At 72.6% G+C, this 55,606-nt stretch carries 48 protein-coding genes (2 of these 48 running past the window's edge); 24 read left to right on the top strand and 24 right to left on the bottom strand.

The features are described 5' to 3' along the window. A protein-coding gene (locus tag ACSP97_RS35090) for a TetR/AcrR family transcriptional regulator (RefSeq protein WP_355150951.1) crosses the window boundary here: on the top strand, positions 1-455 show its 3' portion. The gene continues 118 nt to the left of window position 1, outside the view; the window shows 455 of its 573 coding nt (coding positions 119-573); its start codon lies off the left edge, out of view; it ends in the stop codon at positions 453-455. Between the two features lie 65 nt (positions 456-520). Here the strand turns inward: ACSP97_RS35090 and ACSP97_RS35085 are convergent, their stop codons facing one another. From ACSP97_RS35085 to ACSP97_RS35075, 3 genes are all read right to left on the bottom strand, one after another. Further along, positions 521-1,471 carry an SDR family NAD(P)-dependent oxidoreductase gene (locus ACSP97_RS35085; RefSeq protein WP_358676271.1) on the bottom strand — a complete coding sequence of 317 codons (951 nt, stop codon included), beginning with the start codon at positions 1,469-1,471 and terminating at the stop codon, positions 521-523. A gap of 204 nt (positions 1,472-1,675) precedes the next feature. Beyond that, positions 1,676-4,993, bottom strand: coding sequence for a tetratricopeptide repeat protein (locus ACSP97_RS35080; protein ID WP_440555884.1), 3,318 nt, complete (start codon positions 4,991-4,993; stop codon positions 1,676-1,678). Beyond that, positions 4,990-5,451, bottom strand: coding sequence for a hypothetical protein (locus ACSP97_RS35075; RefSeq protein ID WP_440555883.1), 462 nt, complete (start codon positions 5,449-5,451; stop codon positions 4,990-4,992). Before ACSP97_RS35075 ends, ACSP97_RS35080 begins: the two co-directional genes overlap by 4 nt. A gap of 383 nt (positions 5,452-5,834) precedes the next feature. Here ACSP97_RS35075 and ACSP97_RS35070 point away from each other — a divergent pair, with 383 nt between their 5' ends. The 4 genes from ACSP97_RS35070 (at position 5,835) to ACSP97_RS35055 (ending at position 11,701) form a co-directional block, all read left to right on the top strand. Continuing rightward, the gene (locus tag ACSP97_RS35070) at positions 5,835-6,125 is read left to right on the top strand and encodes a hypothetical protein (RefSeq protein WP_391869179.1); all 291 of its coding nucleotides are present in this window, start codon (positions 5,835-5,837) and stop codon (positions 6,123-6,125) included. A gap of 885 nt (positions 6,126-7,010) precedes the next feature. Further along, positions 7,011-8,873 (top strand): ABC transporter ATP-binding protein, encoded by a 1,863-nt coding sequence (locus ACSP97_RS35065; protein ID WP_355325956.1) that lies wholly within the window; start codon positions 7,011-7,013, stop codon positions 8,871-8,873. 115 nt (positions 8,874-8,988) lie between these two features. Further along, positions 8,989-10,482, top strand: a complete 1,494-nt coding sequence (locus ACSP97_RS35060; protein WP_440555882.1) for an NUDIX domain-containing protein — start codon at positions 8,989-8,991, stop codon at positions 10,480-10,482. Positions 10,483-10,636: 154 nt separating this feature from the next. Then, entirely contained in the window at positions 10,637-11,701 is a 1,065-nt protein-coding gene (locus ACSP97_RS35055) for a bifunctional GNAT family N-acetyltransferase/NUDIX hydrolase (protein ID WP_355150963.1), read from the top strand. A gap of 108 nt (positions 11,702-11,809) precedes the next feature. On the opposite strand, the gene ACSP97_RS35050 is transcribed toward ACSP97_RS35055, so the two are convergent. Continuing rightward, the gene (locus ACSP97_RS35050; protein WP_440555881.1) at positions 11,810-13,153 is read right to left on the bottom strand and encodes a hypothetical protein; all 1,344 of its coding nucleotides are present in this window, start codon (positions 13,151-13,153) and stop codon (positions 11,810-11,812) included. A 440-nt stretch (positions 13,154-13,593) separates the two neighbouring features. Between ACSP97_RS35050 and ACSP97_RS35045 the strand changes: the two genes are divergently transcribed. After that, on the top strand, positions 13,594-14,931 hold the full coding sequence (locus ACSP97_RS35045) for a dicarboxylate/amino acid:cation symporter (protein ID WP_364724964.1): 1,338 nt from the start codon (positions 13,594-13,596) through the stop codon (positions 14,929-14,931). Positions 14,932-15,020: 89 nt separating this feature from the next. Here ACSP97_RS35045 and ACSP97_RS35040 read toward each other — a convergent pair whose 3' ends face one another. Then, on the bottom strand, positions 15,021-15,935 hold the full coding sequence (locus ACSP97_RS35040; protein WP_364724967.1) for an alpha/beta fold hydrolase: 915 nt from the start codon (positions 15,933-15,935) through the stop codon (positions 15,021-15,023). A 125-nt stretch (positions 15,936-16,060) separates the two neighbouring features. Here ACSP97_RS35040 and ACSP97_RS35035 point away from each other — a divergent pair, with 125 nt between their 5' ends. Together ACSP97_RS35035 and ACSP97_RS35030 are read left to right on the top strand one after the other, a co-directional pair. Continuing rightward, positions 16,061-18,118: a BTAD domain-containing putative transcriptional regulator gene (locus ACSP97_RS35035; RefSeq protein ID WP_440555880.1), complete on the top strand. Its 2,058-nt coding sequence runs from the start codon at positions 16,061-16,063 to the stop codon at positions 18,116-18,118. A gap of 102 nt (positions 18,119-18,220) precedes the next feature. Continuing rightward, positions 18,221-19,006, top strand: coding sequence for a DUF1963 domain-containing protein (locus tag ACSP97_RS35030; RefSeq protein ID WP_358271795.1), 786 nt, complete (start codon positions 18,221-18,223; stop codon positions 19,004-19,006). Positions 19,007-19,346: 340 nt separating this feature from the next. On the opposite strand, the gene ACSP97_RS35025 is transcribed toward ACSP97_RS35030, so the two are convergent. From ACSP97_RS35025 to ACSP97_RS35015, 3 genes are all read right to left on the bottom strand, one after another. Further along, positions 19,347-19,775 (bottom strand): VOC family protein, encoded by a 429-nt coding sequence (locus ACSP97_RS35025; protein WP_355150975.1) that lies wholly within the window; start codon positions 19,773-19,775, stop codon positions 19,347-19,349. Between the two features lie 89 nt (positions 19,776-19,864). Further along, positions 19,865-21,031, bottom strand: coding sequence for an epoxide hydrolase family protein (locus ACSP97_RS35020; protein ID WP_440555879.1), 1,167 nt, complete (start codon positions 21,029-21,031; stop codon positions 19,865-19,867). A 178-nt stretch (positions 21,032-21,209) separates the two neighbouring features. Next, positions 21,210-21,818: a TetR/AcrR family transcriptional regulator gene (locus ACSP97_RS35015; protein WP_440555878.1), complete on the bottom strand. Its 609-nt coding sequence runs from the start codon at positions 21,816-21,818 to the stop codon at positions 21,210-21,212. A 242-nt stretch (positions 21,819-22,060) separates the two neighbouring features. Between ACSP97_RS35015 and ACSP97_RS35010 the strand changes: the two genes are divergently transcribed. Further along, positions 22,061-22,525 (top strand): universal stress protein, encoded by a 465-nt coding sequence (locus ACSP97_RS35010; protein ID WP_355151169.1) that lies wholly within the window; start codon positions 22,061-22,063, stop codon positions 22,523-22,525. A gap of 232 nt (positions 22,526-22,757) precedes the next feature. Then, a complete protein-coding gene (locus ACSP97_RS35005; RefSeq protein ID WP_440555877.1) occupies positions 22,758-24,635 on the top strand; it encodes an AMP-dependent synthetase/ligase in 1,878 nt (625 codons plus the stop codon). Between the two features lie 10 nt (positions 24,636-24,645). Here the strand turns inward: ACSP97_RS35005 and ku are convergent, their stop codons facing one another. Continuing rightward, positions 24,646-25,569 carry a non-homologous end joining protein Ku gene (gene ku, locus ACSP97_RS35000; RefSeq protein WP_355150983.1) on the bottom strand — a complete coding sequence of 308 codons (924 nt, stop codon included), beginning with the start codon at positions 25,567-25,569 and terminating at the stop codon, positions 24,646-24,648. A 267-nt stretch (positions 25,570-25,836) separates the two neighbouring features. Between ku and ACSP97_RS34995 the strand changes: the two genes are divergently transcribed. Both ACSP97_RS34995 and ACSP97_RS34990 read left to right on the top strand, forming a co-directional pair. Beyond that, positions 25,837-26,064, top strand: a complete 228-nt coding sequence (locus ACSP97_RS34995) for a hypothetical protein (protein WP_440555876.1) — start codon at positions 25,837-25,839, stop codon at positions 26,062-26,064. Positions 26,065-26,079: 15 nt separating this feature from the next. Next, a complete protein-coding gene (locus ACSP97_RS34990; protein WP_440555875.1) occupies positions 26,080-26,721 on the top strand; it encodes a hypothetical protein in 642 nt (213 codons plus the stop codon). Here the strand turns inward: ACSP97_RS34990 and ACSP97_RS34985 are convergent. Further along, entirely contained in the window at positions 26,700-27,227 is a 528-nt protein-coding gene (locus ACSP97_RS34985; protein ID WP_358676233.1) for a hypothetical protein, read from the bottom strand. The two genes, ACSP97_RS34990 and ACSP97_RS34985, sit on opposite strands and share 22 nt — an antisense overlap. 115 nt (positions 27,228-27,342) lie before the next feature. Further along, entirely contained in the window at positions 27,343-28,440 is a 1,098-nt protein-coding gene (locus ACSP97_RS34980) for a serine/threonine-protein kinase (RefSeq protein WP_440555874.1), read from the bottom strand. A gap of 154 nt (positions 28,441-28,594) precedes the next feature. Between ACSP97_RS34980 and ACSP97_RS34975 the strand changes: the two genes are divergently transcribed. Then, a complete protein-coding gene (locus tag ACSP97_RS34975) occupies positions 28,595-28,777 on the top strand; it encodes a hypothetical protein (RefSeq protein ID WP_440555873.1) in 183 nt (60 codons plus the stop codon). Positions 28,778-28,834: 57 nt separating this feature from the next. On the opposite strand, the gene ACSP97_RS34970 is transcribed toward ACSP97_RS34975, so the two are convergent. The 3 genes from ACSP97_RS34970 to abc-f all read right to left on the bottom strand — a co-directional run bounded on the left by ACSP97_RS34970 (position 28,835) and on the right by abc-f (position 35,670). Further along, positions 28,835-31,480 (bottom strand): SpoIIE family protein phosphatase, encoded by a 2,646-nt coding sequence (locus tag ACSP97_RS34970; RefSeq protein ID WP_440555872.1) that lies wholly within the window; start codon positions 31,478-31,480, stop codon positions 28,835-28,837. An 820-nt stretch (positions 31,481-32,300) separates the two neighbouring features. After that, positions 32,301-33,956, bottom strand: a complete 1,656-nt coding sequence (locus ACSP97_RS34965) for an ABC-F family ATP-binding cassette domain-containing protein (RefSeq protein ID WP_440555871.1) — start codon at positions 33,954-33,956, stop codon at positions 32,301-32,303. Positions 33,957-34,035: 79 nt separating this feature from the next. After that, complete coding sequence (gene abc-f / locus ACSP97_RS34960) at positions 34,036-35,670, bottom strand: ribosomal protection-like ABC-F family protein (RefSeq protein WP_440555870.1); 1,635 nt, start codon at positions 35,668-35,670, stop codon at positions 34,036-34,038. A gap of 316 nt (positions 35,671-35,986) precedes the next feature. Between abc-f and ACSP97_RS34955 the strand changes: the two genes are divergently transcribed. Next, positions 35,987-37,099: a DUF6183 family protein gene (locus ACSP97_RS34955; RefSeq protein ID WP_440555869.1), complete on the top strand. Its 1,113-nt coding sequence runs from the start codon at positions 35,987-35,989 to the stop codon at positions 37,097-37,099. Between the two features lie 76 nt (positions 37,100-37,175). After that, a complete protein-coding gene (locus ACSP97_RS34950) occupies positions 37,176-37,724 on the top strand; it encodes a GNAT family N-acetyltransferase (RefSeq protein WP_358676215.1) in 549 nt (182 codons plus the stop codon). Between the two features lie 68 nt (positions 37,725-37,792). Here ACSP97_RS34950 and ACSP97_RS34945 read toward each other — a convergent pair whose 3' ends face one another. Continuing rightward, the gene (locus tag ACSP97_RS34945) at positions 37,793-39,901 is read right to left on the bottom strand and encodes a HelD family protein (protein WP_440555868.1); all 2,109 of its coding nucleotides are present in this window, start codon (positions 39,899-39,901) and stop codon (positions 37,793-37,795) included. Positions 39,902-40,299: 398 nt separating this feature from the next. Between ACSP97_RS34945 and ACSP97_RS34940 the strand changes: the two genes are divergently transcribed. After that, positions 40,300-41,280, top strand: a complete 981-nt coding sequence (locus ACSP97_RS34940) for an alpha/beta fold hydrolase (protein ID WP_440555867.1) — start codon at positions 40,300-40,302, stop codon at positions 41,278-41,280. A gap of 301 nt (positions 41,281-41,581) precedes the next feature. Beyond that, a complete protein-coding gene (locus ACSP97_RS34935; RefSeq protein ID WP_440555866.1) occupies positions 41,582-43,081 on the top strand; it encodes a metallophosphoesterase family protein in 1,500 nt (499 codons plus the stop codon). Between the two features lie 55 nt (positions 43,082-43,136). On the opposite strand, the gene ACSP97_RS34930 is transcribed toward ACSP97_RS34935, so the two are convergent. Further along, positions 43,137-44,042: an MBL fold metallo-hydrolase gene (locus ACSP97_RS34930; protein WP_440555865.1), complete on the bottom strand. Its 906-nt coding sequence runs from the start codon at positions 44,040-44,042 to the stop codon at positions 43,137-43,139. 146 nt (positions 44,043-44,188) lie between these two features. Between ACSP97_RS34930 and ACSP97_RS34925 the strand changes: the two genes are divergently transcribed. From ACSP97_RS34925 to ACSP97_RS34915, 3 genes are read left to right on the top strand one after another with little or no spacing between them, the layout of a single operon-like run. Further along, positions 44,189-44,398 carry a hypothetical protein gene (locus ACSP97_RS34925; protein WP_355151011.1) on the top strand — a complete coding sequence of 70 codons (210 nt, stop codon included), beginning with the start codon at positions 44,189-44,191 and terminating at the stop codon, positions 44,396-44,398. Further along, positions 44,385-45,776, top strand: a complete 1,392-nt coding sequence (locus tag ACSP97_RS34920; protein ID WP_355151013.1) for an amidase — start codon at positions 44,385-44,387, stop codon at positions 45,774-45,776. Before ACSP97_RS34925 ends, ACSP97_RS34920 begins: the two co-directional genes overlap by 14 nt. A gap of 57 nt (positions 45,777-45,833) precedes the next feature. After that, positions 45,834-46,397 (top strand): TetR/AcrR family transcriptional regulator, encoded by a 564-nt coding sequence (locus ACSP97_RS34915; protein ID WP_355151015.1) that lies wholly within the window; start codon positions 45,834-45,836, stop codon positions 46,395-46,397. Between the two features lie 51 nt (positions 46,398-46,448). On the opposite strand, the gene ACSP97_RS34910 is transcribed toward ACSP97_RS34915, so the two are convergent. Beyond that, a complete protein-coding gene (locus tag ACSP97_RS34910; protein ID WP_355524389.1) occupies positions 46,449-47,417 on the bottom strand; it encodes a LysR family transcriptional regulator in 969 nt (322 codons plus the stop codon). A gap of 92 nt (positions 47,418-47,509) precedes the next feature. On the opposite strand from ACSP97_RS34910, the gene ACSP97_RS34905 reads away from it, so the two are divergent. Then, entirely contained in the window at positions 47,510-48,598 is a 1,089-nt protein-coding gene (locus ACSP97_RS34905) for an alcohol dehydrogenase catalytic domain-containing protein (protein ID WP_440555864.1), read from the top strand. Positions 48,599-48,763: 165 nt separating this feature from the next. Here the strand turns inward: ACSP97_RS34905 and ACSP97_RS34900 are convergent, their stop codons facing one another. Together ACSP97_RS34900 and ACSP97_RS34895 are read right to left on the bottom strand one after the other, a co-directional pair. Beyond that, positions 48,764-49,516, bottom strand: coding sequence for an SDR family NAD(P)-dependent oxidoreductase (locus tag ACSP97_RS34900; RefSeq protein WP_440555863.1), 753 nt, complete (start codon positions 49,514-49,516; stop codon positions 48,764-48,766). Then, positions 49,513-49,830, bottom strand: coding sequence for a hypothetical protein (locus ACSP97_RS34895; protein WP_358271756.1), 318 nt, complete (start codon positions 49,828-49,830; stop codon positions 49,513-49,515). The genes ACSP97_RS34900 and ACSP97_RS34895 overlap by 4 nt, the downstream gene beginning before the upstream one ends. 70 nt (positions 49,831-49,900) lie before the next feature. Between ACSP97_RS34895 and ACSP97_RS34890 the strand changes: the two genes are divergently transcribed. Together ACSP97_RS34890 and ACSP97_RS34885 are read left to right on the top strand one after the other, a co-directional pair. Next, positions 49,901-50,791, top strand: a complete 891-nt coding sequence (locus tag ACSP97_RS34890; RefSeq protein ID WP_440555862.1) for a LysR family transcriptional regulator — start codon at positions 49,901-49,903, stop codon at positions 50,789-50,791. Between the two features lie 112 nt (positions 50,792-50,903). After that, a complete protein-coding gene (locus tag ACSP97_RS34885; RefSeq protein WP_355151027.1) occupies positions 50,904-51,338 on the top strand; it encodes a VOC family protein in 435 nt (144 codons plus the stop codon). A gap of 200 nt (positions 51,339-51,538) precedes the next feature. Here the strand turns inward: ACSP97_RS34885 and ACSP97_RS34880 are convergent, their stop codons facing one another. The 5 genes from ACSP97_RS34880 to ACSP97_RS34860 all read right to left on the bottom strand — a co-directional run bounded on the left by ACSP97_RS34880 (position 51,539) and on the right by ACSP97_RS34860 (position 55,345). Beyond that, complete coding sequence (locus ACSP97_RS34880) at positions 51,539-51,958, bottom strand: SRPBCC family protein (protein ID WP_355151029.1); 420 nt, start codon at positions 51,956-51,958, stop codon at positions 51,539-51,541. 63 nt (positions 51,959-52,021) lie between these two features. Continuing rightward, a complete protein-coding gene (locus ACSP97_RS34875) occupies positions 52,022-53,032 on the bottom strand; it encodes an aldo/keto reductase (protein ID WP_355151031.1) in 1,011 nt (336 codons plus the stop codon). A gap of 348 nt (positions 53,033-53,380) precedes the next feature. Continuing rightward, positions 53,381-54,223: an MBL fold metallo-hydrolase gene (locus ACSP97_RS34870; RefSeq protein WP_355151033.1), complete on the bottom strand. Its 843-nt coding sequence runs from the start codon at positions 54,221-54,223 to the stop codon at positions 53,381-53,383. 180 nt (positions 54,224-54,403) lie between these two features. Next, positions 54,404-55,126, bottom strand: a complete 723-nt coding sequence (locus ACSP97_RS34865; RefSeq protein ID WP_440555861.1) for a DUF1990 family protein — start codon at positions 55,124-55,126, stop codon at positions 54,404-54,406. 6 nt (positions 55,127-55,132) lie between these two features. Further along, on the bottom strand, positions 55,133-55,345 hold the full coding sequence (locus ACSP97_RS34860) for a hypothetical protein (protein ID WP_355151037.1): 213 nt from the start codon (positions 55,343-55,345) through the stop codon (positions 55,133-55,135). Positions 55,346-55,471: 126 nt separating this feature from the next. Here ACSP97_RS34860 and ACSP97_RS34855 point away from each other — a divergent pair, with 126 nt between their 5' ends. Next, positions 55,472-55,606, top strand: the 5' portion of a protein-coding gene (locus tag ACSP97_RS34855) for a DUF1990 domain-containing protein (RefSeq protein ID WP_355151039.1). 588 nt of this gene lie beyond the right edge of the window; 135 of the gene's 723 nt are visible here — the first part of the coding sequence; the start codon lies at positions 55,472-55,474; its stop codon lies beyond the right edge, outside the window.

Below are 55,606 nucleotides of genomic sequence, written 5' to 3'. Positions count from 1 at the left end.
TGGAGGCGGTGGCGCAGGCGGCACGGATCTCCCGGCCGGGGCTCTACTTCCTGTTCTCCTCGAAGGAGGCGCTGTTCCGTGCCGCCGTCACCCAGGCCCTGGAACGCGACATCGCAGCGGTCGAACAGGTCCTGGCCGACACCGGACGTCCCCTGCCGGAGCGTCTCCTCGAAGCGTTCGACCAGTGGGCGGGCCGCTACATCGGCCCGTTGGCCCGCGATGTCGCGGAGGTCATCGAGGCCAACCCCGATCTGCTCGGCGAGACGGCCGAGACTGCGCCGCGGCGTTTCGAGGAGCTGATCACCGATGCGATCGCCGCGCAGACCGGACGAGCGGGGGCGCTCGCCGTCGCGCAGACGATGATCAGCGCGTCGATCGGCCTCAAACACCAGGCGCCGTCAAGGGAGTTCTACCTCGAACGGCTGAAGGTCGCGATCGATCTCCTGACGCGCTGAGCGGGCCCGGCCGCGCCTCGCCCCGGCCGCCGACCCGTTGTCGTCAGCCAGGGCGCACTTCCGCGCTATCCGGGTATCGAGCCGGGGTCGACGCCGGTCAGGTCGCAGCTCGCGTCCCACAACCGCGTCGCCACCAGGGTGTCGGTGAGGTGGTGCCACACCGGTTCGCATCGGGGTTCGCCGCGCAGGCCGAAGACGCGGGGTTCCCACATCCGGCCCTCGGGCACGGCCGGGTCGAGCACCGCCCGGACCGCGGGCCACGCGCCGGCGTCCTTGCCCTGGACGAGGAGGGCCGCAGGTGCCGCGCCCAGCCGTGCGCCGGCGGTCCGTACATGGACGGGCGGCCGGGACGGGGTGAGGGAGTCCAGCGCGCCACCGGGATGGGCCAGCACGCCGGCCACCGTACTGCCGGCGGCGCGCAGGCGGCGGTCGAGTTCGAGGCTGAAGTACATCTGCGCCAGCTTGGACCGCGCGTAGGCGCGTTTGGGCCGGTAGTCCTTCCGGGACTGGAGATCGTCCAGGTCGAGCCGTTCCGACTTCGCCGCGAAGCTGCCGATGGTCACGACGCGGGCCGCCGGGGCGGCCGACAGCAGCGGCATCAGCCACCGGGTCAACGCGAAGTGCCCGAGGTGGTTCGTGCCGAACATCAGCTCGTGGCCCTCGCCCGTCTCCCTGCGTGGCGGGTCGTCGAGGGCGACGCCGGCATTGAGGACCACCGCGTCGAGGCGGTCGACCGCCAGTGATTCCGCCGCTGTGCGCAGCGTGGAGAGGTCGGCGAGGTCCATCCGTACGGCACGCACCCGCGCGCCGGGGACCCGCGCGCGGATCGAGGCCATCGCGTTCTCGGCCTTCGCAGGGTTCCGGCTGCCGAGCACGACGGTCGCCCCGGTCGCCGACAGCTGCTCCGCGACGAAGTACCCGATGCCGGCGTTGCCGCCGGTGACCAGGAAGGTGCTGCCGTCGGCACGCGGCAGCCGTGCGACGTTCCAGGGCGGATCTTTGGGTGCGAACGACATGCGGCGGGGCTCCCTTGCTGATGGGGACGGTCGCGGCTGCGTGCCGGGCGACTCGTCACCACCGTTCCAGCGGTCACCGACACATCGCCTGCGCGGCACCGACAGCCCCGCCCGGCCACCGACATCCCGCCGACAGCACACCGACCCGTGCCGGCCCGCCGGTCTTCCGGCGTGTCCGCTGCCGGCCGCCGGGGACGGCCCGGCTCAGGCATCCTCCGTTTCCGAGGTCTCCGAGGTCTCCGAGGTCTCCGAGGTCTCCGACGGGGCGTCGTCGCCGAGTGCCTGGAGCACCAGGGAGTGGGCGGTCAGGGCATCGCTGAGCAGGGGGGATTCCGGGGGGAGGTGCTCCGAGATCCCGCGGGCGATACGAACGGCCTCGGTACTCGCCTGGAGAGCCTGCTTCAGCTCGATGCCGGCGCCGACCCGGACCAGGGCGAGGAGGCGCAGCACGTTGACGAACTGCGGGAGGTACGCCGTGTCCGCCGCGGCCAGTTCCCGGAGCATCGACAACCCGAAGTTCAGGGACTGCACGGCGTGCTCCGGCCGACCGGCCTCCGACAGCCTGATGCCGACGAGGGTCGCCGCGGTCGCCAGGTGCGGGCGGTAGGAATCCGGATCGGCCCTCGCGGGCTCCTCGAGGGCGAGCATGGCACCGGCGGACAGACGTACGGCCTCCCCTGCCCGGCCCGTCTCGACCAGCAGGGTGCCCAGCAGGTTCACGGAGTCCAGCAGCGGTGACGCGTCGGCGGCCGTCCCGGTCCGCGCGAGCCCGCGGCGCAGGTCGACCGCCTCGGTGAGGTGCGCCAGGGCCTGCTCCCGGCGGCCCGCACCGGCGAGACGTGCGCCCACGGAGTGCAGCGCGGTGGCGAGCACGGGTGCCCGGGAGGGGTCGGCTTCGGCCGAGCGGCGCCGCACGGCGAGCAGTTCCTCGGCGGCGTCCAGGGCCTCGTCGTGGCGTCCCTCCCGGGTGAGCCAGTGGTCCAGGGCGTGGAGGGCGGTCGCGTGGTCGGGCAGATGTACCGGATCGGTGGCGGCTATCCGGCGCCAGAGGCCGACCGCCTGCTCCGCGGGGGCGAGGCCGTCGTGCGGGTCCGCGAGCTGGGAGAGGCGGATGCTGAGGTTGGTCAGCGACCGTGCCAGGTCGGGCCGGTGGCGCTCCGGGTCGGCGGCCATGAGCCGTTCGCGTATCTCCAGGCCCTTGCGTGTGGCCTCCAGGGCGTCCTCGGGCCGCCCGAGGCGGGCGAGGGCGTTGCCGAGGTTGTCCCAGGCCATGGCCAGGTGCGGGAGGTGGGCCGCCGGGTTGGCCTCGGCGAGTTCGCGGTACAGGCGCACGGCCTCCTCGGTGAGCTGGTGGGCCCGCTCCGGCCTGTCGGCAACCATCAGCCACTGGCCGCAGTCGAGCAGTGTCATCGCGAGGTCGGGCAGGTACCGCATCCGGTCGGCGCCGGCCAGCCGTCGGTGGAGCTCCAGCGCGTCCTGCGCGGCGCGTACGCCCTCGTCCAGGCGCCCGCACTGGGACAGCGCGTTGCTCAGGTTGGTCAACGCGGTCGCCCTCGTGGGCAGATGTGTCTCGGGGTCGTCGTCCGCCGGTGGCCCGAGCAGTTCGACGGCCTCGGCGGCGTGCCCGGCCGCTTCCGCCGCCCGGCCGGTGCGCAGCAGGTGGACACCGAGGTTGTTCAGCGCCATGGCCAGTCCCACGGAGTGCTCGGCGCGGTCCGCGGCGGCCAGCGCCCGGTACGCGTCGACGGCTTCCCGAAGGGGCTCGGACGCCTCGTCGAACCGGCCGGCGGTGGTGAGGTGCGCGGCGAGGCCGTTGAGGGCGTCCGCCAGCGCGGGCAGCGCGGCGGGGTCGTCGGCGGCGGCCCGGCGGCCGAGCTCCACCGCTTCCCGCGCCGCGTCGGCGGCCTCGCGCAGCAGCCCCGCGTTGCCGTGGCGCCAGGCGAGGTGGGAGAGGAGTCCGGCCTGTTCGGCCGGGCCGAGGTCGCCGGTGCGGAGCCGGTGCCGGACGATGCGCCGGGTCACGGCCGCCACGCCGAGGTCGAGGTCGACGTGGCGTTCTTCCGGCAGGTGCGGTGCGACGAACTCCAGCACGGCGTCCGGCAGGCCGTCCAGGTCGCACAAACGGCTGAGGGTGGTGCCGCCGGCGGCCCGGGCGAGGGCGGGCCGGTGCAGCAGCATCGGGATCAGATGGCGGTCGACGATGTGCGGCCAGCGGCGGGCGGTTTCGACGAGCACCGTGAGCACCTGACGGGCGTACGGCGGCGGCCGGCCGTCGTCCGGGTGCTCCAGCAGCATCGCCGGGGCGGCCCCGGCCCAGGGGTCCGTGGCGTGGTAGCCGTACCGGTCCTCCCGGCCGGGGAGGGTGAGGGCGAGGAAGTCCTCGGCGAGCCGGTCGGGTGAGAGGCTTTCGAAGAGCAGTCGGGCCGTTTGCGGCGGGTAGCACCGCGCGTGGTCCCGCAGGACCTGCTCGGCGTCGGCCGCCTCGGTGGCGGCGGTGCGGGTCAGGGCCGCGGCGGCGGCATCGGCCGTCAGCGGCGGGGTGAGCGTGGCGACGTACACCGCGCGGCGCATCTCGCGCGGGCCGGTGCGTACCGGCCCGCGGCCGCCGTCGTGGCCGGACCGCCAGTGGTCGTGCTCGCGGTCCAGCAGGTACGTGGACAGGGCGGCCAGGTCGCGGCCGGACGGCGGGGTGACGCCGCGCACCGCCGCGTCCACGTCCACCAGTGCCTTCATGTGGACTGCGAGCATCAGGTCGAACGCGGGGTCGGCCAGCTCGGCGGGAACCCGGACGGCGGTGGGGTCGGCGAGGCCGAGGGCGCCGGCGAACGCGTCCCGTGCCGAGGCGTAGACGGTGCCGCGCGCCTCGGGGTGCTCCGGCAGGCCGGGCAGGTGGACGGTGTCGGTGTCGAGGATGTCGAGCTTGGACAGCTGGTGGGCCAGGTCCTGCCACCAGTCCCCGGCGGGCCGGGACAGCAGCAGGATGCGCAGGCGGTCGCGTGCGGCGGCGCTGTGCTGCCGGATCAGGGTGATGAGGTCGGGCAGCGGCCAGCGCTCCGCGTAGTCGACGACGATGACCAGGCCGGGCGAGCGGACCGCCAGTGTCTCGTCGCTTCCGCCGGCGGAGGCGACCTCGCTCCGGTGCCGGGCCTGGGCCACCGTCCAGCCCGCTTCGGCCGACCGCGCGGCGAACTCGGCTGCGAGCCGGGTCTTGCCCTGGCCGCCCTCACCGTGCAGCAGCCGTACCGTGAGCCCCGGTGCGATGTCGTCCCGCCATGCCTCCAGCAGCTCCAGTTCCGGGCGCGGAGCGAAGGGGACCAGCCGGTGCCGGGCCGTCAGCAGGCGGCTGGGCACGCGCCGCAGGCCCGGCGGGATGGGCCCGGCGTCCAGTGGATACGGCTCGACCCGGTAGGGCGGGGTGCTGCGGTAGATGTAGTTGTACTGGTCCGCGCCCTGGACGGCGTTGATCCGGCCGCCGTGCGCGGTGAGGTTCTGGATGAAGACCGTGCCGTCCGACTCGCTCATGCCTCGTCGTCCGCGTCACCGTCCGTGCGGGGTCTGTCCATGTACTGGTTGTACTGGTTGCCGCCCTGCACGACGTTGGCGACGGAATGGTCGTGCGTGTGGACGTTCTGCGTCCAGCGGCGGCCGTCCTCCGGGAGCCGCTCTCGGATCCGGTCGATGAGTTCGGTCAGTTCCGGTGCCGCGCCCGGGTGCTCGCGCAGCAGGCGGAGCAGCCGCAGCCGCCAGGGGCCGATCAGTGCCTCCCGGGCCGCGGCGGCGTCCTCCCCGGTCACCAGGGCCGCATCGTTGTCCAGTTGGGTCTCGATCTCGCGCAGGCCGTTCCCACGGCGGTGGAACAGCCGCGCGAAGCCCCCGCGGCCCGCCTGCCACGCGTCCGTGGCCATGGCCGCGACCAGCGTCGAGGCACCCGTCATCGCCAGCGTCTCCGCCATCTGCTGCATGTTCTGGGAATCTGGCACGGTCTCCCCCCTCCGGCCGCCGTGCGAACGGGACGGCGGCGCCGTTCGGGGAGAACGTACACCTCTCAATGACCGTACGCGCTACGGTATTTGACGATCGGTGTGCCGGATCGGCGGGGCCGCCCCTCCCCCGTCCGGCGTCCCGCCTGCCCGGCCGTTCACCGCACGTCCATGGTGGCGGTCAGCACTCCTCAGCATCCGCATCCGGTGCGGACAACCGGAACGGGGCCGGGAGGGGCGGAAACGGCCACTGCCGGGAGCGACCTCACCGGTTCGGGCCATCGGCCGGCCCGCGCCGTGGACGACGCCCTTCGGCGGGTATCCGCGTCCTCATCGGGACGCGGCGCTGCCGGCGCCCCCCTGCGGCGAGAGGAGAACGGCACATGGCCACCGACGCGAACTCCGCGAGGATCACCGGGAGGGTCCACGGCCGGGACATCACCCTGGAAGGCGGCTTGTCGAGGGACGAGATCCGGAGCCGGTTGTGGTGGTGGCGGCCCGAGGATCCCAAGGGCTCCGGGGAGCGGGAAGACCGTGCCCACGAGTCCGAGGACTCCGGGACGGACGTGATCGCCACCTTGGGCGGGTATTACGAGATCTCCGAGGATCCCGGCAGCCAAGGGGCGGAAGAGCTGGTGGAGTTGGTGTACGCGGAGCTCAACCCGGCCGACTGACGCGCCCCGTCGGTGGCGAACGCGGGCGTACGGCAGCGGCAACCGGGGGCCCGGGAGTCACGCCGGCGCTACGTCCATGAATCGGCACGTCGCCGTGGGAACGACTCGTCAGCGCTCCCGTCGCCGCTCCTGCGATGCCGCCGCCGACTGGGCGGCGGCCGCGGAGTCGCAGGCGGCTCGGGCGTCGGCGATGGCGGTGTGGTGCCGCTGCGCCCAGTCGAGCAGCCGGGTGAGACGGATGTGCAGCTCCTGATGCTGCGGCCCACGCCACCCACGCCCGGAGGGCGGTTCAGCACCTCTCCCGAGCACGAAACCGCGGCCTCCTGACCCGCTCCGCCCGAAGCCCGGTGACCGGAGGGGCGCGGTTTGGCGGGGCAGACCTCCCCACGGCCGAGTTCATCCTGCAGGCCTCCCTGCGACCCGACCGGCGAGCATCGGCGTTTCGGCCACGGCCACGATCGGCGGCCGGGCCGCTTGGGCAAGGGTCGATGTATCCGGCACGAACGCGCATTCGCGTGCCACCGGGATTTCCAGCACGTCCGAAAGACGTGTGTTCGAGACGCGGCCCCTCGTCGTTGATCCCGGTGACCTGCTCCTCTTCCCGGAGGCCGCCATGTACCGCCTGCCCAATCCCCACACCACCCTTCCGCCCGCTCCTGCCGCACCCACCCCGCCCGCGAGCACGCCCGCACCGGCACGGCACACCACGGACTCCGTCCGTGCGGCATGTCCGGATACGAGGTGGGCGGCATGAGCAGCGCCACCGGTGAATCAGCCGACAGCGTCCCCGAGCCGCGCACCACCGCGCCGACCGAGTCCGCGGGCAGCCCCGGCCTTTCGAACGCACGGCAGGACAGCGCGCCGGAGTCCGGCGCCCGGCCGCAGATGAGGTACGTCGATCTGACCGGCAGCCGTGAGGCCGCCGGCCGCTCGATCCGACTGCGTGACATGGCCCGGCGATTGCCCCAGTTGGTGCGCCGCTCGCTGGCGCTGGCCTGGCAGGTCGACCGTCCGGCGACCGTCGGCCTCCTGGTGTGCCAAGCCGTCGGCGGCGTCATGCAGGCCCTCGGCCTGGTCGCCATCAGCGGCACCCTCACCGCGCTGCTCACCAGCAAGGACGTCTACGACCGGCTACTTGAGGCGTGGCCGTCCGTGGCCCTGCTGGCCGGTACCGCCGGTATGCGCGCGCTGTTGGGCATCACCGTCAACTGGCTGTCCGCCCGGCTGGGCCCGCTGATGTCGCGCGAGGCGGAGCAGCAACTGCTGCTCGGCTGCGCCGGTGTCGAACTGTGCGCCTACGACGACCCGGAGTTCAACCGCGCCCGTGAGGCAGCCGACCGCGGGGCACAGGTCACCGGGGACCTGATCGACGAGGGACAGGACCTGATCGCCTCGGCCGCCTCGTTCGTCGCCGGGGCGCTCGTGCTGACCGGGGTCAACTGGCTGCTCCTGCCGCTCCTGATCGCGGCGAGCCTGCCGCAGGCCCTGGCCCAGGTCAGTGCCGCGCGGGTGCGGTACCTGGCGAACCTGCGCAGCAACGGCGATCTGCGCATGCTGTCGGTGCTGCGCTGGCACATCTACAACAGGGACGCCGCCGACCAGATCCGCGCCGGCACCATGGCCCCGTTCCTGTCCGGCCGGTACCGGGAGACGGTCGCCCGGATCAACCGCGAGGACCGCGCCGCGGCCGACAAGGGCGCCCGTATGTCCCTGGTCGGCGCGCTGTGCGGTGGCCTCGGCTCGGCCGTCGTGTGGGCGGCGGTCGTCCTGCTGCTGGCGGATGGGCGCATCACCGTCGGCCACGCGGGGACGGCCGTTTTCGCGCTGCAGATGGTGGGCCAGTCGGTCCGCGGCCTGGTGGCCATCGGCGCCCGAGCCGTGCGCACGGGCCTGTACATGGACGACTGGAGCGACTTCCTGGAAAGAGCCGGCGGATTCCGTATGCGCCGGGGCACGCACCGCCCCGAGGCGCCGAAGACGATCGAGGTCAAATCGGTCACGCACCGCTACGCGGGCAAGGACCACGATGCCCTCTGCGACGTCTCGCTGACCTTGCGCCGCGGGGAGGTCACCGCTCTGGTCGGCTTCAACGGGTCGGGGAAGTCCACGCTGTCCAAACTGATCAGCGGTCTGAACCTGCCCACGGCCGGGGCGGTGCTCTGGGACGGACTGCCCACCGGCGAGGCCGACCCGCAGGCCCTGTGGCGCCAAGTCGCCCTGGTACCCCAGGACTACGCGCACTGGCCCCTGACCGTACGGGAGAACGTGAACCTGGGGCAGCCCACCGCCGGTGGCGACGCGGCGGTGCTGGAGGCGTGCGAGGCCGCCGGCGCCGACGAGGTCGTCGGCAAACTCGCCTCCGGCCTGGACACCCTCCTGGCCCGCGAGTGGCTCAACGGCGAGGAACTCAGCGGCGGCCAATGGCAACGCATCGCTCTGGCCAGGGCGTTCTTCCGCGAGGCCGGGCTGCTGGTCCTCGACGAACCGACCGCGAACCTCGACCCCCGTGCCGAGTACCGCATCTTCCAGCGGCTGCGCGGTCTCGCCCGGGACCGCGTGGTCCTGCTGGTGACCCACCGCATCACCAATGTGGCCGTGGCCGACCGGATCGTCGTCCTCGACGAGGGCCGGGTCGTCCAGGAGGGCACCTACCGGGAGCTGTCCCAACAGCCCGGCCTGTTCCAGCAGTTGCTGTCCTTCCAGGTCACCTCGGAACCGGCCCGCGAGCAGCCCGGGGCCCCCGCGTGAGCCGCGTCGAAACCGGTTCGGCCCGAACCGCCCACGTCTGCATGCGCGGCCACGCGCCGCTTGTCCACACCCCGCAACCCGCACACCCCGCTCCACACCCTGCCGAGGTGATGACGTGCCACCCACCCGCTCCCACATCCGCGCGACCACCGAGGCGTACCTGACCCGGCATCCGCAGGAGACGGACGCCTTGGCCGGACTCTTCACCCTCCTCGACGGCCCCACCGAGCCGACGAGCCGTACGACGCTGCCCGGTCACATCACGTGCAGCGCCGCGGTCGTCGACCGGAACCGGCGCGTCCTGCACATCGGTCACAAGGCGTCGGGAAAACTGCTCGCCCCCGGTGGTCACGTCGAGGACGACCGGACCCTTCTGGCCGCCGCGCTGCGCGAAGTGTGCGAAGAAACGGGGCTTCGCCCCGGGGAGCTGTGCCTGACCCCGCGGTTCCTCGGCGCCCCGGTCGACATCGACGTCCACGACATCGACGCCGGCCCGGCAGGCGGCGAACCCCCGCACCGGCACTTCGACTTCCGCTTCGCCTTCTACCTCACGGCCGCGCAGCCGCCGCAACTCACACCGCGCCAGGAGGAGGTCTCCTGCGTCCGGTGGCTCGCCCTCGCCGACGTCAGGTCGCCGACGCTGCGTGCCAAACTCCTGGACGCCGAGGCCCACGGCCTCGACGGGCGACCCGAGCCGGTCAACGCCTCCGCCCTGATCCACGACGGGAACGGCCGCTACCTGCTCCATCTGCGCGATCACCGGGACGGCATCTGGGAGCCGTGGTCCCTCGCCCTGCTGGGCGGCGGCCGCGAGCCCGGCGACGCCGAACTGGAAGCCACCCTGCGCCGTGAACTCGCCGAGGAAGTGCCCGGGCTGGAACCCACCGGTCTGACGCCGTACGCCGTGGAGACGGCGACCAGCGTCGACGGCCTCACCGTACCGGTCCAGGTTTACGAGGGCCGCTGGAGCGGGCACCCCGACTCCGTGGACCTGCGCGAAGGCGTCCTCCTGCGGTGGTTCACCGTCGACATGCTCGACCGGGTACGCCTGAGCTCCGGCCTCGGCAGCCTCATCCGCCGGCACGCGGCCGAACACCCCACGCCCGGCGGCCCACGCACGAAGGAAACGCCTCCCGCTTCGCGGCGCGGCGGAGGCGTGCCGTCGCGCCGGGCCGAACTCCACATCGTCGGCGTTCATCTCCTCCTCCGGGACGACGACGGGCGGATCCTCCTCGGCCTGCGCCACCCCGACTCCGCGTACGGCGGCGGTCGGTGGCACATGCCGGCCGGGCACTGCGAGCGGGAGTCCGCCGTCGCCTGCCTGGTGAGAGAGGCCAGGGAAGAGGCCAACCTGGTCATCGACCCGGCGCAGGTCGAGTTCGTGCACCTGGTCCACCATGCCGGCCCCGACGACGCCCGACCGCGTCTCCAGCTCTTCTTCCAGGCCCATGCCTGGTCGGGCACCCCGGAGGTCCGCGAACCCGACCGCTGCCTGGAGTGGCGATGGTGGGCGCCCGAGTCCTGTCCGGCAGAACTGGTCCCCTACACCCGCACCGCCATCGCGGACATCCTCGCGGGCCGGACCTACGCGCAGCGGGGATGGACGTGACCGGCGGGCCGGACGGCGACGGCCCGCAGCACGTCACCGCCGGTACCGGCCCGAAGGCCCTCACCTGGACGCTGCCCCCGTACCGCCCGCTCCCCCGCCGGTCCTCGTCACTCGCCGGGCGCGGATCGCTCGGCTCGCTTCGGAAAGGCACCTCATGAACACCGACACCGCCTCTGCCGCCACGGCCCGGCCGCCGGCCGTCGCCGAGCCGCCCCCGGTCCGCATGGCCACGCCGGCCGACGCCGAGGGCATCGTCCGCCTGCGCTCCTCGTACGTGCTGTCCCAACCGCTGAGCGAGGAGTGGATCCGGCGGTGCACCGCCCGGCTGGCTCCCCGGCTGGCACCGGCCGGAGACGCCCGCTGCTTCGTCATCGACGCCGCGGACGGCTCGCTGGCAGCGTGCGCCCTGGGACTGATCCACCCCGTGCTCCCGGCCCCGGCCCACCCCCGGGGGCTGGCCGCCCGTGTGCACGTGGTGGCCACCCGCCCGGAACTCCGCCGCCGCGGCTACGCCCGAGCCGTCGTCGGCGCCCTGCTCGACCGGCTCCACACGGAACACGTCACCCTTTTCGAAGCGCACGCCGATGACGAGACGGCTCCCCTGTACCGCGAACTGGGTTTCTCGGCCGGTTCCACGCTGATGCGGATGATCCGGCCGCCGGAGCCCGCCGCCCCGGGCGTACCGGAACGCGGGGACGACCTGAGGGGGACCGGCCCGGGCTGGATGCCGCCCGAGCAGTACGCCGAGACGGTTCCGAAGGCCACGTGCTTCGCGTGCCTGTACTTCACCGACGAGGACGACCGGCCGCTGCAGTTGCACTCCGTCTACTCGCCCGCGCACCCGTGGCAGTTGGTGGGCGGCACGATGGATCCCGGTGAGCGCCCGTGGGAGACGGCCGTACGGGAGTGCGCGGAGGAGACCGGCCTGACGGTGACCGGCCCGCCGCGGCTGCTGGCGACGGTGTACGGGCTACCCGGCGACGAGTGGCCCTACAGCACGATCGGCTGCGTCTTCGACGGCGGCCGGCTGTCCGCGGCACAGATCGACGGCATCGTCCTGGACCCGGACGAGCACGACGAGGTGCGGGTCCTGCCGCTGCCCGCGTGGCGGTCCTTGATGCCCCCGCGCGACTTCGCCCGCCTGAGCACCGTGGCCCGGGCCCGCCACACCGGCCAGGCCGCCTACTTCGACACCTGGGACTGGGAGACGACGGTGTGAGCGGCACCGGGCCGTCGCCCGACGGGAGGACGCCCCGTCCGGCGAGGCGGGGGCCGGGACGACCTGGTCGCCGGTCACTGCCTCGCCAGGGCCTCGCGGGCTCGATCCCTAGTTCACCGTCAGGGCCGCGGTGTTGTTCGTCGTGTCCGGGTCGTGGGCGAACTCGCCGAACGGGGGATGGATGCCGACCTCACCCGTCGCTCCGGGCACCACCGTGTCGATCCGGAGCTTGAAGGGGAAGGAGCGCTCGGTGTTCTCCAGCACCCAGTACGGCAGCGAGCAGTCGTAGCGCGGGGCGCCCGTGCGGTTCGGGTAGTAGCCGCCGGAGAGGGTTCGCGGGACGCAGTCTTCCGGCACGCCCGTGACCGTGGTGCCGGCCGGGACGATCAGCCTGACGTCGGCGACCGGGTCCCCGGAGCCCAGGTTGCCGAGCCAGGCGGGCCCGTTGTTCCTGAAGGTGAGCGCCGCGGTGACCGTCTCGCCCGCGGCGCCCGTGACCGCCGCGCCGGTCGCCGAGAAGTCGGCCGTGTTGTCGGCGCCGATCGCCAGCACCGCGTAGTCGTCGTAGCCGCCGAGGTCGGTCGCGCCGATCGGCTGCGCCGAGATGTCCACCCGCTCCTGGAGCGCGTGCGGGGTCAGTTCGACCCGCAGCGGCTCGGGCAGTTCGAAGGAGGAGCCCGGCGCCAGGTCCTGGTGGAAGGTGCAGGTCGCGTACGACATCGGGGCGTACTCGTCACCGCTCGACGTCGTGTAGACGCAGGAGTCGTACGTGCTGAGGTACCGCACCCCGTACGAGGCCGTCATCGTGACGGTGAAGCCGTGCGCGGTCTCGTTGCCGTGGTTGGTGAGCGTGAACGGCAGCGTCTGCGTGCTGCCGGGCTGCGCGTCCTTGACGGCGCCGCCGGTCGTGAGCCCGAGGTCGGGTCCCGAGGCGATCGTGACCGTGGTGTCGAAGCTGTCCTGCGGGGCGGTGAGCGTTCCGTCCGGGCCGCCGGTGGCGGTCGCCTCGAAGGTGATGCGGCCCCGCGCCCCGGCGGCCGCCCCGTCGGCCGCGCGGACCTCGAGATGCACCTCGCCGCCGGTGTTGCCGGTCACCGGCACCTCGGGCACGTCGCACACCGCGGTCGCGCCGCTCGGCGTGCAGTTGTCCGGCCAGGTGATCTCGGCGACCCCGGCGAGGCCGGAGGCGTCCACCGTGAGCCGGCCGTCGGTCACGGTGAAGTGGTCGTTGTCGTGGTTGAGCCTGACGTCGAGCGTGCGGGTCGGCGGTGTCCCGCCGTCGATGCCGAGCGGCAGGGTCGGCTCGTACGGGGCGGTGATCCAGAGCTGGTCGGTCTCCGGTTCGGTCGCGGCGAACGCGGGAGCGGTGGCCAGCCCCAGGGTGACGAGTCCGGCGGCGAGCGTCGTACAGGCTCCGAGCCGCAGTGCGCGGCGGACGGAGTCGGCTCTCATGACATCTCCAGGTGAGAGGCGGTCAGGTCACGCGGGCGGCGTGGTCGCCGATCACCGGCGGCCCACGCCGGGCCGCTACTCCTTGACGATCAAGAGGAGTTGAAGGTTGTAGGAGGCTGTCAACCGATGACCGCAAAGGACCGCCAAAGACCTACCAAAGTCCTGCTTTGATGTTCTCAAAGCAAAAATGTTAATGTCCTTGCGCCATGAAGACAGCAACCGTGTGCCGCCTGGGCGCCCCGCGCGGCGTCCGCCGCACCATCACGAGCGTTCTGCTCGTGCAGCGTCTGCATGTCGACCTCTGCCTCTGCATGTCCGCGGCTTGTTGCGTCTGATCGCGAACTCCTCGCTGCAGCGGCACCGTTGACCTTTCCACGGTCGCCGCTCCCGTACGCCCCGCTCGCCCCTCCCCGCGCGTCCCTACTGGAGTGTGTCCCTCCGTGTCCTCGAACACCGCTGATCCACAGCCCACGAAGTCCGGCTTCCGGATACCCCTGCCCTTCTGGGCGCAGGTCCTGCTCGGCCTCGCCGTCGGTCTGGTGCTCGGCTATGTCGCCCGCACCTACGACGTGTCCTGGCTCGCCACCACCCTCGACAAGGTCGGCGGCATCTTCGTGCAGCTGCTGAAGCTGGCCGTGGCGCCCCTGGTCTTCTTCGCGATCATGGTGTCCATCACCAACCTGCGGAAGGTCAACAACGCGGCCCGTCTGGCCGGCCGCACCCTGCTCTGGTTCATGATCACTTCGCTGATCGCGGTCGTCATCGGCCTCGTCATCGGCCTGGTCTCCAACCCGGGCTCCGGCTCCTCCCTCACCCCGGCTGACGGCGCCAAGCCCGACCACGCCGGCAGCTGGCTGGACTTCCTCACCGGCATCCTCCCGACCGACGTCGTGACGCCGTTCGTCCAGCTCAACGTCCTGCAGATCGTGTTCATGGCGGTCGTCGCCGGCATCGCGATCCTCAAGATCGGCCCGAAGGCCCAGCCGATCCTCACCCTCTCCGAGTCCGTCCTGGAGCTGCTGCAGAAGGCCCTGTGGTGGGTGATCCTGCTGGCCCCGATCGGTTCAGCCGGGCTCATCGGCCGCGCCATCGTGCAGTACGGCTGGGACCTGCTCGGCAACTACGCGACCTTCACCGCCGACATCTACGTCGGCTGCGCCCTGGTCCTCTTCGGCGTCTACCCGCTGCTGCTCGCCTTCGCCGGCAAGCTCAACCCGGTGCAGTTCTTCAAGGGCGCCTGGCCCGCCATCCAGCTCGGCTTCGTCTCCCGCTCCTCGGTCGGCACCATGCCGGTCACCCAGCAGTCGGCGATCCACCTCGGCGTCCCGAAGGAGTACGCCTCCTTCGCCGTGCCGTTCGGCGCGACGACGAAGATGGACGGCTGCGCGGCGATCTACCCGGCCATCTCCGCGATCTTCGTGGCCCAGATCTTCGACGTCCAGCTCGGCATCAAGGAGTACCTGCTGATCGCCTTCGTCTCGGTGATCGGTTCGGCGGCGACCGCCGGTCTGACGGGCGCGACGGTCATGCTGACGCTGACCCTGTCCACCCTGGGTCTGCCGATGGAGGGCGTCGGCCTGCTCCTCGCGATCGACCCGATCCTGGACATGATGCGCACCGCGACCAACGTCGCGGGCCAGGCCCTCATCCCGGTCATCGTCTCCGCGCGGGAGAACATCCTCGACCGTACGAAGTACGACAAGGCGTCCGCCTCCACGATCGACGAGGCCGAGGGTGTCCACGGCGAGTCCCGGCCCGCCGCTTCGGTGGCCGCCTGACCCCTTCGGTCCGACCGCCTCACCCCGCGCTCCCCCCTGCCGGCCTCTCCTCGGCAGGGCGGAGCGCTTTCACCGGCACACCGTCGAGGTCAGCGGCGGACGAGGGCCCTGATCTCCTCGGCGATCATTCCGGGATCCTCCTCGGCCATGAAGTGACCGCAGGAGACCGTGCGGTGGCGCAGGTCTGCGGACCAGGCGCTCCACAGGCTCTGGGCGTGGTATCCGAGGGCCGCGCCCCAGTCCTGCTGGAGGACGGTGACGGGCATGGCCAGCCGGTTGCCCGCCTCCTTGTCGGCGGTGTCGTGTTCCACGTCGACGCCGGCGGAGGCCCGGTAGTCGGCGACGATGGACGGCACGGCCGCCGCGGACGCGGCGAGGTAGTGCTCGCGGACCTCGGCGGGGATCGCGTCCGGGGTGCCTGTCCAGGCGTCGAGGAAGGACGCGAAGAAGGGCCGTGCGGCCGCCTCGATCATCTGCTCCGGCAGGCCGGGGGGCTGCGCCATCAGGTAGAGGTGGAAGCCGACCGCGCCGGACACGCCGTGCAGGGCGTTCCACATGTCGAGGGTCGGCAGGATGTCGAGGAACAGCGCGCGGGACACCCTGTCCGGGTGGTCCATGGCGGCGCGGAACGCGACCAGGGCACCGCGGTCGTGGCCGGCCAGGGTGAAGCGGTCGTGTCCCAGCGCCTCGGCGAGGCGGACGACGTCGCGGGCCATGGTGCGCTTGGAGTAGATCTCGGGGCCGCTCTCGGCGGGCTTGTCGCTCGCGCCGTAGCCGCGCAGGTCGGGACAGATGACGGTGTGGTCGGCGGCGAGGTCGCCGGCGACGTGCCGCCACATCAGGTGGGTCTGCGGGAATCCGTGCAGCAGCACGACCGGGCTCCCGGAGCCGCCGACGGCGGCGTGGAGCGTGACGCCGTCGTCGACCGCCACGCGGTGCTCGGTGAATCCGGGGATCTTCGGGTGGGTCACAGCGACTCCTGCGGCTCGTGGCAGAGTGGACATGCCCGGGGTTCCGACCTTGGCGGTCCGATCGTTCCGGGACGTCACCCAGGTTGGGGGCGCCGGATCAGTGATCGATGAGTGGCTTCGAGGGACCCGGGGCGGCGCCGCGTCGCCGGGAGGACGGCGTGCGCGTGGAGTTCGGAATTCTGGGGCCGGTCGCCGCCTGGGAACCGGACGGCACACAGGTGCGCCTCGGCGCGCCCCGCCACCGGGAAGTACTGGGCCGGCTGCTGATCGCCCGGGGCCGGGTGGTTCCGGTCGGCAGGCTCGTGGCCGATCTGTGGGAGGACGAGCCCCCGGCGGGCGCGGTCGGCGCGGTCCGCACCTTCGTGGCGGCGCTGCGCCGCGCCCTGGAACCCGGACGTCCGGCCCGGCAGCCGTCCCGGCTGCTGGTCACCGACGGCCCGGGCTACGTCCTGCGGGCCCGCCGTGACGCGGTGGACGCCTGGCGTTTCGAGGACTGCGCGGCGCGGGCCGCGAAGGCGCCGCCGCACGCGGCGGTCGCCTTGTGGGACGAGGCGCTCGCCCACTGGCGCGGCCCTGCCCTGGCCGACTTCCCCACCGCCGCGTGGGCCGCCGCCGAGCAGGCCCGGCTGGAGGCGCTGCGCCTGGACGCGGTCGAACGGCGCGCCGACGCCCTGCTGGCCACCGGTGCGGCCCGGGACGCGGTGGCCGACCTGCGCGCCCATGTCGCCGCGCATCCGCGCCGGGAGGACGGCTGGGTGCTGCTGGCCACGGCGCTGGAGCGGTGTGGGATGCGCGGCGAGGCCGTGACCGTCCTGCGGGACGCCCGCCGGGAACTCAGCAGCGCGTACGGGCCCGGTGCCGGAGCCGCCCTCGCGCGTGCCGAGGCCCGCCTCCTCGCCGCCGACGGCTCCGCGGCCGAACCGGCCGGGACGGCGGGCAGCGTCTGGGACCGTACCGCCGCCGCGTGGGAGCGGTCGGTCCCGGCGGGCTCGCGGGCGCGGCTGCACGCCACCGCCGGCCTGCTGCGCGACCTCGCGGTGACCGGTGCCGACGGTCTGCAGGAGGCACGCGCGCACCGCCGGGACCTGGTCGCGGCGGCCGAGACGAGCGGCGACGGCGAACTGGCCGCCAGGATCATCGGCTCCTACGACGTCCCTGCCGTGTGGACCCGCGCCGACGACCCCGAGGACGCGGGTGCGCTCGTCCGCTCCGCGGCCCGCGCCGCCGCCCGGCTCGGCCCGGAGGGACCGCCCGCGCTGCGGGCCCGGCTGCTGTCGGTCGTGGCCGTCGAGTCACGCGGTGACGCCGCGGCCGACGCGCCCCCGCCCCGGGCGGTGGATCCGCGCGCCGCCGAGCCGTGGCGGTTGCGCGCCGAACGGGCCGCCGAGGAGGCCGTCCGCCTCGCGCGCCGCCTCCAGGACCCCGCACTGCTCGCGTTCGCCCTGAACGGCGCCTTCATGCAGTCGTTCGCCACCTGCGGATCGGCCGCCCGCCGCGACGCGCTCGGCGCCGAACTGACCCGGCTCGCCGTCGACCACCAGCTGCCCGGCCACGAGGTCCTGGGCCGCCTCGTCCGCCTCCAGGCCCTCGCCGGGCTGGGCGACCTCGCGGCGGCGGACGCGGAGGCCGAGGAGATCGACCGTCTGGCGCTCCGCAACGAGCGGCCGCTCGCCGGGGTGTTCACGTCCTGGTACCGGGCCCTGCGCGTGTGCGAGACCGAAGGCTGGCGGGCCGCGCGCCCCCGGTACGCGCGGGTCCTCGCCGAGACCGCCGACTGCGGCATGCCGGGCCTGACCCGGGGCGTGGCCGTCCTCGTCGCGCTGGTCCCGGCCATGCGGGGCGACGGCCTGCCCGAGCCCGAGGAGTTCGCCCACCTCGACGCCGGCCCCTACCGGCCCTGGCTCGACCCTCTGCTGCTGGCCGCCTCCGGTGCCGCCGACCAGGCCCGCCAAGCCCTCACAACGGTTCCCCGGCCGCCGCACGACCTCCTCCAGGAGGCCCTGTGGTGTGTCCTCGCCCGCGCGGCGGCGGCGGTGGGCCACCTGCCGGTCCTGCGCCGTGCCCGCGACGAACTCGACGCCGCGCGCGACGAGTTCGCGGGAGCCGGCAGCGGACTGGTGTCCTTCGGTCCGGTGGTCCGCCAGGTGCGCGCCGCCGACACGGTTCTCGGTGAGGCGAGCCCGTCCGACACGGAGAGCGCGGGCGGAACCGCGTAGAGCGAGCGTCTTCGCCCTCCCGCCGCCCGCGCGGCCGGACGGAACGGAAGTGGCCGTGGGGGATGGCCGCGTGCACCGGCTGACGGGTCGTAGGGTCGTCCCATGACCGATACGGAAACCGTTGACGAGACCCCGGCGGCCAGGGCCGCCCGCTTCCGCGCGGAGGCCGCCGCACGGGGGATTCCGGCCGCCCAGGTGGAGGAGCGCATACGCGCCGCCCGCCCGGCGATCTATCTCGCGGAGGACGGCCCCGGCCCACTGGTGGCGCTGACCGGCGGGCACCCGCCGCTGCCGGAGGGTGCCCCCGACCCGGCGGCGGCGTTCGTCGCGGCCGTCGACTGCGCGGCCCTGCCGCCCGGGGCGACGGATCTGCCGCTGCCCACCGAGGGCCGACTGCTGTTCTTCGCCGACCCCGACCCGGGCAGTGGAGCCGTGGTCGCCGACGCGGTGCGATACGTACCGGCCGGGACGCCGACGGCGGAGCGCCCGGCCGGCCCGGACGACGGTCCGGGCGGCTACCGCCGGGCGCGGCTGGACTTCTGCTTCCACCAGTGGTCGTGGCCGCCGCACGAGGAGGACGACGACGAGGAGTCGGAGCAGATCGCCGAGTTGGAGTCCGCCTGGTCGCACGTGGTCGGCTGGCGCCCTCGCTGGCGCTTCCAACTCGGCGGTGAGCCCACCGCGTTCAACTGGGACCCGGTCGAGGTGGCCCGGGACGAGGTGCCGCTGCCCGCCGCGGACGGCGACGAGTGGACGCTGCTGGCCACCTGGCGCGGTGACGACGACTGCGAGGAGCTGGAGGCGGCCCTCTTCCACTGGGTGATCCGCCGCTCCGACCTGGCCGCTCTCCGCTTCGACCGGGTGTACGTGTACGTCGACGCCTTCTGACGCGGGGCACTTGGCCCGGCCCGACTTGGCGACGCGCGCGGCCCCTTCGCCTCCAGCCGCCCCAACGGATGAGTGTCTTCGGCGAGTACGGCCCGCGCCGTCTGCCAGTCGGTGTGGTCGGTGCCGGTGACGTGCCGCGGGTAGGCGAGGATGGCCTGCTGTCCAGCAGGACGATCGCCGACCGGCTGCCGTGCGTCGTCGCCGGCCGGGCCACTCCCCCGCTGCTCAAGCGGTTGGCGGTGGTGGTCGTCGCACCGGCTGACGACCCTGGTGATCATCGCGAGCGCGGACGACGCCTGCTCCGGCCGCGCTCCGCCGCGGCACGGGCCGCAAGCCCGGCTCAGTCGATACAGAACTCGTTGCCCTCGATGTCCAGCATCGGGATGCACGAATCGGTGCCGTCGTACAGGGTTTGCACGTGGACGGCGCCGAGCGGGATCAGTCGTGCGCATTCGGCCTCGAGTGCGGCGAGGCGCTCCTCACCCACGAGTCCGGTACCGACCCGCACATCGAGATGCACCCGGTTCTTGGCGGCCTTCCCTTCGGGGACGCGCTGGAAGTACAGTCGCGGGCCCACACCTGAGGGATCTATGCAGGCGAACCATGAATCCCGCTGCTCAGACGGCTGCGAACGCTTGTAGTCGTCCCACGTGGCAAACCCCTCCGGTGGCGGCGGTACGACATAGCCCAACACCTCGCACCAGAAGCGAGCGAGCCGCTCGGGTTCCGCGCAGTCGAAGGTGACCTGGAACTTCCTGATCGCTGACATCGGTGCACCGTACCAAGGGGAGTTGGGGCGCCGCCGCTCATTGCGCTCCCACCTTCGGTCGGTCGACGGTCTTCCGCAGGATGATCCTGTCACGCCCCCGAGTTCCGGACCGGCAACGACGGTGACCGGTGGTCGCGGAAGAATTCGGTGATGTCGTCGGCGAGCAGGCCGGGCTCCTCGTGGGCGGCGAAGTGTCCGCCTCGGGGCATGCGGGTGTAGCGCGTGAGGTGGTAGGTGCGCTCGGCCCAGCTCCGTGGTGGCCGGCTCAGGTCGGCGGGGAAGAGGGCGAGGGCGGTGGGTACGTCGACCCGCCGCACGCGCCGGGTCAGGTCGTGGGCGTACTCGTAGTAGGGCCGGAACGAGGTGGAGATCGTGCCGGTGAACCAGTAGAGGGACACCTGGGTGAGGAGGAAGTCGTCGCTGAAGCGCGCGGACAGGTCGCCTCCGCAGTCGCTCCACGCGCGGTATTTCTCCATGATCCAGGCCAGCAGGCCGGCGGGTGAGTCGGTCAGTGCGGGGGCGAGGGTGAGGGGGCGGGTGCTCTGCTGGTGCTGGTAGCCGCCTTCCTCCGTCTGCCAGGCCGCCACGGAGGCCAGGTATGCCTGTTCCTCGGCGGTGAGTTCGGCGGGGTCGTAGTCGGCGGGGGCCGCGGCGGCGAGCAGGTGAATGCCGACGACGGCCTCGGGGTGGGCCTCGGCGAGCCGCGAGGTGATGCCGGCGCCCAGGTCTCCGCCGTGCGCCGCGTAGCGCCGGAAGCCGAGGTGGTCGTGCATCAGCCGGTGCCAGAGGTCATGCGTCTGTTCGCTTGCCGTGAGCGTCGGCCGCTGGGGCGAGAAGGCGAAGCCGGGCAGCGAGGGGACGATCACGGTGAAGGCGTCCTCCGCCTCGCCGCCATACCGGGTGGGGGTGGCCAACCGCTCGGCGAGGGCGGTGAGTTCGAGGAATGTGCTGGGCCAGCCGTGCGTGAGCACGATGGGCAGGGCGTCCGGGTGTTCACCGTCGTAGCGGAGGTAGTGCACGGGGGCGCCGTCGATGTCGGCGAGGTGGGACGGCAGTGCGTTGATCGCGGCCTCGTGGGTCCGCCAGTCGTAGCCGGAGGCCCAGTAGGTGACGAGGCGGCGAAGTTCCGCCCTGTCGGTGCCGGCCTTCCAGCCGTTGACCGGCCAGGGCGCCGGCCATCGGGTGGAGCGCAGCCGGGTGTGGAGGTCGTCCAGCTCGGTGTCACTGACCTTCAGCAGGGGTGTGCCGGTCGGCATGGTGTTCTCCTCGGTGTGCTGAGTGCGCGGGGCACGGCGGAGGTGGCGTCCGCCGGTTCCCCCGCCTGGTCGACGGGACGGCGCGGGCGGGATCGTCCGGTACTCCGATGAGGGCGGGTGCCGAAGATGCGTCGTGGCCCGGTGCGCCCGCCCATGGCAGGGGGTCAGTCGCGGGCGTTCACGTGCCCGAGCCGTCGGCCGGCCCGAGGCTCTGCTCGATGGCCGCCCGGATCGCCTCGCGTGGCTCCGGCCGGGGCGACAGCAGCGCGTGCATGATCATTCCTTCCAGCAGGGCGTCCAGGCGTGCGGCTGTCTCCGGTCCGGTGAAGCGGGCCAGCACGGCGCGGGAGGCCTTGGTCCACTCGTGCGTCAGGGCCCGCAGGGCGGGATCGCGCAGAGCGGCCAGGTGCAGTTCGAAGCCGAGGACGGCGCTGCGGTGCCGGGACGGTCCTCCGTGGACGAGGTCCGCCAGAACGTCGATCAGATCACTCCGGCTCTCCACCTCGGCGAACAGGGCTTCGTACTCGGCGGTTCGCTGACCGACGTACCAGGCGAACGCCTCGTTCCGCAGTTCGGTCAGGCTCGCGAAGTGGTAGGTGACCGAGCCCAGCGGCACGTCCGCGCGGGAGGCCGCTTTGCGGTGCGTGAGACCGGCCGCTCCCTCCGCGACGAGCACGTCCAGCGCGGCGTCCAGGATCCGGCGCCGGCGCTGCGGGTCGTGCCGCCGCGTCCGCCTCCTGCCACGGGTCGCCCTCTCGCGCCCCTCAGGGGTTTCCGTCCCATCCATAGGAACAACAGTACATGCGTTAAGAACATATGTTCTTAACGATGAGTGCGGGATGCGGTCCGCGACACCCACGCACGCCGCGATTCACCCGAAGATCCGGGTTGCGGCCGGGCCGTCGCCGCGCCGCCCCTGCGTCGCCCGGCCCACTGCCGTCGCAGGGCCCCGCCGGGTGAAGTGGCGGCTCCGCACGGTCACGGAGATGGTGGTGGGAGGCACGTCTCCGACCAGGTGGGAATCACGTGATGAACAATGAGGCCGCAGCCCCTCCGCGCATCGTGGTGGGCGTCGACGGGTCCGAACACTCGAAAGCGGCCGTCCGGTGGGCGGTGGACCAGGCGAAGCTGATCGGAGGCGCGGTCGACGCGGTCCTCGCCTGGGACCTTCCGACACCGTGGCACGGTCTGGTCGCGCCCTCGGAGAAGGAGACCAGCGACTACGCCGAGCGCATGCGCACGGCCTTGGACCGGGCGATCGACGAGGCACTCGGCCCTGGCCCGGGACGGCCGGTACCGCTCCGCGCCACCTCGGCCCAGGGGCATCCGGCCGCCGTTCTGCTCGATGCCGCCGAGGGAGCGGATCTGCTGGTCGTGGGCAACCGGGGGCGCGGCGAGATCCGCGGAACGCTGCTGGGCTCGGTGGGCATGCACTGTGTGCAGCACGCGCCCTGCCCCGTCGTCGTGATCCGGGGCTCGGCCGTCGGCACCTGAGGAAGGTGCACGGCCGGGGCCCATGGGGTCCGTCGCCACGGGCCCGGCCGCCGAGGACGCGAGCCGGGCGGCGCGGCACTCCGCCCGGAGCCGCCGGATCGGGTCGAGCGGACGCCGGCGGGCGCGGGCGGCCGTCGCCCGTCGTCGTCCCCTTGTGTCCGGCACACCATTTGCCCGATCACCACGTCGAAGCGGCCAACGCGCTGAGGGCGGCCCCGTCTCGGGAGGTCCGATGAAGGACGCGGCACACCACCAGAACCACGCCTCACCGCACGCCTCGCGGGACGGCCGGTCACGCGCCGAACCGCGCATCGTCGACGAACTGTCCGTGCCGGCCGTCACGTCCGTCGCGGACTCGGCCGTGCTCACCGACCCGGTGTGGGACAACGCGGCCGACGCGCCGGAAGCGATCCAGTTCGCCCGGCGTGTCGACGGCCGGTGGGAGGACGTGACCTGCGCGCGGTTCCGCGACGATGTGATCGCGCTGGCCCGGGGCCTGATCGCGGCCGGGGTGGAGGTCGGGGACCGGGTGGCGCTGCTGAGCGGGAACCGGTACGAGTGGGCCGTGATCGACTACGCGATCTGGGCCGTCGGTGCGGTCGGTGTGCCCGTCTACCAGACCTCCAGCGCCGAGCAGGTCGCCTGGATCCTGTCGGACTCGGGCGCGGTCGCGTGCTTCGCCGAGACCGACGCCCACCGCGCGACGGTGGCCGGTGTCCGCGACCGGCTCCCGGAGTTGACCAGGCTGTGGCAGATCGAGGCGCCGCACGGCGCGGTCGGGGAACTGATCGCCGCGGGTGCCACCGTTCCGGTCGCGGAGGTCGAGCGGCGCCGCCACGCGGTGCGGGCGGACGACATGGCCACGATCGCCTACACCAGCGGTACGACCGGCCGGCCCAAGGGCTGCGTCCTCAGCCACCGCAACCTGTGCTTCGAAGTCGCGGGCGCGATCCCGAAGATGCGGTCGATGCTCCGGCCGGGCGCTTCGACGCTGCTCTTCCTGCCGCTCGCGCACTCGTTCGGCCGGCTGATCCAGCTCGGCTGTATGCAGGCCCGGGTCCGGATCGGGCACGTTCCGGACACCAAGCACCTCGCGGCCGACCTCCGGTCGTTCCGGCCGACCTTCGTCCTGACGGTGCCACGCCTGTTCGAGAAGTTGCACAACACCGCCCGGCAGAAGGCCCGGGCCGCCGGCCGGGGCCGGGTCTTCGAGCGCGCCGAGCACGTCGCCGTCGCCTACAGCCGGTCGCTCGACACCGGCGGCCCCGGGCCCCTGCTGCGCCTGGAGCACGCGCTGTTCGCCAAGCTGGTGTACGACGGCATCCGGGCCGCCCTCGGCGGCCGGTGCACGCACGCGATCTGCGGTGGTGCTCCGCTCGACCCGCGCCTTGCGCACTTCTTCCGTGGGGTCGGCGTCGACGTGCGCGAAGGGTACGGGCTGACCGAGACGTCCCCGCTGCTCACCGCCGACTTCGACGACGAGGTGCGCTTCGGAACCGTCGGCCGGCCGCTGCCCGGCACCAGCGTGCGCATCACCGAGGAGGGCGAGATCCTCGCCAAGGGCGACCAGGTGTTCAGCGGGTACTGGAACAACGAGGCCGCCACGGCCGACGCCCTGGACCCCGATGGCTGGTTCCACACGGGTGACCTCGGCGAACTGGACGACGGGTTCCTGCGGATCACGGGCCGCAGGAAGGAGCTGCTCGTGACGTCGGGCGGCAAGAACGTCTCGCCCGCCGTGCTGGAGAACCGGTTGCGCGGCCATGGAATGATCAGCCAGTGCATGGTCGTGGGCGACGGAAGGCCGTTCATCGCAGCGCTCGTCACCATCGACAAGGACGCGTTCGCGGCATGGAAGGCCCGCAACGGCCGAGCGGCCGACGCCACTGTCGCCGACCTCCGCGACGACCCGGGGTTGCGCACGGCCGTACAAGAGGCCGTGGACTACGCCAACCAGGCGGTCTCCCGCGCCGAGTCGATCAGGGCCTTCCGGATCCTGCCCCGCGACTTCACCGAGGCCGACGGCGAACTGACCGCGTCACAGAAGGTGAAGCGCGATGTGGTGGCGCGGGAGTACGCCGACGACATCGCGGCCGTCTACGGCGACTGACGGGTTCCGACTAAGCGCTGCGCGACCGCCGGCCCGACGTCTTCTTCGCCGCATTCTTCTTGGCCGGGGCCTTCTTGGCCGGCTGTTTCTTCGTCGCGGCCTTCTTCTTCGGTGTGGGAAGTTCGTGGACCTCGGCCGGTTCGGCGTGGTCGTCGCGGGAGGCCTTGGCCTTGGTCACCGACTCCTGCAGGGCGGCCATCAGGTCGAGCACCTGGGCAGGCTGCTCCGGTTCGGGCGCCTCGGGCAGGGGCTTCTCCTCGCGCTTGGCCTCGATGATCTCGGCGATCGCCTCGGTGTAGCGGTCGTGGAAGTCGGGGCCCTCCAGCTTGTCGACGGTCATGGTGTCCATCAGGGCGAGCGCGCCCTCGATCTCGTCGTCGGACACCTCGACCGGCGGTGGCAGCAGCTCGGCGGGGTCGCGGATCTCGTCGGGCCAGCGCATCGCGTGCAGGACCAGGACGTCGTCCTTCACGCGCAGCAGGCCCAGTCTCTCCCGGCCGCTCCAGGCGTACTTCGCCACCGCCACCTTGGCCGAGCGGCCGAGGGCCTCGACGAGGAGTTTGTACGGCTTGGCCGCGACCTGGCCGGCGGGCTGGAGGTAGTAGCCCTCGGCGATCTTCAGCGGGTCGACGGACTCCAGCGGTACGAACGCGTCGATCTCGATCGCCTTCGCGGTCGGCAGCGGCAGATTGCCCAGGTCCTCGTCGGTGATCGGGATGACCTGGTTCTTGGTCAGCTCGTAGCCCTTGCCGATCTCGTCCTGGGAGACCTCGCGGTCCTCCAGTTCGCACACCTTCCGGTACCGGATCCGGCCCTGGTCGGCCAGGTGGTACTGGTGGAAATGGATCGAGTGGTCCTCGGTGGCGCTCTGCACGTTGATCGGCACGGTCACGAGACCGAAGCTGATCGCGCCACTCCAGATCGTTCGGGGCATGGACAGACCTCCGCAGTGACCCCGAGCATCACCAGCGTACGGTCATCCCGGCAGGCACGCGCCGTGCCGCCCGACCACGGAGGGTGCGCGCCCGGCCCCCGCGCGGCGCGCCGCACGGCACGCGGCCCGTCGGCAGCCCGGCTTCCCGCCTGTCCGCGCGCATTCCTCTGGCCCTCTCCCCGGCCGCTCGATACCGTTTTCCCGGACGGGGGCGATCGGGTGACGGCGGTCGTGCCCACGGGGGCTGGTGGACGGGGGCCGGGGACCATGGATCCGTTGACGGCGGTGACCGCGGGGCGAGTCGCGGCGGGGCGCCGGTTCGCGTTCTACCTCTCCGTCCAGTTGACCTCCGTACTGGCACCCGGCCTGGTCGCCGTGACCTGCCTGACCGCTCTCCTGCTGCACCTGCGCGATCCCCAGCACCTCGGCCGGGCCGTCGAGAACGCCGTCCGCACGCTGCACGGCCCGGCCATGCTCCTCGTCGACGTGTCCTAGCTGGCCGCCGCGTACGTGCTCGGGTACGTCGGCCGGGAGCTGGCGTTCCGCGTGCTCGGCGTCGCGGAGTGGCTCAGCCGCCGGCACCGGGCCGCGCTGGGCGCGCTGCGCACCGATCTCGAAGCCGTCTACGGCACACCGGCGCTGCGCCGCTGCCTGCGCGCCCACCCCCTGCTGGGCCACCTGCTGAACTCCGCGGGCCACGCCGCCACGCCGTCCCAGAACATGCGGCAACCGGGCGGCGCGCTGCGCGCGGGCAATGCCTATGAGGCGTTCAACTACGCCAAGTCCTGGCTGCGCACACACAGCCCCGGGCTGGCCCCGGACGCCAACGAGGCGGAGATCAACGTGCTGCTCTCCACCCTCCTGCCGCTCGTCCTCGGCACCTGGACCCTGATCGCGCTGGCGCCGCTGGGCGTCGCCGTCGCCACGGCCGTCGCGGTGGCCGCCGGGGCCGTGACCGCTCTCACCTTCGCCCAGGTGCTGCGGCTGCGCCGCATCGAATGCTGGGAGGCGCTGCGCAACCTTCTGGAGGACCACGAGATGCGGCTGGCCGCCGACCGGCTGCCGACGGCCCCCGGTGTGAGCGCCGATCCCCCGGACCCGGTGGCCCCCTCCGGCTCCGCGGAGGAGGTTCAGCCGAGCGGAGCGGCGTGATGGCGCAGATCGGGCAGGACGTCCTCGCACACCGGCCCGGACAGCGACCACAAGGCCAGTCGTATCTCCCGGCCTGCCCGGGCCACCAGGTGCGCGGCCACCGCGCGGTGGTTCCCGTCGAGCAGGACGTGCCGGCCCTCGCCCGCCCGGTATGCCGGGAGGGTGAGCGCCAGGGGCCCCGGTCGCGCCGCGAAGGACCGCTGCAACGAGGCGACGGCGCGCCTGCGGTCCTCGGGCCAGGAGGGCAGGGTCCGCTGGGCCGTCGCGACGCGCAGCGGCCGGCTCCCCGGCGCGTCCCACCTGCTTTCGGCCCCCGTCCCGTCGGCGTACCAGACGGTGAACAGCTCGGCCAGCCGCCGCTTGGCCGTGTCTCCGTCCAGCGTCTCCACCTCGGCCACGGCGCGTGCCCTGGTCAGCCGCGTCCAGTCGAGCTGGGCCCGGATGTCCGCGCGGAACCGTGCGGCGAAGTCGTCGAGGTGCATCGGCGGCGCCCCCTCCCTCGGCATCGGACCTGATCCTCCCCCGTGCCGGCCCGCTCCACGCGGATCGGCCAGAGGGACGGCAGCGCCCGTACGGCGGTGGCCGTCGCCGACCGCCGAGCCGCCGTTCAGGCGAGCGCGCTCAGCTCGGCGAGAACCACAGCATGCCCACCAGCAGTGCCGCGATGAAGAGGCCGGCGCCGCCCAGCAGGGCCGCCAGCCGGGAACGGCGCAGGAGCGGCAGGTTCGGGCGGCGGGTGGCGGCCCGGTGCACACTCGTCCGCCATTCGGTGTCCGCCCCTGGGACGAAGGCACCGTTCGAGTGGGCCGCCGTAGCGGAACCGTGGCCTGCGGGGGCCGCGGCGCCGGTCGCGTACGACCTGTCCAAAAGGCTGTGGCCCTGGTGTTCGACCGGCAGCGGTTCCGGCGCGCCGCGCCAGGCTCCGCGCCCGAACCAGTCCGCCACCTCCTCGGCGGTGGGCCGGCCTTCGGGCTCCTTGGCCAACAGGCCGAGCAGGTAGTTCTCGAAGGCCGGCGGGAGGTCGGTGCGGAGCTGCCGGGGCGGGGCCGGGGTGGCGTCGAGGTGCTGATGGAGCACCGCGAGCGGGCTGTCCGCCTGGAACGGCGGTCGCCCCGTGAGGAGTTGGTAGAGCACGCAGCCCAGGGAGTACACGTCGGACGCCGGTCCGGCCGTGCGGCCCAGGGCCCGCTCGGGCGCGAGGTAGAGGCTGGTGCCGACGATCTGTCCGGTGGCGGTGAGCGCGGCGCTGGGATCGTCGAGGAAGCGGGCGATGCCGAAGTCACCGATTTTCAGGGTGTCGTCGGTGCTCAGCAGAAGGTTGGCCGGTTTGATGTCCCGGTGCACGATGCCCTGCCGGTGCGCGACGGCCAGCCCGACGGCGGCCTGTGCGGCGATGTGAGCCACCCGTTCGACGGGCAGCGGCCCGGCAGCGGCGAGCAGTCCGTCGAGGCTGCCCCCGTCGACCAGTTCCATCACCAGGAACAAACGGCCTTCGTACTCGCCGAAGTCGAGGACGCCGACCACGTTCGGATGACTGAGCCGGCCGGCGGTCTGCGCCTCCAGCCGGAAACGGGAGGACGCGGTGTGGTCGGAGTCGTGGGGAAGGAGGAGTTTCACGGCGACCGGTCTGCCGAGCGTCTCGTCGAAGGCCCGCCACACCTCCCCCATCGCGCCCTGCCCGATGGTGTCCCGCAGCCTGTATCGACCCGCTATAAGCACTTGTTCTTCATCCTCATGCCCAAAGACGTCTTGATCGCCGCAGGCCATGACTCACCGCGGAGGCGGATCAGGTGGGAGGGTGCCGCAGCGGTCCAAGCCTACCGGCCCCCATGACGTCGCTTTCCCCTGTCCGCACCCTAGTTGATCTTCGGTGGTGCGCGGGCACAAGGGCGGGACCGAGGCCGGCGCCGTGGACGCGGTACTGCTCTCGCACGACCAGCACCCCCACGATCTGCCGGATCGCGGAGCGGTCCGGCCCATTGGACAGGCCTTCGAACAGGCGAGGCTCGCCGAGCGGCTGCATCCGCTCAAGCCCGGCGAGCGGATCGAGTTGTAGAGCTCCGGCGGAGAGGCCGTCCGCTCATCCCCCGCCCGGCGACCGGCGTGGGGGCGGTCAGGGAGGCGGCGTCGTGCGCAGGGCGAGGAGGGCCACGTCGTCGGCGGTGTCGGCGGCGAGTCCGATGAGGAGTTCGTCGCAGAACACGTCGAGCGGCTCGCGCGCGAGGGCGGCGGCGTGCTGGCGCAGCCTGGACATGGCGTCGTCGAGGGATTCGCCGCGGCGCTCGATCAGGCCGTCGGTGTAGAGCAGCAGCGTGGAGTGCGGCGGCAGGGTGTCGCATGCGGTGGGACGGGGCAGCTCGGGGTCCATGCCGATCAGCACGCCCGCTCCTGCGTCGAGATAGCGGGTGTCGCCGTCCCTGGTGGTGAGCAGTGGCGGCAGATGCCCGGCGGCCGCGTGGTGGAGGATCTTGGATCCTTCCTCGGCGCCTTCCTTGACCACCGCGTAGATGCAGGTGGCGGTGGCCTGCCGGTAGAGGGTGTGACTGGCCAGGTCCAGGCGGCGCAGCACGTCACCGGGTGGTTCCCTGCGGTCGACGGCGATGCCGCGCAGCATGTTGCGCAGCGCGCTCATGGCCACGGCCGCCTTCAGGTCGTGCCCGGTGACGTCCCCGATCACCAGTACGAGATCCCCCTCCCCGAGGAGGAAGGCGTCGTACCAGTCACCGCCGACGTGCGCCGTGGTGGACGAGGAGGAGTAACGGGCGGCCAGTTGTAGGTCCTCGGTGTCGGGCAGGGCGGGCAGCAGGGAGCGCTGGAGGCGTTCGGCGATCTGCTGGGTCTCCTGGTAGAGCAGGGTGTTGTCGACCCCCAGCGCGAGTCCGTCGGCCACGTCCGCGAGCAGTGGCAGATCGTTCTCGGTGAACGGCCGCTGCTCGCTGAGCCGGGCCACGGTCAGGGCGCCGATGACTTCCCGGCGTGCCCGCAGTGGCGCGATGACGGCGCTGCCCGCGCCGAGCTGTTCGAACAGCTCCAGCTGCCGGGCGTCCAGAGCGTCCGCGGCCTGCTGGGGCGAGGGGATCTCGGTGAGCAGCAGCGGTCCCGCCCCGCGCAGCACTCGGGCCAGGGAACCACGGGCGGTGCTGGACACCGGCGGGAGCGGGCCCTCGAACGCCTCGGGCGGCAGCGCCGCGGGCTCGCGGTGCACGACGCAGAACCGCCGTACCTGGTCGCGCTCGTCCAGCAGGTCCACCACGCACCAGTCGGCGAGGCGCTCGACGAGGATCTCGCACACCCGGCGCACCCGCTCCGCCAGATACGGCGGTGTGACGGCCAGCGCGCTCCTGGTGTCGGCCAGTACCGACAGCCGCTCCCACGCCGTACGGCCCGTGTCGGCGGGTCCGCCGGGCTCCGCCCCGGCCTGCCCGGTGCCAGGTCGCGCGGGCGCCGCGTCCGGCTCCGGCTCCGCTTCCGGGGTCGGCCGGCTCGGTGCGGACGCGTCGGGAGCGGGCGGGGGCGCGCTCGCGCGGGGGATGAGCTGGGCGACGAACACGGTACGGCCGTCGGCCGCCTCCTGTGTCTGGATGAACAGCCGGACCGGGACCAGCCGCCCGTCGCGGTGCAATCCCGGCAGCGGTACGGAACGGCCGAGGATCCGGGGCTCGCCGGTCAGCAGGAGCGAGGTGAACGCCGACACATGGCGCTCGCGCAGGTGTTCGGGGATGAGTGCGGTGATCCGCTGCCCGATCAGCTCGTCCGGACTCCAGCCCAAAAGGTCCGACACCGGTCCGTTGACCGCGATGATCCGGTTGTCGTCCCCGGCCGTGATCGTCGGCACCCGGCTGGCCCCGACGTGCCGGGCGTCCCAGGGCGCCAGCTCCGACGGCCGCGCACTCGGCTCCCGGGGCACCAGCGTCCACGCGGCGGGGTGAGCGCCGGCGAGCTGGCCGATGATCTCGTCGAACAGCCAGCGGTGGAAGGCGCCGATGTGCGGCAGGGCGGGCCGGGCGAGCAGGCGCTCCTGACGCGCCATCTCCTCGGCGAGGTCGAGCACCCTGCGCAAGGCGGCCGCGCCCTCGACCGCGTCCGCCGGGACCGCCAGGGTCAGTGTGGGGATGTCCGAGTCGGCCTGCTGCTCCTCCAGCGCCGCCGCGACACACGCACTGATCAGGTTGTTCGCGTCATGGGCGGCGAGCAGGTCGACGGACGGCAGGCCCAGGGGGACATCCGCGAGGTCGGCCAGCACGAGTTCCCGCAGCAGTGCGTGCCGGTGCTGGCGCGCCGCCGAGTACAGCGCGTACGGCAGGTCGACCAGGATGACGGTGCCGGGCGGCCCGGGGGGCGGCACGCGCGGCCACGGGGTGGCGGGCGGCGCCGCCGTGTCCGGCCGCAGCTCGAACCACACGGCCTTGTGGTCCTCGGCGATGTCGACGCCGTGCCGGGCGGCCAGCCGCTCGACGACGTTCAGGCCCCAGCCGGTGGCGGCGTACAGATGGCCTTGCCGGGACACCACCGGGCGATCCGGTCTGAGGTCGCTCACCCGGGCCCGGACCACGCTGTCGGCGGCCCGGACCTGTACCTCGACCTCGGTGCGCGCGTGCAGCACGGCGTTGGTCACCAGTTCGTCGGTCAGCAGCTCGGCGGCGTCGACCACCGCCGGTTCGGCTCCTTCGAGGACGGCCCGGACGAACCGTCTGGCCGCCCGCGCGCTCTGTGGCCGCGGAGGGAACCGCCGGACCGCTTCCCGCGGATCAGGGCTCATGCGCCCAGTGTGCCGCCGTGAGGGTGTCCCGGCGGCCCCACCGGCCCGGCGCGCGCCGATCGGCCCAACACGCACCGCCAACCGAGTGGCCCGCCGCCTTCGGGGCCCGTGCGAGCGGAGGGGCCCGCCGTCCGAGGTGGACCAGGAGCAGGTCCTCGGGAGTGCGGCGCGGGTCCCCGGGGCCGCGGGATCATGGACGAGTTCCAGGTGCCACGCCGCGCCCGGCCGGCCATGAGGGGTGAGTGCTCGCCGGGAACGCCGTCCGCCGTGTGCGCGGACACAGAGCGCAGGGCGGAAGCGTTCGTGCGCCCGTCGAGCCCGCGTCGTCGAGCACCCTTGCTCCGCCGGCACCGCCGAGGACCGAACCCCGAAGGCCCTGCCTTCCGTTGACCGGGCTTCCAGCCCAATGCTCCTGTGTCGGCGGCCGGTTACGGCCTGGGGATCGGAAATGCCGTTCTGCCCACGGCTTCGGATTGTCGCATCGGCAGGGGGTTCGTGGAGAGCGCGGGCACCGCCATCGCGCCGATGACGTGGTCGAGTTCACGCAGTATGCTCGTCGCCGCGTCACGTACTCGTGCGGGAACATCGCCACGCTCCGCGACAAGCTGGTGGTAGATCGGAGCGTCCTGAAACATGTGGCCCCTTCCGGTAGTGATCATGACCAGTACGGGCGCCGAGTCTAGAGGTTGTCCCGTCGACGGCTGACCCCGGCTCAGATGATCTCGCGCTGACCGGTGCGATCTCGGCCTCGGAATCGGCAGGTCCGGGCCCGGGGTAGGGGTGGGTGCCCATCCGGACGGCGCGGCCGGTTCCGGGTCGTTCACTTCGCCGTGCCCGCGGGTGACCGCCGTCCGGGTGCCGGTTCCAGCCGGAGTTCCCGGCCCCGCCACCGTCGCCGCAGCCAGCGGTCGTGGCTGGCGACGACGATCGCGCCGGGGCCGGTGCCCAGGGCCTCCTCCAGTTCGTCGCACAGCAGCGGGGACAGGTGGTTGGTCGGTTCGTCGAGCAGCAGCAACTGGGGCGGGCGGGCCACCAGGAGGGCCAGCGCGAGCCGCCGGCGCTGCCCGACGGACAGCCGGCCGACGGGCCGGTCCAGGTCCGCGTCGTGCAGCAGACCGAGCGAGCCGAGCGGTACCTGCTCGGCCCGCGCCGTGCCCAGGGACAGCTCGTAGGTGTCGCGGACCGTGCGCTCGGGCCGCTCGAACACGGTGTCCTGGGTGAGGAGTCCCACCGTCAGCCGGTGTCGCCTGCGTACCTCGCCCTCAGCCGGCAGGTGCCCGGCGAGCACGGCGAGCAGCGTCGACTTGCCCGCTCCGTTGCCACCGGTGACCAGCAGCCGGTCGGTGTCCGACACCTCCAGGGCGTCCAGCGCGAGCCGGCCGGGCACCCGGGCGTCCCGCAGGCAGACCAGCGGCCCGGGGCACTCCTCCGCGGGGGCGGCGAGTTCCCCGGCGGCGAACCGCAGCGGACGCGGCGGCTCGGCGACCCGGGTGCGCTCACGTTCCTCCAGCCGCCGGCCGGCGTTGCGCACCCGGCGGGAGATCTGGCTCTGCACCCGGCCCGCCCGGTGGCCGTAGCCCATCTTCTCGTGGTCGCGCGGCCCCCGGTCCGGTGCGACCCGGTGCGCGGTCACGCCCGCCGCGTGCCGCAGTTCGTCCAGTTCCTGCTGCTCCTGGGCGTACCGCTGCTCCCAGCGGGCCCGCTCGGCACGTTTCTCGGCCAGGTAGGCGCTGTAGTTGCCGCCATAGCGGACCGGGCCGTCCACCGCCGGGTCGAGGTCGACCAGGTCGGTGCAGACGGCGTCGAGGAACGCCCGGTCGTGGCCGGCGAGCACGACGCAGCCGGGCAGGGTGCGGAGCTGTTCCTCGAGGAAGGCGGCGGCGCCGTCGTCGAGGTGGTTGGTCGGCTCGTCGAGCAGCAGTGCCGACGGCCGTCTGACGAGCAGCGCCGCAAGGGCGAGCCGGCCGCGCTGTCCGCCGGACAGTGAGCCGAGGGTGCGGTCGTGGCCGAGCGCGCCGAGGCCAAGTCCGTCCAGTACGAGGGCCGCGCGGCGGTCGGCGTCCCAGGACTCGCGGTCCTGGGCCCGCTCCAGGCATCGGCCGTAGGCGTCGAGGAGTTCCCGGTGGCCGGGGTCGCCCTCGGGGAGGCGGGCCAGTTCCTCGCCGAGCCGTTCGAGTTCCGCGAGGTCCGTACGGGCCTCGCGCAGTGCCTCGTCGAGCACGGTGGAAAGGGTCGAGTCGGCGTCGAAGGGCATCTCCTGGTGCAGGAAACCGAGGTCGGCGGGGCGGGTGACGCTTCCGGCGTCGGGTTCGTCCACGCCGGCGAGGACCCGCAGCAGGGTGGACTTGCCGACGCCGTTCTCCCCGATCAGGCCGATGCGCCGACCGGGAGAGGCGGTGAGGCCGACGCCGTCGAGGACGCGGCGGCCGCCGCGGGTGCGGACGATGTCGTGGGCGAGCAGAGCGGTCTGGGGCATGGGTGTCCGTCCAGTGTGGTCGGTGGTCGGTCCGCCGGGCGCAGGGCCTCGTGGGCGGGCCGTGTGACACACCGGCGGTTCACACCGCGGGGGATCCCGTCTCCGTCAGCGTTCCGTCGGCCAGCCGCAGCCGGCGGTTCACCCCGATCTCGGCGAGGAACCGCTCGTCGTGGCTGACCACCATGAAGGCGCCCTGGTAGGAGTTGAGGGCGCTCTCCAACTGGGCCACGCTGACCAGGTCGAGGTTGTTGGTCGGCTCGTCGAGCAGGAGCAGGTGGGGAGCCGGTTCGGCGCACAGCACGCAGGCGAGGGTGGCCCGCAGCCGCTCACCACCGGAGAGGACCCCGACCGGCAGGTGTGCCCTGGCGCCCCGGAAGAGGAAGCGGGCGAGCAGGTTCATCCGCTCCGCCTCGGGCCGCTCGGGAGCGAAGGCGGCGAAGTTCTCCGCCACGGTGCGGTCCAGGTCCAGCAGGTCCAGGCGCTGCGAGAGGTAGGCGATCCGGCCGTCGCCGCGCTTGATCTCCCCGCTGTCGGGGGCGAGTTCGCCGGTGACCAGCCGCAGCAGGGTGGTCTTGCCGGCGCCGTTGGGACCGGTCAGCGCGATCCGCTCGGGGCCGCGTACGCCCAGGTCGACGCCTGCGTCGGCGAACACCGCCCGGCCCGCGTGGTGCACCTGCATTCCCTCGCCGAGGAAGAGGTTGCGTCCGGCGGGCACCTTGGTGTCGGGCAGTTCCAGGGTGAGGCGCTGCTCGTCGCGCAGGGCGCGCCCGGCCTCGTCGAGGCGCGCCTTGGCCTCGCTGACCCGGGAGGCGTGCATCTGGCCCGCCCGGCCCGCGGACTCCTGTGCGCCGCGCTTCATGGTGCCGGCGAAGATGCGGGGCAGTCCGGCGTTCTTGAGGTTGCGGGCGGCGTTGCTCGCTCGGCGCTCGGCGCGTTCGCGGGCCTGCTGCATCTCCCGTTTCTCACGCTTGAGTTCCTGCTCCGCGTTGCGCACGTTCTTCTCCGCGGCCTCCTGCTCGATGCGCACGGCGTCCTCGTATGCGCTGAAGTTGCCGCCGTACAGGCGCAGTTCGTCGGCTGCGAGTTCGGCGATGCGGTCCATGCGGTCGAGCAGCGCGCGGTCGTGGCTGACCAGCAGCAGGCAGCCGGTGAAGTCCTCCAGCACGTCGTAGAGCTTGTGGCGGGCCGTCAGGTCGAGGTTGTTGGTGGGCTCGTCGAGCAGCAGCACGTCGGGGCGCCTGAGCAACTGGGCGGCGAGGCCGAGCGAGACGACCTGACCGCCGCTGAGCGTGTCCAGGCCGCGGTCGAGGGTGAGGTCGGCGAGGCCCAGGCGGTCGAGCTGGGCGCGGGTTCGTTCCTCGATGTCCCAGTCGTCGCCGATGGTGGTGAAGTGCTCCTCGCTGACGTCCCCGGACTCGACGGCGTCCAGGGCGCGGATGATCTCGGCGACGCCGAGCACCTCGGCGACGGTGAGGTCACCGGTCAGGGGCAGGGTCTGCGGGAGGTAGCCCAGCGTCCCGCTGACCGACAACGAGCCTGCGGTGGCTTTGAGTTCACCGGCGATGAGCTTGAGCAGGGTGCTCTTGCCGGAGCCGTTGGGCGCGACCAGGCCCGTGCCTCCGCTGGTCACGGTGAAGGACAGGTCGTGGAAGACCGGGGTGTCGTCCGGCCAGGCGAAGGAGAGATGCGAGCAGACGACGGCGGCGTCGGACATGAAGGAGACCTCGAAGATGCGAGGGCAGGGCTGTGCGCTCTGCCCTGGGCAGACGTGGGGAAATGGGTACGACGAAGCGGACCACCTCGGCGGCGCTCCTGAGCACCGGCCGGTGGCCGTCAGGTCCGGATCTCACCCGGAGATGTCGTCGTCACCCACCACGTCTGCGACTCCTCACTCACACAGTTCAGGTCGTGCACAGCTTAGCAAAGGGTCGGGAAACCGATCGAGCCGACGCCCCTGAACGGCAGGCGTGCCCGCCGGGCGGGGCATATATGAGGTGGCCCGGAGCCGTGCGCTGCGTAGGGTCGTGGCCGTGGCTGATGAGATACGGGCGATCGTGGCGGGGCTGGCTGAACTGGACGACGTCAGCGGGGTCTGGGCGGTGGCCGAGGAGCGGGTCGGGCGGGGCGATCCGGCCTTCGCCGCGGACCTGGGCATCGCTTGCGCCGCCGCGCGGCACATGTGGCAGTACAGAAGCGTCTTCGACCATCTGCTGCGGCTGCTGGCCACCACCCGCGGTTCCGGGAATGTCGCCCAGGCGCTGCGGATGGTCGCCTGCCCGCGGGCCGCCGACCGGAAGCTGGACCGTTACACGGCCTCGCTGCTGGCCTCCGGCCACGAGACCGAGGACCTGGCGGTGGCGTTCACGGGGACGGCTTCGGAAGAGCTGCGGGCCTGCCTGGTCCATGAACTGGTGCTCCGCGGTGTGGTCGTCGAGGAGACACCGGGGATCGCGGGCTGGGCGCTGTCGCGACACTGGAGTCATCATCCGCTGCACCAACTGCCGCTGACACTGTGCGACATCGAGCGCGGCGCGGACCTGCCCAGCTACGGCGTCCGTGGCCGCAGCCACTCGATGCCGTACGACTCCTCGGCGGGCCGCGGACCGGCGGTGCCCGGCGGTGGGCGTGTCCCATCGGTGAAGGAGGCGACGACACGGGCGGCCGCCGCGGAGATGAGCCAGGCCGTGGCGAACTGGGCCGAGGAGTCCAACGGGCGTGTCGAGGCGAGGGTGTTCGCCATGTCCGAGCCGCTGGAGCCCGCGTCGGTGCCGACGGCACTGCTTGCGCTGGGACTCGAGTGTCTGCGCGGAGCGGGAAGGAAGACCGCCGTGTCGGTCACGGCCCGTCCGGTCGCCGAGGCATGGCGCGTGCTCTTCGCCGCGGCGTCGACCGGCGGGGCGTACAGCTCCGGTTTGTACGGCGCCTACGGGCGTCTCGCCGCCTGGCGGTCGCTGACGGCGTTGGCCCAGAGCCCGGACGGTCTCACCGCCGAAGAGGTGGCGGAACGCGCCCGGTGTTGCGTCTGGTACGGGTTCAGCGCGGGCACCGACTGGTTCGAGCACGTGGCCTGGGACATCGGTCTGGCCGCCCTCGCACCCGATCACCGTGGCTTGGCCGTGCTGGCCGCGACCGACACCGACTGACGCCCGGTGAACCGCGGTTGGGTGACCGTCGTTCTCGATCGTCGGTCGTGGTCGGGCGTGCGATAGGTTGCCCGCCATGACCGAACCAGCGCCTTTCGCCTGGCCACCTGCGCCGATACGCACCGCACGCCTCGTACTGCGCGAGTCGGAGGCCCGGGACCGTGCGGTGTTCATCGCGCTGTTCTCCTCGCCGGAGGTGGGCACCTACATCGGTGGCCCCAGGCCGCGTGAGGAACTGGAGCGCGCGGTGTCCGAGGTGCCCGGGCGGCGCCCCGGCTTCTTTGTGGTCGAGCTGGACGGGGCGATGATCGGAATGGTCACGCTCGACCGGCGAGACGCGCACAGTCCCGGTCACGTTCGCGTGGATGTCGGCAAGACCGAGCTCGGCTACATGTTCCTGCCCGAGGCGTGGGGGCAGGGGTATGCGGCCGAGGCGTGCACGGCCGTGCTCGCCTGGTTCGCCGACGTGCTCCCCGGCGAGCCGGTGGTGCTCACCACCCAGACCGCCAACGCCGGCTCGATGCGCCTCGCGGCGAAGCTCGGGTTCACCGAGGTGGAGCGGTTCGAGGCGTACGGCGCCGAGCAGTGGTTCGGCGTCCGCTCCCCGCTCACGACGGCCGGCTGAGAACAGCCTGAGCATCCGGGCGAAGCCGCCGCGGCCTCGAAACGGGGTCGGTCACCTGCTCGGCCCGGTCACCCCGCCGCTGTCCCGTGGGCCTCGGCACCGGTGACGGCGATGGTGCACAGTCGTTTGGTCGCGCGGGTGAGGGCGACGTACAGGTCGCGCTCGCCTCCGGGGCGTGCGGTGGTGATCTGGTCCGGGTCGATGACGACGGCGGCGTCGAACTCCAGGCCGCGAGCCTGGGAGGCCGGTACCAGCCGGGCGTGCTGTTCGATGCCGGCGGCCGCGAGCTGTTCGGTCCGGTCGTCGGCGCAGATCACCCCGATCAACTCCCCCGGGTGTGCGCGGCTTTGTTCCCGCAGTTCCCGGTCGAGGGCGGCGAGCAGCGACGCCGGGGTGGTGGTGAGGGTCCGGGGCGGCTCGCCGTGCCGGATCGACCGGATCGGCGGGCGGTCCGGGTCGATGCGGGCGAGCAAGTCCTCCGTGGTGGCGAGGATTTCCTGTGTGGTGCGGTAGCTGACGGTCAGGGTCCGCAGGTCGAAGCGTCGTCCGAGGTCCGGGCCGAGCGCCTCCTTCCAGTCCCTGGCCACCGTCGCCGGTCCCGCCTGGGCGAAGTCCCCGACCAGGGTCATCGAGCGGCCCGGGCAGCGTCGTACGATCATCCGCCACTGCATGGCGGTCAGTTCCTGTGCCTCGTCGACGACGACGTGGCCGAAGGTGTGCTCGGGCGGACCGTCGACCAGGCTGGCCGCCTCGTCGAGGAGCGGCACGTCGGCGTCCGTCCAGGGCCCGTCGGGGGTTCGCCGCAGCAGGGCCTGCTGGGAGGCGGGGAGCCGGCGCAGGTGGGGGGCCGGCGCAGCGGGGTCGGTCAGCAGGGTGTGGACCACGTCGCCGGGCGTCAGGTGCGGCCACAGCTCCTCGATGGCCTCGTCGAGGAAGGCGTCGTCCAGGAGTCCGGCGCGCACGGTGTCGGCGTCGAACTCGTCGGCACCGGAGGCGGGCGCGGCGTCGATGCCGAGGCGGCGCAGGTCGGCCGCGGCGACCCGGTCCAGGTCGAGGCCGGTCAGCTGCGCGACCTGGGCGTCGATCCGTTCCAGTTCCTCGGCGCCGCTGCGGGCGAGTTCGCGGACGAGGGCGTCGATCAGCAGTTCCTTGAACAGCTGCCGCGCCCGGTTGTGCGCGAGGCCGCTGGTCTGCGCCGTGGCGCGTGCCGGTGCGACCACGTCGTCCCGCAGCCGGATCCGTTCCCGGCCGATCCGGATGTCGAACTCGCCACCGGGGGCCTGGCGCGAGCGGACGACGGCGGCCAGGTCGTCGGCCAGTGCGGCGCTCCCCTTCAGGCGCGCCGTCTCGAAGGGGGCCGCGGTGTCCGGTGCGATGCCGGCCAGTTCCTCGCACGTCGCCAGGACGACGTCGTTCTCGCCAAGCGAGGGCAGGACCTGGCTGATGTAGTCGAGGAATCGTGTGTTCGGCCCGAGGACGAGCACGCCGCGCTCCGATGCCCTGGGGAACGCGTACAGCACATAGGCGGCGCGGTGCAGCGCCACCACCGTCTTCCCGGTGCCGGGGCCGCCCTGCACCACGGTGACGCCGCGGTGCGGTGAGCGGACGATCGCGTCCTGTTCGACCTGGAGTGTGGCGACCGCGGTGCCCATGCGGCCCGTGCGCTTCTCCTGGAGCGCGGCCGTCAGCGGGCTGTCGCCGATCACGTCCCGTCCGGTGGGTTCGGAGCCGTCGAGGAGTTCGTCGCTCAATCCGGTCACCGTGCGGCCCGCCAGGCGCAGATGGCGGCGCCGGCGCAGCCCCATCGGGTGGACCGGGGTGGCCTCGTAGAAGGGCCGTGCGGCCTCGGCCCGCCAGTCCACCAGCAGGGGCAGCTCGTCCGCCTCCCGGTGCAGACCGATCCGTCCGATGCGCAGCACCGTCTTGTCCGCGAGGTCGATGCGACCGAAGACGAGCCCGTCCTCGGCCCCTTCCAGCCGGCGCACCTCGCGCGTCAGCCGGCCGGCGGTCACCTCCCGTTCATAGGTTTCACCCGCCCCGTCGGGTGACGACGCGAGCACCTGCTTCAGTTCCGCCCGTGCCTCCGCCAGGCGCGTATCGAACAGCTCGCCTACGACGGCCACTTGGGCCTGCTCGTGTTTCACCTCGTGCGCGGCGCCCTCGTTGATCTGCGGCAAGAAAAGGCCCTCCGTGTTCAGCCCGCGGATATCGCGAGGCGCCACTATGCAGATTCGTTCCGGAAAAGTAAATGTTGACCAAGGCGCCGGAAATGTGTCCTCGGATGCGCAAGCGGGGCTGCTTGTGTTTTCCGCGCCGGGTAAGTGCTTGCCACCGGTTCGTGGACGCCGCGTACCGCCTCGGGTGGCGAAGAACGCCGCCTTCGTGGCCGTGGCCGTGCGAGCCGGGCACCGCGCCGTCGCCGTGAGCGACCCGGGGCGCCGCCAGGGCCGATTTGCCGAACCGGCAAACGCGCTCGTCTTACGGGCGGGACCTCCCCATGATCGGCATCGGGCCGGGCGGACCGCGAGGCGGGACCGTCACGGCCGGACGCAGGACTGGCAACGCGGGAGGGCACATGTCGCAGCACGTCTCGGAGATCACACACCGGTCGGTGGCCTCGCCGGGCGGCCGGATCCATCTCGTGGAACAGGGAACCGGGCCCCTGGTGCTGCTCGTGCACGGCTTCCCGGAGTCCTGGTACTCCTGGCGCCACCAGCTGCCGGCCCTCGCGGCGGCGGGGTACCGGGCGGTCGCCGTCGATGTGCGCGGCTACGGCCGCTCCTCCAGGCCCGCCACGACGGACGCGTACCGGATGGTCGATCTGGTGGAGGACAACGTCGCGGTGGTGCACGCGCTGGGCGAGGAGTCGGCGGTGATCGTCGGTCACGACTGGGGCGCCACCATCGCCGCGAACTCCGCCCTGCTTCGGCCGGAGGTGTTCCGCGCGGTGGGACTCCTCAGCGTTCCCTACACCCCGCGCGGCGGCCCCCGGCCCGGCGACGTCTTCGCCGGGATGGGCGGGGAGGAGGAGTTCTACGTCTCCTACTTCCAGGAGCCGGGCCGCGCGGAGGCGGAGATCGAACCCGATGTGCGCGGCTGGCTCGCCGGCTTCTACGCCGCTCTGTCCGCCGACACCATGCCCGGTCCCGACGCCCCCGACCCGCACTTCGTCGGCAGGGGCGGGACCCTGCGCGAACGGTTCCCCGCCGGGCGCCGGCCCGCCTGGCTCGGTGAGGACGATCTCGACGCCTACGCCGGGGAGTTCGAGCGGACGGGCATGACCGGAGCGCTCAACCGCTACCGGAACATGGACCGTGACTGGGAGGACCTCGCCCCCTTCGACGGCGCCCCGGTCACCCAGCCTTCGGTGTTCATCGGCGGCGGCCTGGACGCCTCCACGACCTGGCTCGCCGACGCCATCGAGGCGTACCCGGTCACGCTGCCGGGCCTGGTCTCCTCGCACGTCCTGGACGGTTGCGGCCACTGGATCCAGCAGGAACGCCCCGCCGAGGTCAACCGGATCCTGACCGACTGGCTTTCCGCCGTGACCGCCTGACCCGCTTCCGGGCGCGCCCACCGGCGGCGACATCCCGAGCCGCGACCGGCACGCGTCGGCGTCGTCGCCGCCCGGTGGGCCGTACCGGCGCTCCCTGGCGTCGGTTCGGCCCGGCCGGGTGACCGAGCAGGGGGAGCGGCACAGGGCGGGAGCGCCCGGAGGGGGCGGCGTACGCCGGGACAGCGAGGCCGTCAGCCGTTCGCCTCACCAGCGCTGCGCGGTGCGGCGGCATCGATGAGCATTCCAGGTGCGGCCCCGGCCCCGGGACCGTGGGTGACCTGGACACACGGCCGGAGGAACTGTGCCCACGCTTCGTCGGATCGTCGTTCTCACCGCGGTGGGTGTCCTGGCCACAGGAGTGGCCGCGGCCGCCGCGCCCGCGTCCGCCCCGGCGGGCGGTGCGGGCCCGCGGCCGCCCGCCACGTCGCCGCCCCCGCCCGGGACGGCCGGCGGTGAGGCGTGGGCCTGGACGCAGCTGACCGCCGCGGGCACGCGGATCCGCTATGTGTCCACCGACACCAGCCAGACGTGTCCTGCCGTGCGCTACACCCTGGGCACGACCAGGAACCCGTATCCCATGACCCGGGTGAGCACACCGATGGGATCCCAGTTCCCGACGACCGTGTGCGAACTGGCCGTTCCCCTCGCGGCCTCGAACGCGGTGCTGGAACAGTCGTCCGTCCAGGCGGCCGTCGTACACCCCGCCAACCGCCAACTCCCGCTGCCCGACTGGACGTCGACCACCCGTCCGCGCAAGGTCGCCGTCATCGGGGACACCGGCTGCGAGGTCCCGGTGGCCGGCCCGGTGCAGAACTGCGCGGACCACCAGACCGGCTGGCCCTTCCCCCGGATCGCGGCCAATGCCGCGGCCGTCACACGGCCGGACCTCGTGGTGCACGTCGGTGACTACCTCTACCGGGAGGACCCGGCGAGGGAGAACGACAAGGCGGCCAACCCGGGCTGCACCACGACCGCCGAACGGGCCGGCTGGGACTGCGTGGTCGCCGACTTCTTCAGGCCCGCGGAGCCCTTGCTGGCCACCGCGCCCGTCGCCCTGACCCGCGGCAACCACGAGGACTGCAACGCGGCGCAGCAAGGCGGTGCGGGAGGCGCGTGGTTCCGCTACCTCGCCGACGTCCTCCGCTCCGACGGGAGGTGCATCACGTACAGTCCCACCGCGTCGATCAGGGCCGGCACCCTGAACCTCGTCTCGGTGGACTCCTCCTTCGCCGATCCCGGCGACACGGGAAGTACCGCGCAGGCCGGGGTCTTCACCCGGCGGTTCGACGCCGTGAACCAGGCCGCGCGGCAACACCCGGCCAACGACTACTTCGTGTTCACTCACAAGCCGGTGTGGATGGTGAAGGCGGCCGGCACCCTGCCCCAGAACGTGGAATGGGCGACGCACGTGCTCGACGCGGCCGTCGACGCGACCGGTCTGCACCGGCTGGCGGACAACGTACGCCTGGTGCTCTCGGGCCACATCCACCTCTACCAGATGCTCGATTTCAACACCGGGCGTCCGCCTCAGCTGACCGTGGGATCCTCGGGCGGGCCGCTGGACAACGGCCCGGACGACGCCAAGGTCGTGGGCAAGGAGATCGGCACACCGCCGCAGGCCGTCCACCAGTCGATCACTCAGGAGCAGACCCCAGGGGGTCGGGGCGTCTTCGGGTACGCGGTGCTGGCGGACGGCGGAGGCACCTGGAACCTCACCTTCCACGACGCGTCCGGCGCGGTCAGGGGCCAGACGTGCGCCCTGAGCACCACTGCGGCGAGCAAGTCGTTCGTGTGCCACTGAGAGACGCCGTCCCCGTGGGGGTGCGGAGCGGCGCGGACACCGCGTCGCCCGGGAGTCAGTGCCGGTCGGCGGGGACGGGCGTGAGGCGGTAGGCGCCCTCGTGGGGGACGACGCGGCCGGCCGTGGGCGGGGGGAAGTGCGTGCCCAGGAGGAGGGTGTCGGTGCCGGCCAGCGAGCCGAGCAGCGCGCGGCGGGAGCGTTCCGAGCCTTCGGGGTCGATGTCGACGCAGGCGCCGACGGCGGGGTGGGCGAACTGGAGGGGGTGGTGGATGCAGTCGCCGGTGATCACGGCCCTGTGGCCGCCGTCGGACAGTTCGACGGCGACATGGCCCGGGGTGTGTCCGGGGGTGGGCAGCAGGCGCAGGCCGGAAGCGATCCCGGCGCCCTCCACCGGGATGTCGACCAGGTCGAGCAGCCCTGCTTCCTCCACCGGGACGACCGAGTCCCGGAACATCTGCCTGCGGGCCTCCTCCATGTCCTGTCCGGCCCAGAACTCCCGCTCGGTACGCGACACGAGGTAACGGGCGTTGGGGAAGGTGGGCACCCATTCCCCGTTCACCTCGCGGGTGTTCCAGCCGACGTGGTCGGCGTGCAGATGCGTGAGGATCACCAGGTCCACCTCGTCCGGCGGGAAACCGGCGTCGGTGAGGCGCTGGAGGTAGCCCGTACGCAGGTTGTGCCAGGCGGGGTTGGCCCGCTCCTTGCCGTTGCCGATGCCGGTGTCCACCACGACGCGCAGCCCGCCGAGAACGAAGGCGAAGCTGTGGCTGTCGAGACGCAGGACGCCCTCGGCGTCGGCGAAGTCGGGGTGCAGCCAGTCCTGAGCGGTGACGAGGGCCGGCGTGGCGTCCGGCAGCAGCCATGCCCCGGTGGCGGGCGGCAGGACGGTCTCGTCGATGCGGTGCACGCGGATGCCGCCCACGCTCCAGCTGGGAGCGCCGGCCGAGGGGGAAGCGTTCATGGTCTTTCCTTCCAACCAGTAAAAGCTATTTGTTTGCGTTAAGCGCATCGTAGGCCCTACAGTCACCTAACGCAAAGAGTTAGCTTTTAAGGCGGGCTGGGCTCCTTCCGCCCTGTCCTGCCCCGTTCTGACGAGAGAAGAGACCCATGTCCCCTGGCGATCTCGCCCCCGCGGAAGCCGCCCGCTGGGCCGCGCGTGCCGGGCTTCCCCTGCCGGCCGACCGCCATGCCGCGGTCGCCGCCGTCGCCCGTCACATCCACTCGGTCGTCGCCGTCCTGCGCGAGCTGGAGTTCGGCGACACCCCGCCCGCCCTCGCCTACCGCGCCGAACAGGAGAACCCCGATGCGGCCGTATGAGATGTCCCTGACCGAGGCCGCCGACGCGATCCGCGCCCGCCGCCTGTCGCCCGTGGAACTGGTGGACTCCGTCCTGGAGCGGATCGACCGGACGGAACCGCACCTGCGGGCGTACGCGGCCGTCGACGCCGAGCGGGCCCGCAGCGCCGCGCGGGACGCCGAGCGCGACATCGCGGCCGGCCGCTACCGCGGTCCGCTGCACGGCATCCCGATGGGCCTGAAGGATCTGATCGACGTCGCCGGCACGGCCACGTCGGCCGGTTCCCGGGTCCGCGCCGACCACCGCGCGCACAGCGACAGCACGGTCGCCACGCGGCTGGCGGCGGCCGGTGCGGTCCTCCTCGGCAAGACGCACACCCATGAGTTCGCCTACGGCCTCACCACCCCGCAGACCCACAACGCCTGGGATCCGGGCCGCGTCGCCGGCGGGTCGAGCGGCGGATCCGCCGTCGCCGTCGCGGCGGGCTCCGCGACCTTCGCCCTCGGCACCGACACCGGCGGCTCGATCCGGGTGCCCGCCGCGCTCAACGGGGTGGTCGGCCTCAAGCCGACCTACGGTCTCGTCCCCCGCCACGGTGTGACCTCCCTGTCCTGGTCGCTGGACCACGTCGGCCCGATCACCCGCACGGTCGAGGACGCGGCCCTGGTGCTGACCGCGCTGGCCGGGTACGACCCGCGCGACCCCGCCTCGCTCGCCGCACCGGCCGCCGACTACCGCCCGACCACCGGAACGGACCTTTCCGGTCTGCGGATCGGCGTACCGAGCAGCTACTACTTCGACCACGTCGACCCGGAGGTGGAAACCGCCGTACGGCACGCCGTCGACCGGCTCCGGACCCTCGGCGCACACCTCGTCGACGTGGAGATCCCCATGGCCCGCTACGTCCAGGCCACGCATTGGGGCCTGATGGTGCCCGAGGCCACCGCCTACCACGAGCGCACCCTGCGGACCGTCCCCGAGCTCTACGAGGCCGACGTCCGCGTCCTCCTGGAGGCCGGCGAGCTGATGACCGCCGGGGACTACCTGCGCGCCCAGCGCTCGCGCACCCTGATGCGGGACGCATGGGACCGCCTCCTCCGGGAGGTCGACGTGATCGCCGCTCCCGCCGTCCCGGCCACCGCCGTGCGGGCCGGACAGGAGACGATCACCTGGGCCGACGGCAGCGTCGAGAGCGTGTCCGACGCCTATGTGCGCCTCTCGTCCCCCGCCAACATCACCGGGGTGCCCGCCCTCTGCCTGCCGGTCGGCCACGACACGGCGGGGCTGCCGATCGGCATGCAGCTCCTGGGACGCCCGCTCGGGGAGAGCGTGCTCCTGCGCGTCGGCCATGCCTACGAGCAGACCCGGCCCGCCCGCGAGCTCGCGCGTGCGGCATGAGCCGGCCGGGAAAAGTGACCCGGCCAGACGCAATGAATTTGCTTTAAGATGAAGGTCATGAGCAGGCAGATGGTGCGTCCGGGTGGCCGCAGTGCCCGGGTCCAGGCATCAGTGCACGCCGCCGTACGCGAACTCGTCGCGGAGAACGGCCGGGAGACGCTCACGGTGCCGCAAGTCGCCCAGCGCGCGGGCGTCACCCCGTCGACGATCTACCGCCGCTGGGGGGACCTGCAAGAACTGCTGTCGGACGTGGCGGTCGAGCGGCTGCGGCCCGACACGGCACCGGGCGACCACGGCTCCCTGCTGAGCGACCTGACGAGCTGGGCCGAGCAGTTCCTCGACGAGATGTCCTCCCCCACCGGCCGCGCCTACATCCGCGACGCCCTGCTCGGCGACCCGGACGGCGGCAACGCCGGGCAGTGCTCCGCCTATGCCGCCGAGCAGATCGACGCCGTGCTCGCCAGGGCGGCCGGACGCGGCGAGCCGACGCCCGGCACCGAAGCGGTCATCGACCACGTCGTGGCGCCCCTGATGTACCGCATCCTCTTCCGCCCGGACGGGCTGGACAGCGCGTACGCGCGCCGGCTGGTGACAGCCGTCCTCGGCCCCGCCGACCGCTGAGCGGACAAGGCGACCCCGGCCCACTCCGCCGGCCGCTGGGCAAACCGGCGGTCATTCAGGAGGGTTGACGGTGGCGGGGCCGCGGGTGCGGGTCCGCGGCGCGTCACCGCTGCCGTGAGGGACGGCCAGGTCGGGCGAGACGATCGCTCGGGTGACGGCCGTGACGGCCGGGGCCGGGCGCCCGGGAAGGCGGGCCACCAGGACGCGGCGGACCTCGGGGGGCGCTCCGTCCACGCGCAGCAGGCTCACCCCGTCGGGCAGGATCCCCGACATGCGGGACGGCACGGTCGTCACGCCGAAGCCGGCGGCGACCAGCCTCAGTTTGGTCAGCCAGTCGCTCGTGGTGTGGACGACGCGGGGCCGTCCCGGCAGGCCGGGCCAGACGCCGAGGAGCGGTTCGGCGTCCGACGACGGGGTGGCGATCCAGGGGGCGTCGACGAGCTCGTCGAGGTGCACAAAGGCACGGCCGCGGAACGGGCCGGCGGTCGGTGCCGCCACGCGCAGTTCGGTGTCCTCGATCGTTTCGATGTGCAGCCGGGGGGACTCGCCGTCCGACGGCCGGTGCGGCGGGCGGGACGTGAGTACGGCGACGTCGATCGAGCCCGCGCGCAGGCCGCGCATGAGCGCGGGCGTGGTGCCCTCGCGGGTCGTGACCGTGATGTGCGGGCAGTCCGCCGCGAGCCGCGCGAGCAGTTCGGGGAGGATCGTGGCCCCGGCGCTCGGGAACATGCCCAGCCGTACCAGCTCCGTCCGCGCGGCGCCGCCGGCGAGTTCGTGCTCGGCCGCGGCGACGGTGTCCAGGATGGTGCGGGCGTGCCGCAGCAGGGTGAGGCCGGCGGGGGTGAGCCGCACGCCGTCGGGGCGGCGCTCGAACAGTACGGTGCCCGCGCTCCGTTCGAGCGCCGCCGCCTGACGTGAGATCGCCGACTGGGTGTAGCCGAGCTGGGCGGCCGCCGCGGTGAAACTGCCCGACTCGGCGACCTGGCGCAGAACCCGGAGGGCCGTACTGGAGAAGTCCATGCGGCTTACGCATACCACATATGCGGGATCGTCGCTTGGCGCATGCCTGTGGCGCTCCTAGCCTCAGGGCAGACGATCAAGGAGGTCAGAGGATGCGAGCAGCGGTCCTGACACGGTTCGGAGCCCCGCTCAGCGTGCGGGAGGTGCCCGAGCCGGAAGCGCGCGGCGGGGAAGTGGTGGTCGAGGTCCTGGCGGCCTTTGTCCCGCCGTATTCCGAGGATGTCTTCAGCGGCCGGCGGAACTACCCGCTCGAACCGCCCCAGATACCCGGTCTGGGAGGGGTGGGACGGGTCGTGCACGTCGGTCCGGACGCCACCCGGCTGCGGGTCGGCGACCTCGTGTGGTGCGACTGCACCGTGCGTGCCCGCGACGACGCGCTGACGCCCGACATCATGCTCCAGGGCTGGAGTTCCCGCGGCGAGGGCGGTGCGCGGCTCGCCCGGTATCTGCACGACGGGTCGTTCGCGGAACGGGTCCGCGTGCCCACGGAGAACGTCCATCCGCTGCCGGCCCAGGCCGGGGACGATCCTGCCCGCTGGTCCTTGCTCGGCGTGTACACCATCCCCTACGGGGGGTTGCTGGCGGGCGGGCTCGAAGCCGGCGAGACGATCCTCGTCAGTGGGGCCACCGGCAATCTCGGCAGTACGGCGGTGGCGCTGGCGCTGGCCATGGGTGCCGGCCGCGTGGTCGCGCCGGGCCGCAACCGTGCCGTCCTCGACCTTCTCGCCGACCGGTTCGGCCCACGTGTCCGGCCCGTCGAACTGACCGGGGACGAAGCCGCCGACCGGGCCGCGATGTCCGCGGCCGCCGACGGCCCCATCGACATGGTGTTCGACGCCCTCCCGCCCGCCGCGCCCAGCTCGGTGACCCGCACCGCGGCCATGACCGTGCGCGAACAGGGCCGAGTCGTCCTCATGGGCGGCGTCGGCATGCTCGGCGGCGAGGACCTCGCCCTCCCCTACCCGTGGCTCATGCGGAACTCGGTCACCGTGCGCGGCCAGTGGATGTACCCGCGCTCGGCGAACGTCGGCATGATCCGGCTCATCGCGGCAGGCGCGCTCGACCTTGGCTCCGAACGGATCCGTACGTTCGGACTGGACGCCGTCAACGACGCCGTGCGGTACGCCACCGCGCACGGCGGACCGTTCGACCGGACCGTCCTCACACCGAACGCGGGTTGACGAGCACGCGCCGTGTGCCGACTGCCCGTCGCACGGCTCCGCGACGGGCCAGCCGACTCGGACGCCGTGACGTCGAGGCCGTCTCCGTCCCGCCGCCAGGCACGACATCCGGGCCGTGGGGGAACGCGTCCGCAGCCCTGTGCCCCTCGGCCTCGACGGCCCTCTTCACGCCCGCCGTCCGCCGTCGACCGACATCGCGATCCCGGTGACGTACGACGCGGCGTCCGAGCAGAGCCAGACCGCCGCCGCGGCGGCCTCCTCCGGCGTGGCCAGTCGGCCGAGCGGTGTGACCGCCGCCTGCCGCGCGATCATGTCGGTACCGGCCGCCACCTCCTCGAACCCGGGGGTGCGGGTCGGGCCGGGGCACACGGCGTTGACCCGGATGCCGTCCGGTGCGTAGTCGACCGCGGTGACCTTGGTGAGGCCGACGACGCCATGCTTGGCGGCCACGTAGGCGGGGGCGGTCGGGATCGCGTAAAGGCCGCCGTTGGAGGCGATGTTGACGATCGCGCCGCCCCCACGGCCGCGCAGCACGGGCAGTTCGTACTTCATACAGAGGAACGTCCCGGTCAGGTTGACGCGGACGACGCGCTCGAACTCCTCCGGGGTCATCTGGTCGAGCCTGCGGTGGTGCGAGGCCATACCGGCGTTGTTCACCGCGAAATCGAGACCGCCGAACGCGGCGACCGTGCGCTCGACGGCCGCCCGCATGGACCGTTCGTCGGCGATGTCCACGGTGACGGCCAGCGCTTCCCCGCCGTCCTTTCTGATGGTCTCCACGGTCTCGGCCGCCGCGTCCGCGTCGATGTCGAGCACGGCCACCGCGGCGCCGCTCCGGGCGAACTGGAGCGCCGCCGCGCGGCCGATCCCGCTGCCGGCCCCGGTGACCAGGCCCGCCTTTCCGGTGGCGCCGCTCATACCAGCGCCTCGTGGTTCGCCCAGGCGACCTTGTACGGGTGCCGGGACTGCCAGCGGTCGATGACCTCGTGCATGCCCGGCGCGGTGAACGCCTTCGCGAGGGCGTCCATGTCGGCGACGGTCACCTGGACGATCGCGGTCGCGATCAGTGCCGGGATGGCCTCCTCGCCGGGGACCGGAAGGTGGCGCCGGGTCGCGACCGACTGAACGTAGCCGGATTCCAGCATGACCCGTTCGATATCCGCTAGGTACTGATCCAGCTCGGCGTCGGGCAGTGGCCGGTCGAACGAGACAATCATCGTGTGGTTGATCATGTGGCAATTCTCGGCTTCTCACGGCGCTCGCGTCCAAGACCGGTTCGCCATTCGGCGATAACCTGGAGGCATGATCCAACTGGAGACCCGTGAGCTTGAGTACTTCATCGCGCTCGCCGACGAGCTGCACTTCGGCCGGGCCGCCGTCCGGCTCTCGATCGCCCAGCCGGCGCTGTCGAAGGCCATCCGGCGGATCGAGACCCGGCTCGGTGTCCCGCTCTTCACCCGCTCCAGCCGGCACGTCGAACTCACCCCGGCCGGGAAGGCGTTGCAGGAGCACGGCCGGCACGCGCTCAACGCGGTCAGCGCCGCCATCCGGCACGCCCAGCGCGCCGGTGACACCCAGGCGCAGCTGCGGCTCGTGCTCAAGCCCGGCGGCGACGCCGGACTGCTCTCCGGGCTCCTGGCCGCATACGCGCACCAGCCGGACGCCCGCCAGGTGGACATCCTCTTCAGCGGCCCGGCCGATCGCACCGACTTCCTGCGCGACGGCCGGGCCGACGTCGGCCTGCTCTACGCACCGTTCGACGACCTCGACGGCCTGGCCCACGAGACGCTGCTCACCGAGGACCGCGTGGCCATCCTCCCGGCCGGTCACCGGCTGGCCGGGCGCGCTTCGGTGCGGCTGCCCGACCTGGACGGCGAGACGCTGCCACGCTGGAAGGGCGTACCCGGCGGCGAGGGCACCGGCCCCGAGGTCGCCGACGTGGTCCAGCTTCTCCAGATGGTCACGGTGGGCCGGATGATCGGGGTACTCCCCCGCTCACTGGTCGAACCCCTCCCGCCCGGCCTCGTGTGCGTCCCGGTGACCGACGCACCGCCCAGCCGCCTGGTGCTCGCCTGGGCCGAACAGGACCGCCGGCCACTGGTCGCGTCCTTCGTGACCGCCGCGCTCGATCTGCGCGGAACAGGAAGCGATCCGGCCCCGACGAACCTGCCCGCGCCGCAGGAGGTGCGGTGACCGGCCCTCCCGAAGGGCTGCTCGACGGACCAGGAGGCGACGAGCCGGAAGCTCCCAACGGGAGGCGGAAAAAGGGGAGATGGGCACCGTAAGCCCCTGCTATGGTGCGCCGATGTCATCGATCAGGAAGTTCCAGGTCACCTTCGACTGCGCGGAACCCGAGCGCGTCGCCCGCTTCTGGTGCGAGGTGCTGGGATACGTCGTGCCGCCACCACCGAAGGGGTTCGCCACCTGGGACGACTTCGACCGCTCGCTGCCGCCCGAACGACAGGGTTCCGCGTTCGCCTGCGCCGACCCCTCGGGCGTGGGCCCCCGGCTGTTCTTCCAGCGCGTTCCCGAGGGGAAGGTCGTCAAGAACCGAGTGCATCTCGACGTACGGGTCGGCACCGGACTCGTCGGCGAAGAGCGCCTCGCCGTACTGGAGGCCGAGTGCGCACGACTGACCGCGCTCGGCGCCGTACATGTGCGGACGCTGCCGGCCGACGACGACAACGAGTCGTGCATCGTGATGCAGGACGTCGAGGGCAACGAGTTCTGTCTCGACTGAGATCCTCCGGGCCGGCGAGGGGGAGCCAGGAGCCACTTCCCATCAATCTCCTTGTGCGGACCGGGAGTTGGTCGTAAGGGCACGACGTGCAGCCCGACGTCGCCTGGTGGACGCCGAGTTCAGCCACGGCTTTGCCCGGTCCGGGTGCGGCGCAGCCCAGGTACGCGGGTGCGTATCCGGGCTGTGCGGGCCGGGTCGGGTCAGGCGGCGAGGGTCTTGTGGAGGGCGTCGAGGCCGTCGCGGTAGATGCCGGTGAAGAGGGCGACGACTTCGTCCTCGGTGGCGCCGTCGGGGTTGAAGCGGCCGGACCACTGGACCTCGGCGGCGTTCTCCCGGCCGGGGATCGCGTGGACCCGGATGGTGGAGACGTAGCCGTTGACGGGGAACGGGGCCTGGACGATGGCGTAGCTGTAGTGACGCTCGGTCTCGTTGAAGTCCACGAGGCGTTCGAGGATGACCTCGCCCTCGGGGTTCTTCAGCCGGCGTACCCGGCCGCCTTCGAGCGGGGTGCTCTCGGGGATGTAGGGGAGCCAGTCGGGCAGGGCGTCGAAGCCGCCGATGAGGTTCCAGACCTTGTCGGGCGAGGCGGGCACTATGCGGCTGACGGAAGTCGAAGCCATGGTCTTGCTCCTGGGTCGTGCTGTGGGGGAAGGGTGTGGGGTGCCGGGTGGGGGTGTGGGTGGTCAGGCGGCGTCGGGCAGCGGGGCGGCGGGGCTGACCAGGCCGGCGGCGCGCAGGTCGTGCCAGAAGGCGGCCGGGATCCGCTCGTTCAGGGCGGAGAGGTCCTCGGCGATCCGGCTGGGGCGGGTGGCGCCCGGGATGACCGCGGCGGATACCGGGTGGGCGAGGGAGAACTGGAGCGCGGCGGCCTTGATGCCGATGCCGTGCTTCTCGGTGAGGGCCTTCAGGCGGGAGACCTTCTCGATGATGGCGGGCGGGGCCTGCTGGTACTCGAAGTGGCTGCCACCGGCGAGGATGCCGGAGCTGTAGGGGCCGCCGACGACCATCTCGACGCCCTGTTCCTGGGCCATGGGGAGCAGGCGCTCAAGGGCGTGCTCGTGGTCGAGGAGGGTGTAGCGGCCGGCGAGGAGGAAGCCGTCGGGCTGCGGCTCGTCCAGGGCGAGGGTCAGCTCGATGGGCTCGGTCTTGTTGACGCCCAGGCCCCACGCCTTGATGACGCCCTCGTCGCGCAGGCGGGACAGGACGCGGAAGGCGCCGGTGCGGGCCTCCTCGAACTTCTGGATCCAGGCGTCGCCGTGGAAGTCCTGGGCGATGTCGTGCACCCAGACGATGTCGAGCCGGTCGACGCCCAGGCGCTTGAGGCTGCCCTCGATGGAACGCTCGGTGGCGTCGGCGGTCCACTCGTGGAGGATCTTGTTGGGGTTGCCGTGCTCGAACAGACCGCCCTTCTCGCCGAAGTCGGGTACGTCGGTTTCGACCTCGTCGAGGATGACGCGGCCGACCTTGGTCGACAGGACGTAGGAGTCGCGCGGCTTGGTGGAGATCACCTGGCCCAGGCGCTGCTCGGCCAGTCCGGCGCCGTAGAAGGGGGCGGTGTCGTAGTAGCGGATGCCCTGGTCCCAGGCGGCCTCGACGGTGGCACGGGCCTCGTCGTCGGGGATCGCGCGGAACATGTTGCCGAGCGGCGCGGTGCCGAAGCCGAGCTTGCCGGGAAGGAGGTCGGTGAGCGACATGATGAAGCCTCTTCGTTCGATGTCTCCGCGTCCGGGGTCTCCCTGCATGTGAGCGAGATCCGGACGGTCGGATGCCTCTGCGGGTCGTCGGTCCGTGCCGAAGACACCCTGGCAGTGGATGCACGGCCCCCGTCGGAACCGGACACACACGACCAAGTAGATGCAGAAGCGCCTTACGGGATGAAACAATAGTTGCAGACGCGGGGTAATGCAAGGAGGGTGAGGAACGCCGCTCCGGCTGCGCCGTCAGCGCCTGATCCAGGCAACCGGCTCTGCGGCGAGCAGCTCCGCGGCCACCGCGCGGTTGCTGGGCGAAAACCCGTACAGCGTTCCATGGAACTGACGACCTCAGCGCACCGTGGGCCGCTCCTCGGCGGCCACCACGCGCGCATGCTGCCCCAGTCGGCAGTGGACCAGCCGCTCCTGAAGGCCGAGCGCGCGGGCCTCGGTCAGGAAGGCGTCGAGCGGGGAGCGGAAGACGGTGTAGTCGTCGTAGTGCACCGGCAGCACGTGCCGGTAGTCGAGGCGGCGGGCCAGCTCGGCGCCCTGGGCGCCGTCCATGGTGACCACGAAACCGCCCGGCAGGGTGGTGCCGCCCAGGTGCAGCACCGCGAGGTCCGCGTCGGGGAAGCGGCGGGCGATCTCTTCGAGGCCGTCGTAGAGGAGCGTGTCGCCGGAGACGTACAGCCGCAGCCGTGCCGGGCCGCCGCGGGGGCCGAACTCCAGCATGCTGCCCATCACCGGCGGCAGCAGGCGCCGCAGCACCGGCCGCAAGGAGTGGCGTCCGGGCAGGGATGTCACCCGGACCTGCGCATCGCCCTGCCGGAAGGTGCAGCTCTCCCAGGTGCGCAGGCCTCCGGCCTGACGGAAGCCCTGCCAGGAGCGCAGCCGGCGGGCCGCATGGGGCGTGGTGACGATCGGCACCGACCGGTCCAGCTGCCGCCGGGCCCTGCGATCCCAGTGGTCGCCGTGCAGGTGGGAGAGGACCACGGCGTCCAGGCGCGGCAGCTCCCACGGGTCCAGCGCCGGTTCGGTGAGACGGCGGCTGACCAGCCCGTATCCGAGGTGGGCGTGTTCGCCGCGGTGCAGGAAGTTGGGGTCGGTGAGCAGGGTGAGGTCGCCGTACCGCAGCAGGACCGTCGCGTTGCCGATGAAGTGCAGGTCTACCGCGGAGTCGTCGAAGCTCGCCATGGTGGTCCTTGCCCGACGGGAGGGTCCGTCTGTGGTTGCGCTGAGACGGGACGGGGCCGTCCTGACCCACCCCGGAGTACCCGCGCCGGGCCGTCCGTACCCGGCATGGCTCGCAGGGCCGCCTCGGCCGCAGGGCCCTCGACACCGTGAAGCGCGGCGTGCGGTCCCGTGCGGCTCCCGTCAACCCGGGGCGACCCGGTTGACGGCCAGTCCGTCCAGGCGGTGGGCCCGCGCGTCCGAGGGCGCGTACACCAGGCGGCCGACCCTGCTCGGGGGGCGGGCCGGGACGGTTTCGCCGCGCAGGGCCGCGTCCACGAAGTGCCGCATGCGTGCGCCGCACCGGCGGTAGAACCGCAGTTGCGTGCGGCGGCCGAACAGCCGCCATCCGAGAGAGGTGACGGGACCCAGTGTGGGCGCGCCCTGGGAATGGCAGGTGGCCACGAACTCCACCGCTCCGGTCCGGCCGTCTTTCACGACCTCGTAGGTGACCTTGCCGCGTTCCAGGTGGCCGCCGAGGGTCTCGTAGGCCCATCCCCAGGCGTGATCCGTGCCGTCGCGCGTCTCGTCGACGACTTCGGTCACGCGTACGCCGCAGTAGAAGTGCAGGCCGTGGAACCGGGCTTCGAGCAGCATGTCACGGCCGAGGAGGGGTGCGGTCGGGTCGTACAGCGCCCGGACGATCTCCGGTGGGGAGAACTCGTAGTCGCGGATCAGGCGGCGGCCGTACGCCCATGAGCCCCCCGGCGCGGGAGGGCCGGGGGGCTCGGCGGGCAGCGGGGTGCGGTGGATGTCGATGTTCCAGACGGGACGGCGTACCTCGTCCATCGAGTAGTTGACGGTCTGGTCCGCGAGCTCGCGCCACGCCCGCACCACGTCGAGTCGTCCGAAGACCCGGTCACCCAAGGACCATCACTCCGGCCGCCGCAGCGATTCGCCGATCAGCCACAGCATCGGCGGCCACAGCCCGACGAAGAGCGCGCGCCGTTCGGCGTTCCCCCGCTGTTCCTGGTCGATGGTCTTCGCGCGCACCCACAGCGTCACGCACAGCCCGATCGCGCCGAGCGAGGCGAGGTGCAGGTGGGCGCTGCGCACGCCCGCGCGGTGCAGAAGCCGGACCACCATGCGCGCCTCCGGGTTCGTTCACTCGTGTCGCACCACCGTGTCAGCATTGCTATACCAGGGTATGTCCCCATTCATTCACATTTCTTCGTGCGCGTTTCCGCCGATCCGATGCCCCAAGGGGGGTCGATGTCCGCACCCCGCTGGCCACGGCCACTGACCGTGCTGGCGCGATGGCTCCTGGGCACGGTGCTGGTCACCTGGCGCTACCTCTGGGAGACGACGCCGCTGTACCGCGCGGGCGAGTGCGAGGGCGACGAGCAG

This window comes from Streptomyces sp. SCPE 10 (assembly GCF_051980735.1).
Classification (GTDB): Bacteria; Actinomycetota; Actinomycetes; order Streptomycetales; family Streptomycetaceae; genus Streptomyces; species Streptomyces misionensis.
This window is presented reverse-complemented; position numbering and strand designations above follow the sequence as displayed.

Excerpts from the sequence above, each read along its gene's own strand:
- ACSP97_RS35085 (WP_358676271.1), bottom strand. The coding sequence starts at position 1,471 with ATGTCGTTCGCACCCAAAGATCCGCCCTGGAACGTCGCACGGCTGCCG.
- ACSP97_RS35080 (WP_440555884.1), bottom strand. The coding sequence starts at position 4,993 with ATGAGCGAGTCGGACGGCACGGTCTTCATCCAGAACCTCACCGCGCAC.
- ACSP97_RS35070 (WP_391869179.1), top strand. The coding sequence starts at position 5,835 with ATGGCCACCGACGCGAACTCCGCGAGGATCACCGGGAGGGTCCACGGC.
- ACSP97_RS35065 (WP_355325956.1), top strand. The coding sequence starts at position 7,011 with ATGAGGTACGTCGATCTGACCGGCAGCCGTGAGGCCGCCGGCCGCTCG.
- ACSP97_RS35055 (WP_355150963.1), top strand. The coding sequence starts at position 10,637 with ATGAACACCGACACCGCCTCTGCCGCCACGGCCCGGCCGCCGGCCGTC.
- ACSP97_RS35050 (WP_440555881.1), bottom strand. The coding sequence starts at position 13,153 with ATGAGAGCCGACTCCGTCCGCCGCGCACTGCGGCTCGGAGCCTGTACG.
- ACSP97_RS35040 (WP_364724967.1), bottom strand. The coding sequence starts at position 15,935 with ATGTCCACTCTGCCACGAGCCGCAGGAGTCGCTGTGACCCACCCGAAG.
- ACSP97_RS35030 (WP_358271795.1), top strand. The coding sequence starts at position 18,221 with ATGACCGATACGGAAACCGTTGACGAGACCCCGGCGGCCAGGGCCGCC.
- ACSP97_RS35025 (WP_355150975.1), bottom strand. The coding sequence starts at position 19,775 with ATGTCAGCGATCAGGAAGTTCCAGGTCACCTTCGACTGCGCGGAACCC.
- ACSP97_RS35020 (WP_440555879.1), bottom strand. The coding sequence starts at position 21,031 with ATGCCGACCGGCACACCCCTGCTGAAGGTCAGTGACACCGAGCTGGAC.
- ACSP97_RS35015 (WP_440555878.1), bottom strand. The coding sequence starts at position 21,818 with ATGGATGGGACGGAAACCCCTGAGGGGCGCGAGAGGGCGACCCGTGGC.
- ACSP97_RS35010 (WP_355151169.1), top strand. The coding sequence starts at position 22,061 with ATGAACAATGAGGCCGCAGCCCCTCCGCGCATCGTGGTGGGCGTCGAC.
- ACSP97_RS35005 (WP_440555877.1), top strand. The coding sequence starts at position 22,758 with ATGAAGGACGCGGCACACCACCAGAACCACGCCTCACCGCACGCCTCG.
- ku (WP_355150983.1), bottom strand. The coding sequence starts at position 25,569 with ATGCCCCGAACGATCTGGAGTGGCGCGATCAGCTTCGGTCTCGTGACC.
- ACSP97_RS34995 (WP_440555876.1), top strand. The coding sequence starts at position 25,837 with ATGGATCCGTTGACGGCGGTGACCGCGGGGCGAGTCGCGGCGGGGCGC.
- ACSP97_RS34985 (WP_358676233.1), bottom strand. The coding sequence starts at position 27,227 with ATGCCGAGGGAGGGGGCGCCGCCGATGCACCTCGACGACTTCGCCGCA.
- ACSP97_RS34970 (WP_440555872.1), bottom strand. The coding sequence starts at position 31,480 with ATGAGCCCTGATCCGCGGGAAGCGGTCCGGCGGTTCCCTCCGCGGCCA.
- ACSP97_RS34965 (WP_440555871.1), bottom strand. The coding sequence starts at position 33,956 with ATGCCCCAGACCGCTCTGCTCGCCCACGACATCGTCCGCACCCGCGGC.
- abc-f (WP_440555870.1), bottom strand. The coding sequence starts at position 35,670 with ATGTCCGACGCCGCCGTCGTCTGCTCGCATCTCTCCTTCGCCTGGCCG.
- ACSP97_RS34950 (WP_358676215.1), top strand. The coding sequence starts at position 37,176 with ATGACCGAACCAGCGCCTTTCGCCTGGCCACCTGCGCCGATACGCACC.
- ACSP97_RS34940 (WP_440555867.1), top strand. The coding sequence starts at position 40,300 with ATGTCGCAGCACGTCTCGGAGATCACACACCGGTCGGTGGCCTCGCCG.
- ACSP97_RS34930 (WP_440555865.1), bottom strand. The coding sequence starts at position 44,042 with ATGAACGCTTCCCCCTCGGCCGGCGCTCCCAGCTGGAGCGTGGGCGGC.
- ACSP97_RS34925 (WP_355151011.1), top strand. The coding sequence starts at position 44,189 with ATGTCCCCTGGCGATCTCGCCCCCGCGGAAGCCGCCCGCTGGGCCGCG.
- ACSP97_RS34920 (WP_355151013.1), top strand. The coding sequence starts at position 44,385 with ATGCGGCCGTATGAGATGTCCCTGACCGAGGCCGCCGACGCGATCCGC.
- ACSP97_RS34915 (WP_355151015.1), top strand. The coding sequence starts at position 45,834 with ATGAGCAGGCAGATGGTGCGTCCGGGTGGCCGCAGTGCCCGGGTCCAG.
- ACSP97_RS34910 (WP_355524389.1), bottom strand. The coding sequence starts at position 47,417 with ATGGACTTCTCCAGTACGGCCCTCCGGGTTCTGCGCCAGGTCGCCGAG.
- ACSP97_RS34905 (WP_440555864.1), top strand. The coding sequence starts at position 47,510 with ATGCGAGCAGCGGTCCTGACACGGTTCGGAGCCCCGCTCAGCGTGCGG.
- ACSP97_RS34900 (WP_440555863.1), bottom strand. The coding sequence starts at position 49,516 with ATGAGCGGCGCCACCGGAAAGGCGGGCCTGGTCACCGGGGCCGGCAGC.
- ACSP97_RS34895 (WP_358271756.1), bottom strand. The coding sequence starts at position 49,830 with ATGATCAACCACACGATGATTGTCTCGTTCGACCGGCCACTGCCCGAC.
- ACSP97_RS34890 (WP_440555862.1), top strand. The coding sequence starts at position 49,901 with ATGATCCAACTGGAGACCCGTGAGCTTGAGTACTTCATCGCGCTCGCC.
- ACSP97_RS34885 (WP_355151027.1), top strand. The coding sequence starts at position 50,904 with ATGTCATCGATCAGGAAGTTCCAGGTCACCTTCGACTGCGCGGAACCC.
- ACSP97_RS34880 (WP_355151029.1), bottom strand. The coding sequence starts at position 51,958 with ATGGCTTCGACTTCCGTCAGCCGCATAGTGCCCGCCTCGCCCGACAAG.
- ACSP97_RS34875 (WP_355151031.1), bottom strand. The coding sequence starts at position 53,032 with ATGTCGCTCACCGACCTCCTTCCCGGCAAGCTCGGCTTCGGCACCGCG.
- ACSP97_RS34870 (WP_355151033.1), bottom strand. The coding sequence starts at position 54,223 with ATGGCGAGCTTCGACGACTCCGCGGTAGACCTGCACTTCATCGGCAAC.
- ACSP97_RS34860 (WP_355151037.1), bottom strand. The coding sequence starts at position 55,345 with ATGGTGGTCCGGCTTCTGCACCGCGCGGGCGTGCGCAGCGCCCACCTG.